The following is a 52,780-nucleotide window of genomic DNA, read 5'->3' as shown; positions in this document are numbered from 1 at the left end:
CACCCCGAAGGAGAGCGCGGGGCAGCCCGGAGCGCCCGTGAGACCTCGGCGAAGGAGGTCTGCATGCGCTGCCCGGTACGCGCCGAGTGCGCGGCGCACGCGCTCGCCGTTCGGGAGCCCTACGGCGTGTGGGGCGGCCTGACCGAGGACGAGCGCGAGGAGCTCATGGGCCGCGCCCGCAACCGCCTGATCTCGGCCCACTCGGGCGCCACCCGGACTCCCGGCCCCACCTGACACTCAGCACGGCCCATCGAACGCAGAAACGTTTCTTCGCATCTGGTGCGCCCGCCGTCGGACGCGCGCACCGGGTGCGGCGGGGGGTTCACGCTCAGCGCGTGGGTGTTCACGCTCAGCGTGCGGGTGTTCACACTCAGCGCGTGGGAGCTCAGCTCGGCGCGCCGCGGAAGGGGTCCGCGCTCAGCGCGTGGCGGCCCGCGACAGCTGGTCGAGGGTGGCGGCCACGGCCGGGACCCGGGCCAGGTCCGGCAGGGTCAGTGCGACGATCTCCCGCTCCACGGCCGGCTCCACCGTGACGGTGCGGGCCCCCTTGGGGCGTACCGACTCGATGGCCAGTGCCGGCAGGACGGCCACCCCGAGACCGGCCCCGACCAGGCCGATCACCGCCGGGTAGTCGTCCGTGGCGAAGTCGATCCGGGGGGTGAATCCGGAGGCCTCGCAGACCTCCACGAGCTGGCGCCTGCAGCGCGGGCAGCCCGCGATCCACGACTCGTCGGCCAGCTCGCCGATGCCCACGGCGTCCGCGTCCGCCAGCCGGTGACCGTCCGGAACCAGCCCGATCAGCCGGTCCGTGAGCAGCGGGCGCACCACCAGGTCGTCCCATTCGCCGCCGGTCGTCCCGTACCGGAACGCCAGCGCGATGTCACAGTCCCCGTCGCGCAGCATCTCCACCGAGCGCGGCGGTTCCGCCTCGACGAGCGAGACCTGGGTGCCGGGGTGGGCGGCCCGCAGCGCGGCGAGGGCGCCGGGAACCAGCGTGGAGCTTCCGCTGGGGAACGACACGAGCCGGACCCGCCCGGCGCGCAGCCCGGCGATCGCGGCGACCTCCTCCTCGGCCGCGGTCAGCCCCGCGAGGATGCCGGAGGCGTGGCGCACCAGGGCCTCGCCGGCCTCGGTGAGCCGCATCTCGCGCCCCGTACGGATCAGCAGCGGGGTTCCCGCGGAGGCTTCCAGCGCCTTCATCTGCTGGCTGACCGCGGGCTGGGTGCAGCCCAGTTCGCGTGCGGCGGCGGAGAACGAACCGGTGGTGGCCACGGCACGCAGGACACGGAGGTGACGGGCTTCGATCATTCTCCAACCATAAGGCTCACTTGCAGGATCACGCGAATATTCGTGAGCATCTTTGGGCGCGGAGTGGTTAGCGTGTACGGCATGAAGCTGCTGACCGTGAATCTGGGCCGCCCCGAGGCCGCCGCGTACTCCGACGGACCCACCGGGATCGACAAGCGTCCGGCCGACGGTCCCGTGCGGGTCACCGACCCGGGCCCCAAGGGCAGCGGCGGCAGCGGGCTGGCCGGGGACTCGGTGTGCGACCTGCGCCACCACGGCGGATCGGACCAGGCGGTGTACGCCTTCGCGCGCGAGGAGCTCGACGCCTGGGAGAAGGAGCTCGGACGGCCCCTGCCCAACGGCTCGTTCGGCGAGAACCTCACGACACTCGGCCTCCCGGTGAGTCACGCGCGGATCGGCGAGCGCTGGCGGATCGGCGGCGAGCTGGTCCTGGAGGTGACGGCGGGCCGCATTCCGTGCCGTACGTTCGCGGGTCACCTGGACGAGCGTGGCTGGGTGAAGCGGTTCACCCGCGAGGCGGCCACCGGCGCGTACCTGCGGGTGATCGAACCGGGGTCGATCCGTGCCGGGGACCCGGTCGAGATAGTCCACCGTCCCGACCACGAGGTCACCGCCGCCCTCCAGTTCAGGGCCGTCACGACCGAGCGGGATCTGCTGCCGCGCCTCCTCGCCGCCGGGGACGCGCTGCACCCCGAGGCGCTGCGCAAGGCACGGGAGTACGTGGCGGCCCAGGGTTCGTGACCATCCTCCGGGCGGGTGGGCGGCCCGCGCTCGCGGGGCACTAACGTGCCGCGTATGACGACTGCACTGATTACGGGCGCGACGGCGGGGATCGGGGCCGCCTTCGCAGGGCGGCTCGCGGGTGACGGGCACAACCTGGTGCTGGTGGCCCGTGACACGGAGCGGCTGCGGGTCCAGGCCACGGAGCTGCACGACCGGCACGGCATCGAGGCCGAGGTGCTGACGGCCGACCTGTCGACGGACGCCGGGATCGAGGCGGTCGAAGCACGGCTGGCGGACCGCGTGAGCCCTGTCGACCTGCTGGTGAACAACGCCGGTTTCGGCAACAAGGGGCGTTATCTGGACGTCACCATGGCCGACGAGCTGACGATGCTGAAGGTGCACTGCGAGGCGGTGCTGCGGCTGACCTCGGCCGGGGCCGCCGCCATGCGGGAGCGCGGGCGCGGCGGAGTGATCAACGTCGCCTCGGTTGCGGCCTTCCTGCCGCGGGGGACGTACGGGGCGTCGAAGGCGTGGGTCGTGCAGTTCACCCAGGGCGCGGCGAAGGACCTGGCGGGGTCGGGGGTGCGGCTGATGGCCCTGTGCCCCGGCTTCGTGCGGACCGAGTTCCACGAGCGGGCCGGGATGGGCACGGGCAACATCCCGGACTGGATGTGGCTGGACGCGGACAAGCTGGTCACGGCGGCCCTGGCGGATCTGGCCCGGGGCAGGACGGTGTCGGTGCCGGACGCCCGGTACAAGGCGCTGATGGGTCTGGTGAAGGTGGCGCCCCGGGGTCTGCTCGGCGGGGTGACCTCCCGCGCGGGCCGCACGTACGGCCCGCAGTAGCCGCCCGTACAACGGCCGAGGCCCGGTGCCCCCGCGACGGGGGTACCGGGCCTCGGCTGCGTACGGTCCGTACTAGTGGGAGTGACCGTGGCCGTGACCGGCGTCGGCCTCTTCCTCGGCCGGCTTCTCGACGACCAGGGTCTCGGTCGTGAGCAGCAGCGACGCGATGGACGCGGCGTTCTCCAGGGCGGAGCGGGTGACCTTGACCGGGTCGATGACGCCGGCCTTCACCAGGTCGCCGTACTCGCCGGTCGCGGCGTTGAAGCCCTGACCCTTGTCGAGCTCGGAGACCTTCGAGGTGATGACGTAGCCCTCGAGGCCCGCGTTCTCCGCGATCCAGCGCAGCGGCTCGACGGCGGCGCGGCGCACGACCGCGACACCCGTGGCCTCGTCGCCGGTCTTGCCGAGGTTGCCCTCGAGGACCTTGACGGCGTGGACCAGAGCGGAGCCACCACCGGAGACGATGCCCTCCTCGACCGCGGCGCGGGTCGCGGAGATGGCGTCCTCCAGACGGTGCTTCTTCTCCTTGAGCTCCACCTCGGTGGCGGCACCGACACGGATCACGCACACGCCGCCGGCCAGCTTCGCGAGGCGCTCCTGGAGCTTCTCGCGGTCCCAGTCGGAGTCCGTGGACTCGATCTCGGCCTTGATCTGGTTGACGCGGCCCTTGACGTCGGCGGAGTCGCCGCCGCCGTCGACGATGGTCGTGTCGTCCTTGGAGACGGTGACGCGGCGGGCGGTGCCCAGCACGTCGAGACCGGCGCCGTCGAGCTTGAGGCCCACCTCTTCGGCGATGACGGTCGCACCGGTGAGGGTGGCGATGTCGCCGAGCATGGCCTTGCGGCGGTCACCGAAGCCCGGGGCCTTCACCGCGACGGCGTTGAAGGTGCCACGGATCTTGTTGACGACGAGGGTGGAGAGCGCCTCGCCCTCGACGTCCTCGGCGATGATCAGGAGCGGCTTGGAGGCGCCGGCCTGGATGACCTTCTCCAGCAGCGGGAGCAGCTCCTGGATGGAGCCGATCTTGCCCTGGTGGATCAGGATGTACGGGTCGTCGAGGACGGCCTCCATACGCTCCTGGTCGGTCACCATGTACGGGGACAGGTAGCCCTTGTCGAAGGCCATGCCCTCGGTGAACTCAAGGTCCAGACCGAAGGTGTTGGACTCCTCGACGGTGATGACACCGTCCTTGCCGACCTTGTCCATCGCGTCCGCGATGAGCTCGCCGACCTGGCTGTCCTGCGCGGAGAGCGCGGCCACGGCGGCGATGTCGGACTTGTCGTCGATCGGGCGGGCGGTCGCGAGGAGCTCCTCGGACACGGCCTTCACGGCGGCGTCGATGCCCTTCTTCAGGGCGGCCGGGGACGCGCCCGCGGCAACGTTGCGCAGACCCTCGCGGACGAGAGCCTGGGCGAGCACGGTGGCGGTGGTGGTGCCGTCACCCGCTACGTCGTTGGTCTTGGTCGCCACCTCCTTCACCAGCTGGGCACCGAGGTTCTCGTACGGGTCGTCGAGCTCGACCTCGCGCGCGATGGTGACACCGTCGTTGGTGATGGTGGGGGCGCCGAACTTCTTGTCGATGACGACGTTGCGGCCCTTCGGACCGATCGTCACCTTCACCGTGTCGGCAAGCTTGTTGACGCCGCGCTCAAGGGCGCGACGGGCGTCCTCGTCGAACTTCAGAATCTTCGCCATGGGCTGAGCTGTCCTCTCAAACGAACTGCGCCCCTCGCCGCCCGGCTAGTTATTTCGCAGGGGACCAGGGGCGCAGAACAGAAGCAAACGTGGGTGAATTACTTCTCGACGATCGCGAGAACGTCGCGCGCCGAGAGGACGAGGTACTCCTCGCCGTTGTACTTCACCTCGGTGCCGCCGTACTTGCTGTACAGAACGACATCGCCGGTCTTGACGTCGAGCGGAAGGCGCTCGCCGTTCTCGAAGCGGCCCGGGCCCACGGCCAGGACGACGCCCTCCTGGGGCTTCTCCTTGGCGGTGTCCGGAATGACCAGGCCGGAAGCCGTGGTCTGCTCGGCGTCGAGCGGCTGGACCACAATGCGGTCCTCGAGCGGCTTGATCGCAACCTTGGAGCTGGTGGTCGACACGATCCGGTCTCCCCCTTCGGAGATCTCACGGGGTTTAACAGTCTGTGGGTGGCGACCAGGTCGATCCGTCGTCGCGGGTGCCGGACCTGCCGTGTCGCACAGTGGTGCTGGCACTCTCCAGTGGGGAGTGCCAGACCTGAGACTATGACCGCGATTAGCACTCGGTCAAGCGGAGTGCCAATTCACCACCCTCGCGTGGCGCCCCGGGACCGGCGTACGCCCGGACAACGCGAGAGGGGGCCGCGGTGTTCCGGGCGGAGCGCGGTGCTCTCAGACGTAGTCCTCCAGCTTGGCCACGGCGTACCCCTTGTCCGTGATCGTCTTCATGACGCGGCGGACCATGTCGGTCATGGATCCCTCCCATGCCCCGGGTCCGCGGAAGTGGGTGAGGATGATGTCGCCGGGGTGCAGGTCCCGGTCCCGCTCGCGCCATTCCATGTGGTCGGGGAACGCCTCGGCCGCCCACAGGGGTACCGCCTCGATGCCGCAGGACCTGGCGATGCGCAGGGTGTCGCCGTCGTAGTTGCCGAACGGCGGCCTGAAGAGCGTGGGCCGCTTCCCGAAGTACTTCTCGATCTTGTCCTGCTCGCCGCAGATCTCCCGCCGCTGGTCGGCCCTGGAGAGCCCGGGCAGATAGCGGTGGTTGAGGGTGTGGTTGCTGAGGGTGACGCCGCGCGCCTGCATGTCCTTGAAGTAGCCGTAGTTGTCGCTGACCAGGTAGTCGCTGAGGAAGGCGCTGTACGGGATGTCCAGCTCCGTCATCATCTTCAGCAGTTCGGGGTCCTTCTCCGCGCCGTCGTCCATCGTCAGGAAGACGATCCGTTCCTCGGTCGGGACGGCGGTGAAGACCGGGGGCAGCGTGTCCCCGCCCTCGACCCCGAACCCCTCGCGGGTGGTGATGCGCGGCTTCTCCGCGGGCGGCGCCGGGGCGGTCAGCGGGACCTTCGCCAGCCCCCATTTCTTCGCGGCGGCCACCCGCGCGGCCTGCTGCCGTTTCAGCCGCTCGGCGCGGGCCTCCGCCGCACCGGCGGCGACTGCCGCCCCGGGCCGGCCGGCGGCCGGTTCGGCCCGCTGCCCCCGGTCCGCCCGACCGCCGTCCGCCCCTTCGGCGCACGCGGAGGCGACGGCGGCGACCAGCAGGGCCGCCAGAACCGCACGGACCGGCTTGTGCCGCTTCATAGCGGATTTTTCGTTTTGTCGTACTGGCTGCATGGCGCCGCATCCTGCCAGCCGGTCGGCGGACCCCCGCCCCGACACTTCCGGCGGGCCCGGCACGTCCCCCGGCTGGCTCACAATGGACCGGTGAACGCCCACCTCCCTGCGGACCCAGCAGACCCTTCCGACCCGCTCGCCGCATTCGCCGCCCTGCGTACCCCCGAGGGCGTGGCGCTGCTGGCGGAACTGCGCGACCACGACCCCGCCCAGGAGCTGGCCACGGCGACCCGGCTGCGTCGTACGCACCCGGCCGGACTGGTGTCGGCGGCGCTCGGCCAGGCGCGGCTGCGGCAGCGCGCGGTGGCGAAGTTCGGGGCGGCGGACGCGTACCGGATGTTCTTCACCCCGAACGGCGTGGAGCAGGCGACCCGGACCTCGGTCGCCACCTACCGCGCCGAGCGGTTCGCCGGGCTCGGCGTACGGAGCGTGGCCGACCTGTGCTGCGGGATCGGCGGCGACGCGATCGCGCTGGCCAGGGCGGGAATCTCGGTGCTGGCCGTGGACCGCGACCCGCTGACCGCGGAGGTCGCCCGCGCCAACGCCGCGGCGCTGGGCCTCCAGGACCTCGTCGAGGTGCGCTGCGCGGACGTCACGGAGATCGGCACGTCCGGGTACGACGCGGTCTTCGTCGACCCGGCCCGGCGCGGCGGACGCGGCAGGATCTTCGACCCGGAGGCCTACTCACCCCCGCTCTCCTGGGCGACCGAGGCCGCGCTGAGTGCCCCCCGGGCGGCGCTGAAGATCGCCCCGGGTGTCCCGCACGAGGCGATCGGCCCGCAGGCCGAGGCCGAGTGGATCTCGGACGGCGGTGACGTGAAGGAGGCCGTGCTCTGGTTCGGCGAAGGCTTCACCGCCGGACGCTTCCGGGCCACGCTGCTCCCGTCCGGCGCGACCCTGACCGCCGACGCCCCGCTCCCCGCCCCGCCCGTGGGGCCGGTCGGCCGCTACCTGTACGAGCCCGACGGCGCCGTCATCCGCGCCCATCTGGTGGCCGCCGTCGTGGAGCGGTGCGGGGGCCGGCTGGTCGACGAGACGATCGCGTACGTCACGAACGACGAGCTGTACGTGTCCGACCGCACGACCGCGTACGAGATCACCGACCGGCTTCCGTTCAACATGAAGAAGCTCAAGGCCCTGCTGCGTGAGCGGCGGGTCGGTGTGCTGACCGTCAAGAAGCGCGGTTCCGCCGTCGAACCCGAGGAACTGCGGCGGAAGATGAAGCTCCAGGGACCGCACGCGGCCACGGTCTTCCTTACGCGCGTGGCCGGGGCCCCGGCCATGCTGATCGGGCAGCCGGTGAAGCGTCCCTGATCAGCCGCGGACCGCCCGGCCCGCCGGGGTCTGCGTCCGGAGCACCCAGCGCCGGTGCGCGTACGCCCTGCGCAGACCCCTGCGCAGACCGAGCAGCCCCGTCGCCCAGGCGATCATCCCGAGCCCCATCAGCCAGGCCACCAGCCCGTACGTCTCGTGACCCGCCCTGGCCGTCGCCGGGACGACCACGCACACGAACAGCCCGCCCGCGCACAGCACGTACGACAGGAGCGCCCAGGCCAGGCTCGGCGCGGGCCTGCGCAGCGGCAGGTCCCCGACCGGGTCGCGGTCCAGCCCGCCCCAGTCGTCCAGGAGCCGGCGCACCTGCCCGTCCCTGGTGGCGCCGAGGGCGATGAAGACGCCCGCCGGGATCATCAGGCACGCGCCGACGGCGATGCAGAGGATCGCGATGAGCACGCTGACGGCGTCCACGGCCTCCTCGAACATGACCAGCGCGGCGCCGACCCACGACCAGCCGAACGCGAAGGTCCCCGCCCACATCCACAGTTTGCCGAGCCGGCCGGGCCCGATGTACATCGTGACCAGTTCGCCGAGGATCACCGCCCGGTCCCGGAGCAGGGTGCCCCGGTCGGGCCAGGTGCGGATCTCCTCGGGCGGCACGGGCGGCGGAAGCGGATTACGGCGTGACATGGCCCAGACATTACCGACGCGGGCACCGCCGATCCGGGCCCAGGCCGGGGTCAGCGGTGTGCGTCACGTCGGGTCGGGTCAGGTCAGCGGGTACGACGTCCGGCCTGACGCCTCGTCGATCTCGTCGTGTGCCTTGGTGAGCAGCTTCATGGCCAGTTCGTTGAGCGCGCGGGCACCGGCGATCTCCTCGCCGACCCTCGGCTGTTCCGTGTCGGAGGGGTGGCGGCTGGCGTATCCGTGGGCCCGTACCTCGGTCCCGTCACCGAGCCGCACAAGAGCGGCCGCGCGGGTGCGGTGGGTGTCCTCTTCGAATTCCAGCTCGATATGCCATCCGACAGTGGTCTCCATCATGACGGTCACCTCCCAGGATTCCTGCTTCCAGGGTGCGCCCGTTCCCGGGGCGGCGCACGGCGCGGCCGGTTCAGGCGTTGCGGAGTGCCTCGATGTCCAGCTTGCGCATCCCGAGCATCGCCTTCATGGCCCGTTCCGCCCTGGCCGGGTCGGGGCCGCCGAGCAGTTCGGGCAGCACGCGCGGGACGATCTGCCAGGACAGGCCGTACCTGTCCTTCAGCCAGCCGCACATGCTCTCCTCGCCGCCCTCGGTGAGCTTCGCCCACAGGGTGTCGACCTCTTCCTGGTCCGCGCAGTCCACGCTGAGCGAGACGGCCTCGCTGAAGGTGAACTGCGGGCCGCCGTTGAGCGCGATGTACTCCTGACCGGCGAGCACGAAGTCCACGGTCAGCACGGTCCCGGCCTCCCCGGGGGACGCCTCGGTGTAGTAGCTGATGTCGACGACGCGCGAGTCGCCGCCGAAGACGGAGACGTAGAACTCTGCGGCTTCCTGGGCCTTGTCGTCGAACCACAGGCAGGGCTTGATCTTCTGCATGGTGTCTCTCCTTCGCACGGTGCGTGGCGCAACGCTGTGCAAGGTAGACCCGTCCCGCACCGGAAACTCATCGGGACACACCGTCTCCGCGCGAGCGGAGTGCGTCCGTCCGCCGGTTAGGTCTCAGCCGTCCGCCGGACCCAGCGACTCGAAGCGCCAGCGGTGCACCGGGCGGGTGATCAGCCCGGGGTCCGGTTCGGGCAGCTCGGGCAGCTCGTCGTCGTAGCCGGCCTCCCACCAGGTGAGGACGAGCACCCGGTCCTGCGGGGCGCGCAGCAGCTCGCTGCGCAGCGGCTCCGGGGCCAGCTCGGCCGCCCTGGCCCGGGCCCACCCCAGGAGCTCGGCGCCCCGTCCCCCGGTGGCACGGGCCTCCCACATCAGGGCGACGGTCATGAGTAGAGGTTGTCCTTGCTGACCTCGTGCACGTGGTCGTGGGTGTGGCTGTGCGCCCCCGGCACGTGTGGTTCGGTGACCGGCAGCGAGGAGTCCGCGGAGAGCTCCCAGTCCGAGGCCGGGCGGTTGCGGGCGACCATCTCCGCGCCGAGCGCGGCGACCATCGCCCCGTTGTCCGTGCACAGTCCGGGCCTGGGGACCCGCAGCCGGATCCCGGCCCGCTCGCACCGCTCCTGGGCCAGGGCGCGCAGCCGCGTGTTGGCCGCCACACCGCCGCCGATCATCAGGTGGTCGACGCCCTCGTCCTTGCAGGCCCGCACGGCCTTGCGGGTCAGCACGTCCACGACGGCCTCCTGGAAGGACGCGGCGACGTCCCGTACGGGCACCTCCTCGCCGGCCGCCCGCTTCGCCTCGATCCAGCGCGCCACGGACGTCTTGAGCCCGGAGAAGGAGAAGTCGTACGCCGGGTCGCGCGAGCCGCTCAGCCCTCGCGGGAACGCGATCGCCTTCGGGTCGCCCTCCTTCGCCAGCCGGTCGATGACCGGGCCGCCGGGGAAGCCGAGCTGCAGCACCCGGGCGATCTTGTCGAAGGCCTCGCCCGCCGCGTCGTCGATCGTGGCGCCCAGCGGGCGTACGTCGCTGGTGATGTCCGGGGCCAGCAGCAGCGAGGAGTGCCCGCCGCTGACCAGCAGCGCCATCGTCGGCTCGGGCAGCGGGCCGTGTTCCAGCTGGTCGACGCAGATGTGCGAGGCGAGGTGGTTCACCCCGTACAGCGGCTTGTCCAGCGCGTACGCGTACGCCTTCGCCGCCGACACGCCGACGAGCAGTGCCCCGGCGAGCCCGGGGCCGGCGGTGACCGCGATGCCGTCGAGGTCGCGGGCGCTGATCCCGGCCTCCTCCAGGGCGCGCTCGATGGTGGGGACCATCGACTCCAGATGGGCCCGGGAGGCGATCTCCGGCACGACGCCGCCGAAGCGGGCGTGCGTGTCGACGCTGGACGCGACGGCGTCGGCGAGCAGCGTCGTGCCGCGCACGATGCCCACGCCGGTCTCGTCGCAGGAGGTCTCGATGCCGAGTACGAGCGGTTCGTCAGCCATCAGTCAGGTCTCTGTTCCTTGTACGGTCAGCCGCATGACGAGTGCGTCGATGTTCCCCGGCTGGTAATAGCCCCGGCGGAAGCCGATGGGTTCGAAGCCGAAGCGTTCGTAGAGCTTCTGCGCGCGGGTGTTGTCGACCCGGACCTCCAGGAGCACCGCGGTGCACTCGAAGGCCGTGGCGTGTCTGAGCAGGTCGGTCAGGAGTTCGGAGCCGAGGCCGCCGCCCCACTGGCCGCGGCTGACGCCGATCGTCTGGACGTCGGCGAGGTCGCCGGCCGAGGCGAGGCCCGCGTAGCCGACGATCCGTCCGTCGGCGGGGTCCTCGGCGACGACGTAGCGATGGGTGGCCCGGGGGCCGCGGGAGCGCACCAGCTCGGACCAGAACATACCGGCCGACCAGGCGTCCTCGGGGAACAGCTCCTGCTCCAGCTCCAGCACCGGGTCGATGTCCCACCAGCGCATCTCGCGGAGCACTGCGGTCGCGGTCGTCACTTGGGGGTGACCACCTTGTAGTTCTTCGGCACCTGGGCGTCGGGCCTGCGCAGGTAGAGCGGCTGCGGGGACAGCAGCTCCTCCCCGGCGGCCAGGCGTTCGGCGGCGAGGGCGGCGAGGGCGGCGGCGGAGACGTGTTCCGGCGTGCGGGCGTCCGGGAAGGCGTCGGGGTAGAGCAGGGCGCCCGCGCCGACCACGGGCAGTCCGGCGAGCTGTCCGGCGATGTCGGCGGGCCGGTCGACAGCGGGTTCGCCGCTCGTGCGGCCGTCCTCGTAGCGCGCCCAGTAGACCTCCTTGCGGCGCGCGTCCGTCGCGACGGCGAACGGGCCTTCGAGGCCGCCCCGCCGTGCGGCGTACGCGAGGCCGTCGAGGGTGCACAGCCCGTGCACGGGTACGGAGAGGACGGAGCCGAACGTCGCCGCGGTGACCAGACCGACGCGCAGCCCGGTGTAGGGGCCGGGGCCGACCCCGACGACCACACCGGTCACGGCGTCGAGCTTCACCCCGGCCTCGGCGAGGACCCGGTCGACGGCGGGCAGCAGGAGCTCCCCGTGCCTTCGGGCGTCGACCTGGCCGGTCTCGGCGACGACGGAGGTCCCGTCGTGGAGGGCGACGGTGACGGCGGGGGTGGCGGTATCCACGGCGAGCAGGAGCACACAAACAGCCTACGGCTCCGCCGCCCCGGTCATGGCAGCCCGTACGGCGTCCCGGTCTGCCCTTCCGCTGCTGGTACCGTCGCCCGGGTACACACGTGTACGACGTAAATGCTTGTACGACATGCGACGGCAGGCGCGCGACAAGGGAGTTCACGGTGGCAAGGGGCAGCTCGGGAATCGTGACCGCGCTCACCGCCGCGGCGGTGGCCGCGGTCTGTTTCCTCGCCTACCAGGCGTCGGCGAACGCGCCGGAATCGGTGGCCGCCCCCTCGGCCGAGGCCTCCGGCAGCGCGTCGGCGAAGCCCAGCGAGAAGCCCGCCGCCCCGAAGGAACCGCTCGCGGTCCCGGCGGACTCCGACTCCGGGGCACGCGTCGTGTACGCGCTGAAGGACCGTCGGGTGTGGATCGTGGACGGCGAGGAGAAGTCGCTCCGGACGTTCGCCGTCATGCCGAGCTCCGTGAGCCCGCTGCCCGGCGTCTACAAGGTGACCTCGCGCTCGGGCACCATCAAGGGCTCGGACGGCGTACTGATCGAACACGTGGTGCGTTTCGCGAACGTCGACGACGTGTCCGTGGGCTTCAGTGCCGCGCAGGACGGCTCCATGGAGAGCCCCGACCCCACGATGAAGACCGGTGGCGTGCGGATGAAGCGCGCCGACGGCAACGCGCTGTGGACCTTCGCGACGGTCGGCGCCAAGATCGTCGTCGTCCCGTAGCGGCGTCCCCGGTCGCGACTGCCTGAGCCGGGGCACGGAACAACCCTGTGACCCCCATCAGGCCGCGTCGCGCGCCTGGCTGTGACCGTCGTCCTCGGCGGAGTCCTCCGCGTCCTCGCGCGCCTCCCGGGGCGGCGTCGAGACCGCCGTCGCCGCGACGCAGGAGGCCAGCAGGTCCTTCATCGACACCGCGGACACCGGCGGCGGATCCGTCTGCGGCGACTGCGGCTGCACTTCGCGCTCGGGTGTCGGCATGCATGCCTCCTCGGGCTTCGGCGAGAGACGTGGTTAGGCAGACCTAACCAGATCTCCCGTCCATGTGACCACGGCCGACACCCCGGGCGCAACATTTTACCGACGACTTGTCGGAAAGCACCCGGTGTCAGGCCCTCGCCAGGTCCTCCCGCAGCCCGCTCCACCGTGTCCCGATGCCCATCAGGGTCACGGTGCGGCGCTCGTCGTCCGTGTCGCCGACCGCGCGGTGGATCAGTACGCGCAGCCGGTCCTCCGACAGCTCCTCGACCTTCCCGTCGCCCCACTCCACGACGACCACCGACTCCGGCAGCGACACGTCGAGGTCCAGGTCCTCCATCTCGTCGAGCCCGCCGCCCAGGCGGTACGCGTCGACGTGGACCAGGGCGGGGCCCGTGCCCAGCGACGGGTGGACGCGGGCGATCACGAAGGTGGGTGAGGTGACGGCGCCCCGTACGCCGAGGCCCTCGCCGAGCCCGCGGGTCAGAGTGGTCTTGCCCGCGCCGAGCTCCCCGGAGAGCATCACCAGGTCGCCGGGGACCAGCACACCGGCGATGAGGCGGCCGAGGTCCCGCATCTGTTCGGGGGACTCGACGGCGAGGTCCAGGGTGACGGTGCCCGGTACGGCGGTGCCGGCCGCAGGGCCGTTCTGCGCTGCTTCCATGCGGGCAACGTTAGAGGATCAGGACACCTCGGCCGGAACCGCTCCGATCCGTACCAGCAGGTCCGCGAGCCGGTCGGTGACCGTCTCCGGGTGCTCCAGCATCACCAGGTGCCCGGCGTCCGGCACGATGACCAGCTCCGCGTCGGGGAGCTGGTCCGCGATGGCCTCGCTGTGCGAGCTGGGCGTCACCAGGTCCTTGTCACCGGCCAGGATCAGCACCGGGAGATCACGGAAGGCGGGCAGCGCCCCGCTCTTGTCGTGCTCGGTGAACGCCGGGTAGAACTCGGCGACCACGTCGATCGGGGTGGCCTCGATGAGCCGCTCCGCGAAGCGGGACACCGCCGGGTCCACGTCCCGCGATCCGAACGAGTACCGCTTGATCAGCCCCGCGAACAGGTCGGCCGTAGCCCGCCTGCCGCGCTCCACCAGCTCCGCCTGGGACCCGAGCGCCTTCAGCACACCGGGCAGCACGCGGCGCACGGCGTTCACCCCCGCCACGGGCAGGCCGAAGTTCACCTCGCCGAGCTTCCCGCTCGACGTGCCGACGAACGCGACCGCGGCCACCCGGTCACGGATCAGCTCCGGGTAGCGGTCGGCGAGCGCCATCATCGTCATGCCGCCCATCGAGTGCCCGACGAGCACCAGCGGGCCTTCGGGGGCCGCCGCGTCGATGACCGCCTTCAGGTCGCGGCCGAGCTGGTCGATACCGACCGGGACACCCTCGGCCTGCGCCCTGCCCCGCTCGGAGCGGCCGTGGCTGCGCTGGTCCCAGTGGACGGTACGGACCAGGCCGCGCAGGGCCGCCCGCTGGAAGTGCCAGGAGTCCTGGCCGAGGCAGTAGCCGTGGCTGAAGACGACGGTGACGGGTCCGGGCGCCTTGCGGCCGAAGAGCCTGCGCCGGCGCGACGAACTGGCTCCGGGCTTCATGCCGGAGCGGCCCGTGCCGGTGTCCTCGACCTCGTCGACCTCGTAGTACAGCTCGGTCCCGTCGTCGGCGACGGCGCGGCCCGGGATCCCGCGCAGGGAGCCGTACGGGCCGGAGGCGTCCAGCGCGAGCCGGGCCTTCTTGCGCATGCCGCGGCCCACCGTGAGCCGCTCGACGGCGACACCGGCAGCCGCGCCCGCGGCGATGACGCCTATCGCCGCGCCGGCGATACCCGCCCGCCGCCAGCCGGCCGCCGCGACGACGACCGCCGTCGCCGCCACGTCCCCCGCGCTGGTCTCGCTCACCGTGCCGTGCTCCTCACCGTTGTCGTCGCGGTCGTCAGGTCGTCAGCCCCGGTCGGGGGCCTCGTGCAGATGGACGCGGGGTACGCGTCCGCCGATGCGCGTGACGATCTCGTACGCGATCGTGCCGGCCGCCTCCGCCCAGTCCTCGGCGCTCGGTTCGCCCCGGTCCCCCGGCCCGAACAGCACGGCCTCGTCGCCCGGTCCGGGGGTGTCGCCCCCGAGGTCGACCACGAACTGGTCCATCGCGACGCGGCCCGCGACCGTCCGTCGCCGGCCGGCGAGGAGCACGGGGCCACGGCCCGACGCGTGGCGCGGGATGCCGTCCGCGTAGCCGACCGGCACCAGGGCCAGGGTCGTCTCGGCGGAGGTCGTGTAGTGGTGGCCGTAGCTGATGCCATGGCCCGGCGGCACCTGCTTGACCAGTGCCACCGAGGCGGCGAGCGTCATCACGGGGCGCAGGCCGAAGTCGGCCGGGGTGCCCAGCTCGGGTGCCGGCGAGAGGCCGTACATGGCGATCCCGGTGCGGACGAGGTCGAAGTGGGACTCCGGCACCGTGAGCAGCGCCGGGGAGTTCGCGATGTGCCGCACCTCCGGCTCGACGCCCTCCTTCTCCGCGTACGCCACCATGTCGTGGAACACGCCCAGTTGGGCGGCGATCGACGGGTGGCCGGGCTCGTCGGCGCAGGCGAGGTGCGACCAGAGGCCGGTGACGCGCAGGATGCCCGCGGCCTCGGCGGTCCGGGCGGCGGAGACGAGCTCCGGCCAGTCGGCGGGCTGGCAGCCGTTGCGCCCGAGGCCCGTGTCGGCCTTGAGCTGCACCCGGGCCGGGACGCCGGCCTCGGTGGCGGCGGCGGCGACCTCGCCGAGCGCCCACATGCCGCTCACCGACACGTCGATGTCGGCCTCGATCGCCTCGCGCCAGGGCCCGCCGGGCGTCCACAGCCAGCACATCACCCGTCCGCCGATCCCGGCGGCGCGCAGGGCGAGCGCCTCCTGCGGGGTCGCGGTGCCCAGCCAGGTCGCGCCCGCCTCCAGCGCGGCCCTGGCGCAGGGCAGCGCCCCGTGCCCGTACGCGTCGGACTTCACCACGGCCATGAGCTGCGCGCCGGACGCCCGCGCACGCAGTACGCGCACGTTGGCGCGCAGCGCGGCGAGGTCGATCTCGGCACGGGCTCTCAGGGACGCTGTCTCGTTCATATCGCGTCCAGTGTCTCAGAGCCGTGCGCCGGTGCCCTCGACCTCCCGGGCGCGGTGAGGCGTCAGCCGTGCCCGAGGGCGTGTTCCAGGTGCTCGACGAGGACCGGGACATGACTGGCCGCGACGTCCTTCACGGCCGTGACCAGGGTGACGGGGCCGCCCTGGCGCAGCAGGCCGAGGAGTTCGGCGACGGCCTGCTCGTGGGCCGGGTCGCGGAGCTCGGTGCGGTAGCGGTCGACGAAGTCGTCGTACCGCTTCCCGGAGCGGTCCTGGTGGTACCAGGAGCGGAGCTCGTCCGACGGTGTGGCGTCCTTGGCCCACACGTCGACGGCGGCGTGCTCCCTGGAGACCCCGCGCGGCCAGAGCCGGTCGACGAGGACGCGTGTGCCGTCGTCCTCCTCCGGCGGGTCGTACACCCTGCGTACGCGTACGGCGTCGCTGCTGTCCACGTCCGATCACCCTTCCGGCTGCCGTCCTGGTCCTGTCGGCGTGGATCAGGCCCGCACGTCCCGCCAGGCCGCGGGGATCGCGTCGGCGACGTCCTGCGCGGCGACGGGCGCGCCGTCGGACGCGCGGCGGGCCGCGAGCCCGTGCAGGTAGGCGCCCACGGAGGCCGCGTCGCGCGGGGCCAGTCCGGCGGCGAGGAGTGAGCCGGTCAGTCCGGAGAGCACGTCGCCGCTGCCTGCCGTGGCCAGCCAGGACGTGCCCGTCGGGTTGACCCGGACCGGCGCGTCCCCGGCCTCCGCGACCAGCGTCGTCGACCCCTTGAGCAGCACCGTCGCGTCGTAGCGCGCGGCCAGTTCGCGTACGGCGGCGAGCCGCCCGGCCTCGACCTCCTCCCGCGGGACTCCGAGCAGCGCGGCGGCCTCCCCGGCGTGCGGGGTGAGCACGGTGGCGGCGGTGCGCGCGCGTACGGCCCCGGCGTCCATCAGCCGCAGCCCGTCCGCGTCGACCAGCACGGGCACGTCCGAGGCCAGTACGTCGGACACCGCGCCCGCCGCCGCCGAGGAGTCGCCGAGGCCCGGCCCGACCACCCAGGCCTGCACCCGTCCGGCCTTCGACGGCGGCCCCGCGTGCACGAGGGTCTCCGGGTGGCGGGCGATCACCGCGTCCGCGCCGGGGCCGGTGTAGCGCACGGCTCCGGCGCCGCCGCGCAGCGCGCCGGCGACCGCGAGGACAGCGGCGCCCGGGTACCGCTCCGAGCCGGCGGCCACGCCGACCACCCCGCGCCGGTACTTGTCGCTCTCCGCGCCCGGCACGGGCAGGAGGGCGGCGACGTCGGCGTACTGGAGGGCCTCCAGGTCGGGGGGTTCGGGCAGTTCGGGTCCCAGGCCGATGTCGACCAGGCGCAGCGCGCCCGCCCGGGCGGCGGCCGGGTCGACGAGGAGGCCGGGTTTGTACGTGCCGAAGGTGACGGTGGCGTCCGCGCGTACGGCGGCGCCGAGCACCTGCCCGGTGTCCGCCTCGACCCCGCTGGGCAGGTCCACGGCCAGCACGGGTGCGTGGCCCGTCGTGACGGCGCGCACCAGTGCCTCGGCGTCGGGGCGCAGGCCGCCCCGGCCGCCGATCCCGGTGATGCCGTCGACGACGAGGTCGACGGGGCTGAGGCCGTCGGGGGTGCCCAGGACCTGGCCGCCGGCCGCGAGCAGAGCCGCCAGTCCGCCCGGGTGGACCTTGTCCGGGGAGGTCAGCAGGGCCCGTACGCCCGCCCCGCGGCGGGCCAGCCGGGCTCCGGCGTACAGCGTGTCGCCGCCGTTGTCGCCGCTGCCGACGAGGAGGAGGACGCGGGACCCGTACACCCGGCCGTTGCGCCGGAGCAGGTCGCCGCAGGCCACCGCCAGGCCGGCGGCGGCGCGCTGCATGAGGGCGCCCTCCGGCAGTCGTGCCATCAGCGCCTGCTCGGCGGCCCGTACGGTCGAAACGCTGTATGCCTGTCGCATACGGTCAACCCTCCGCGATCACCACGGCCGACGCCACCCCCGCGTCGTGGCTGAGCGACACGTGCCAGCCCTTCACGCCCAGCTCGGCGGCGCGGGCCGCGACCGTGCCGCGGACCTCCAGCCGGGGCTGCCCGCTCTCCTCGACGCACACCTCGGCGTCCGTCCAGAGCAGCCCGCCCGGGGCGCCGAGTGCCTTGGCCAGCGCCTCCTTGGCGGCGAACCGGGCGGCGAGGGAGGCGATCCCGCGCCGCTCCCCGCTGGGCAGCAGCAGTTCCCTCTCCAGGAAGAGGCGGTCCGCCATCTGCGGTGTCCGCTGCAGTGCCGCGCCGAATCGTTCGATCTCCGCCACGTCGATCCCGACCCCGATGATCACGTACTCACCCTCATCCACTACTCCACGGTCACGGACTTCGCCAGGTTGCGCGGCTGGTCCACCTCGTTGCCGCGGGCCGTCGCCAGTTCGCAGGCGAAGACCTGCAACGGCACGGTGGCGACCAGCGGCTGAAGCAGCGTAGGCGTAGCGGGGATCCGGATGAGGTGGTCGGCGTACGGGACGACCGCCTCGTCGCCCTCCTCGGCGATGACGACGGTACGGGCGCCGCGGGCCCTGATCTCCTGGATGTTCGACACGATCTTGTCGTGGAGCACGGAGCGGCCGCGCGGGGACGGAACGATCACGACGACCGGCAGCCCTTCGTCGATGAGCGCGATCGGCCCGTGCTTGAGCTCGCCCGCGGCGAAGCCCTCGGCGTGCATGTACGCGAGCTCCTTGAGCTTCAACGCGCCTTCCAGGGCGACCGGGTAGCCGACGTGCCGGCCGACGAACAGGACGGTGTCCCGGTCGGCGAGCGAGCGGGCGAGGGCGCGCACGGGCTCCATGGTCCCGAGGACCTGTTCGACCTGGCGGGGGATCTCGGAGAGCTGGCGGACGACGGTGCGGATCTCGTCGCCCCACTTGGTGCCGCGGATCTGTCCGAGGTAGAGCGCGACGAGGTAGCAGGCGACGAGCTGGGTCAGGAACGCCTTGGTGGAGGCGACGGCGACCTCCGGCCCGGCGTGGGTGTAGAGGACGGCGTCGGACTCCCTCGGGATCGTCGAGCCGTTCGTGTTGCAGATGGCGAGGACCTTCGCGCCCTGTTCGCGGGCGTGCCGCAGGGCCATCAGGGTGTCCATGGTCTCGCCGGACTGGGAGATCGCGACGACGAGGGTGTGCCGGTCCAGGATCGGGTCGCGGTAGCGGAACTCGCTGGCGAGTTCCGTCTCGCAGGGCAGCCGGGTGACGTGCTCGATGGCGTACTTGGCGATCATCCCGGCGTGGAACGCGGTCCCGCAGGCGATGATGACGACCTTGTCGACCTCCCTGAGCTCGCTCGGCGGGATCCGGACCTCGTCGAGGTGGAGCGCGCCGGAGGCGTCGATCCGGCCGAGGAGGGTGTCGGCGACGGCCTTCGGCTGGTCGGCGATCTCCTTGAGCATGAAGGAGGCGTAGCCGCCCTTCTCCGCGGCGGAGGCGTCCCAGTCCACGTGGTATTCGCGTACGTCGGCGGGCCGGCCGTCGAAACCGGTGACGGTGGCCCCGTCCCTGCGCAGCTCCACCACCTGGTCCTGGCCCAGCTCGATCGCGTCCCGGGTGTGGGCGATGAACGCGGCCACGTCGGAGGCCAGGAACATCTCCCCCTCGCCGACACCCACCACCAGCGGCGAGTTCCGCCGGGCCCCGACGACCGTGTCGGGTTCGTCGGCGTGCACGGCGACCAGGGTGAACGCGCCGCGCAGCTGCCGGCACACCTGGCGCATGGCCTCGGCGAGGTCACCGGCCGAGGAGTACGCCTCCGCCAGCAGGTGGGCGACGACCTCGGTGTCGGTCTCGGAGGACAGCTCGTGGCCGCGTCCGGCGAGTTCCTCGCGAAGGGCGGCGAAGTTCTCGATGATCCCGTTGTGGACGACGGCGACGCGGCCCGCGTTGTCGAGGTGCGGGTGCGCGTTGGCGTCGGTCGGGCCCCCGTGCGTGGCCCAACGGGTGTGCCCGACACCGGTGTTCCCGGCGGGCAGCGGCCGGTCCTTGAGCTCCTTCTCCAGGTTGAGGAGTTTCCCGGCCTTCTTCGCCCCGGCCAGCCCGCCGTCCGCGAGGACGGCGACCCCCGCGGAGTCGTACCCCCGGTACTCCAGCCGCTTCAGTCCCGCGACGACGACATCCTGCGCCGACTGCCCACCGACGTAACCCACGATTCCGCACATATCGGCACCATAAGGCCCCTGCCTGCCACTGCCCGGGGTCCGGCGTGTGTCGGGGTTCCACGGGCCGCCGAAAAGTGCCTGTCGCCCTGTCAGCACAGGCTGCTAACCTGCGGCTCCCCCCTCACCGCCGCCCGCCACCCGTCTGCGTGCCCACGCGTCCTCGGTCTCCGAGTCCGTGCGGCAACGGTCGCGTCCGCTCCGAGGATCGTCATGTCTTCGTCCGCACCTCCGATTCGCGCGGAATTCAATCTGTGCGTCAGCATCCCCTCCCTCGCCGACCTGCGTGCCGCCCTGTTCGCCGGCGACTGGGGGACGGTCGAGGACTACTTCGACTTCCTCGACGACGAGGACGACCGCGCGGTCGCCGCCGGTGTCGTCGACTCGATCAGCTCCACCACAAGGTTCCTGGAACAGGCGGCGGCGCGGCACCCGCGGTCCGCGCTCGCCCGCACGCTGGTCGCGCGGCAGTACGTCACCACCGGCTGGGGCATCCGCAGCTCGTACACGGCCGAGCACGTCTCCCGCGATCAGTTCCAGCAGTTCCACGCGTGGCTGCGGCGCGCGGAGCAGCTCCTCATCGACGTGTGCGCCGAGCACCCGGCGTACGCACCGGCGTGGGCGGCCCGGCTGACCACCGCACGAGGGCTCCAGCTCGGGCAGAGCGAGGTGCGGCGGCGCTACGACCGGCTGGCCGAGCACCACCCGCACCACATCTCCGCGCAGTCCTCGATGCTCCAGAAGCTGTGCCCCAAGTGGGGCGGCAGCTGGGAGGAGGCGTTCGGCTTCGCGCGCGCCTGCCTGGAGTCGGCGCCTCCCGGCAGCCACGCGGGCCGGCTGATCGCCGCGGTACACCTGGAGCGCTGGCTGGAGGACGCCGACGAGGGCCGCAGCACCTACCTGCGGTCGCCCGGGGTCCGCGACGAGATCCTGGCCGCCGCCGCCCGGTCCGTGCGGCATCCGGACTACCGGCCGGGATTCCAGTGGATCACCGACCACAACGAGTTCGCCGGGGCGCTGAGCCTGGGCGGTCACCACCGCGAGGCCGCGCCGTTCTTCCGCACCCTCGGCAACAGGGCCACCGAGTCGCCCTGGAACCACGTGGGCGACAAAGAGGTCCAGTTCCTCAAGCACCGCAAGACCGCACTGGCGAAGGGCTGAGCTCGATGTCCCAGGAAACACCCGTGCGCGCCGACGCCGCGGAAGCCGGCATCCGTGAGACCGAGGTCGACGGCATCCGTACGGTGCTCGTCGCGTCGCCCGGACCGGTCGGCGCCGGGCTCCTCTTCCGGGTCGGTGTCGCCGACGAGACGCTCGCCACGACGGGCATCACCCACCTCGTCGAGCACCTCGCCCTGCACCGCCACGGCCTGTCCGACCTGCACTTCAACGGCGCCACCGCCGTCACGTACACCCACTTCCACGCCACGGGCACACCCGAGGAGGTCACGGCGTACCTCAACGGTGTCTGCGCGGCCCTGAGCGACCTGCCGCTGGAACGGCTGGAGACCGAACGCGAGATCCTGCGCACCGAGGCGGCGGGCCGCAGCCGCGGCCCCCACCACCAGCTGCCGCTGTGGCGTTACGGAGCCCAGGGCTACGGCCTCAGCAGCTACAGCGAACACGGCACCTGGCATCTGACGGCCGAGGCCGTGCGCGACTGGGCGCGGACCCGCTTCACCCGCGACAACGCGGTCCTGTGGATCACCTCGGACACCGTCCCCGAGGGCCTCGGCCTCGCCCTCCCCCGGGGCACCCGGCACCCGCTGCCCGCGCCGACGTCCGCGCTGCCCGTCACCCCGGCCTACATCGGCGGGGACAGCGGCGGTGTCGTCCTGGACGGCATCGTCCGGCGCTCCACCGCCGCCTCGCTCTTCACCGAGGTGCTCAGCCGGGCGCTCTACACGGACCTGCGCCAGAAGGGCGGCTACTCGTACGTGGCCGACGCCGACTACAGCCCTCGCGACAACGGCTTCGCGACGATCACGGCCGTCGCCGACGCGCTCCCGAAGAAGCAGGACGCGGTCGTCGGCGGCCTCGTCGACACCCTGGCCCGGCTGCGGGCCGGCACCGTCGAGCAGTCCGAGCTCGACTCGGCCCGTGCCAAGGTCCTCAAGCAGTACGACACCCCGGATCTCGGGGCCGCCCGGCTGCCTTCGTACGCCCTGAACCTGCTGACCGGGCACCGCAACCTCACCCCCGACGAGCACCGGGCCGAGCTCGCCGCCGTCACCCTGGACGACCTGCGCGAGGTCGCCGTCGAGCTGCACTCCACGGCACTGCTCCAGGTCCCCGGCCGGGGCGCGGACTGGGCGGGCTTCACGGAGGCACCGCAGTGGTCCACGGACACCCCGGCGGGCCAGGGCAGCCGGCACCGCTCCCTGGAGGACGCCTCGGCGCTGCTGACCGTGTCCCCCGACGCGGTGACCCTGGAGACCTCGTCCGGCCAGGTCACCGTCCGCTACGACGCCTGCGCGGCCCTGCTCGTCCACCCGGACGGCGGACGGCAGCTCACGGGCCTCGACGGCTTCCAGCTCCGCGTGGAGCCCACGCTCTACAGGGGCCTCACCCCGGACCGCACGGCGGTCATCGACGCGGCGGTGCCACCTTCGGCGGTCGTCCGCATGCCACCCCGCGACCCGGACCACATCCCGCACCCGGACAGGGGCGGCGCCACCCGGCGGACGGCGCTGTCCCGCGTCAGGACGGCGGTCCGGGGGCTGACGGCACGGCGGCGGGGGCCGGCGGGCCGGTGAGGGTGGTCCCCGCTGCCGTCACCGGACGGCAGCGGGGCAGCGGATCGGTCCACGTCGCGGATGCGGTGTTCCTTCAGGTCGGGCGTGTGCCGTGCAACGGTGCGGTGGTCGGCTCCGTCGTGGAGGACGGCGAGGCCGTGGTGAGCAGCCGTCGCGGCGATCGGGGCCGTCGGCCCCCTCCCCACGTGATCGACCCCACCCCCCACTCCGTTCGAACTCCCGTAACAATGAGTACGTGATCACTTCGCCCGCACGGAGCCCCCGCCGTACCGAGCACGCGCCGACGCCCTACGTCGACCTGACCCGGGCGGAATGGAGCGCGCTGCGTGACAGGACGCCCCTGCCGCTGACGGCCGAGGAGGTCGAGAAGCTTCGCGGGCTCGGTGATGTCATCGACCTCGACGAGGTGCGGGACGTCTATCTGCCGCTGTCCCGGCTGCTCAACCTGTACGTCCAGGCCACCTCCGGTCTGCGCGGGGCGCTGAACACCTTTCTCGGGGACGCGGGCAACGGGCACGGGGAGCAGCGCGGGACGCCGTTCGTCATAGGGGTCGCGGGCAGTGTCGCCGTCGGCAAGTCCACCAGCGCCCGCATCCTGCAGGCCCTCCTGGCGCGCTGGCCCGAGCACCCCCGGGTGGAGCTGGTGACGACCGACGGGTTCCTGCTGCCGATGAAGGAGCTCCAGGCGCGCGGGCTGATGTCGCGCAAGGGCTTCCCGGAGTCGTACGACCGGCGGGCCCTGACCCGGTTCGTCGCGGACATCAAGGCCGGCAAGGACGAGGTGACGGCGCCCGTCTACTCGCACCTGATCTACGACATCGTGCCGGGCGAGCGGCTCACCGTACGCCGCCCGGACATCCTCATCGTCGAGGGCCTGAACGTGCTGCAGCCCGCGCTGCCCGGCCAGGACGGCCGGACGAGGGTGGGGCTCGCGGACTACTTCGACTTCAGTGTGTACGTGGACGCGCGCCCCGAGGACATCGAGACCTGGTACCTGAACCGCTTCCGCCGGCTGCGCGAGACGGCGTTCCAGAACCCGTTCTCGTACTTCCGCAAGTACACCCAGGTGTCCGAGGAAGAGGCGCTGGACTACGCGCGCACCATGTGGCGGACCATCAACAAGCCCAATCTCCTGGAGAACGTGGCACCGACACGCGGCCGTGCCACTCTGGTGCTGCGCAAAGGGCCCGACCACAAGGTCCAGCGTCTGTCGTTGCGCAAACTCTGACTCCGAAAGGGTGCACCGTGCTGCATCTGCGCCTCATCGTGCCCGCCGACCGCACCGAGGAGGTACTGAAGCTGCTGGAGCACACGATAGGCACCGCGCATCTCGCGGTGCTCAGCGGCGCAGCCCGCAGCCCGGCGGGTGATGTGGTCCTGTGCGACGTCGCGCGCGAGGCGGGCGACGAACTGATCGGCGCGCTGCGGGAACTCGGCATCGACAAGTCCGGTTCGATCACCGTCGAGAACACGGACCTCGTCCTGTCCGCGCACGCCGACAAGGCGGAGGAGGACGCTCCCGGCGAGGGCGCGGACGCGGTGCTGTGGGAGGAGCTGACCGAAGTCACCCACGAGGAGTCCACGTTCAGCGTCACGTATGTGGCGTTCCTCTCCGTGGCGACGATGCTGGCCGCCTGCGGGGTGATGCTCGACAACGCGATCCTGATCGTGGGCGCGATGGCGGTGGGCCCGGAGTTCGGCCCGCTGGCCGGGATCTCGACCGCGCTCGTGCAGCGCGCGCCGCGGCTGGTCGGGCGGTCGCTGTGGGCGCTGATCGGCGGGTTCGCGGTGGCGATGGTGCTGACGGCCGGGTTCGCCTGGCTGATGGACGCCTTCGGGCTGTTCAACGAGGGCATGGTCACGGCGGACCGGCCCAACACGGGATTCATCTGGCACCCGGACTGGATGTCGTTCGTGGTGGCGCTCCTGGCCGGCATCGCCGGGACGCTCTCGCTGACGTCGGCGAAGTCCGGTGCGCTGATCGGCGTGGCGATCTCGGTGACCACCGTCCCCGCCGCCGCCAACGCCGCCGTCGCCTTCAGCTACCAGGACCTCCAGCAGACCTGGGGCTCCTCGGCGCAACTGCTGGCCAACCTGGGTGGGATCGTCGTCGCGGGGACGCTGACGCTGCTGCTCCAGAAGGCGCTGTGGGCCGCGCAGCGGCGGGCGGACCCGGCGGTGAAGGAGGGCCCGTCCCGCGTCGGCTGAGGGCGGCACCGGTTGGGGCCCCGCACCGGCTGGAGGGCTGTCAGCCCAGCGCGGACTTCACGACGTCGGCCAGCCGGCCGGCCACCGCGCGCGCCTGCTCGATGTCGGCGGCCTCGACCATGACCCGTACGAGCGGCTCAGTGCCCGACCTGCGCAGCAGGACGCGTCCGGTGTCACCCAGCTCGCGCTCGGCCTCGCCGACCGCGGCGGCCAGCTCGGGCGAGGTGTCCACCCGGGACTTGTCGACGTCGGGGACGTTGATGAGCACCTGCGGGAGACGCTGCATCACACCGGCCAGGTCGGCGAGCGTGCGGCCGGTGGCGGCGACCCGGGCCGCCAGCATCAGGCCGGTCAGCGTGCCGTCGCCGGTCGTGGCGTGGTCCAGGACGATGACGTGGCCGGACTGCTCGCCGCCCAGCGCGAAGCCCTCGGCCTTCATCGCCTCCAGGACGTAGCGGTCGCCGACGGCGGTCTGGACGAGCTGGATGCCCTCCCGCTCCATCGCCATCTTGAAGCCGAGGTTCGACATGACCGTGCCGACGACGGTGTCCTTGCGCAGCTGCCCGGCCTCGCGCATGGCGAGGGCGAGGACGGCCAGGATCTGGTCGCCGTCGATCTCCTCGCCGGTGGCGTCCACGGCCAGGCAGCGGTCGGCGTCGCCGTCGTGCGCGATGCCGAGGTCGGCTCCGTGCTCGACGACGGCGGCCCGCAGCAGTCCCAGGTGGGTGGAGCCGCAGCCGTCGTTGATGTTGAGGCCGTCCGGCTCGGCGCCGATCGTGACGACCTCGGCCCCGGCGCGGGTGAACGCCTCGGGCGAGACGCGGGCGGCCGCGCCGTGCGCCTCGTCGAGGACGACCTTCAGCCCGTCGAGCCGGTTCGGGAGGACGCCGATGAGGTGGGCGACGTAACGGTCGAAGCCCTCCGTGTAGTCGGTGACCCGGCCCACGCCGCCGCCGGTCGGACGGGCCCAGGGCTCGCCCGTGCGGTGCTGCTCGTAGACCGTCTCGATGCGGTCCTCCAGCTCGTCGGCGAGCTTGTGGCCGCCACGGGCGAAGAACTTGACGCCGTTGTCCGGCATGGCGTTGTGGCTGGCGGAGAGCATGACACCGATGTCGGCGCCGAGCGCGCCGGTGAGATACGCCACGGCGGGGGTCGGCAGCACGCCGACCCGCAGGACGTCCACGCCCGCACTGGCCAGGCCCGCCACGACGGCCGCCTCCAGGAACTCTCCGGACGCGCGGGGGTCGCGGCCCACCACTGCCGTCGCTCGATGCCCCTCGAAGGTGCCCGCCTCGGCCAGTACGTGCGCCGCGGCGACCGAGAGCCCGAGCGCGAGCTCGGCCGTCAAGTCCGCGTTGGCGACACCGCGCACGCCGTCCGTGCCGAAGAGTCGTCCCACTGGTGTCCTCCGAAGGTGCTCCGAAACCACAAAACCAAAGCAATCAAATCAGGGCATAGCAAGGCAAGACACAGAAAAGTGAAGTGCGGTCGAGGCCGCCAGCCCTATAAACGTCTTAAGCCGTTATACGCCCGGTAGGGCCGATAAACGAACGCCCCAGCAGCACGAGGTGTGCCGCCGGGGCGAACGTGTAAAGCAGACGAGCAGGCGAGATTTAGCGCTTGCTGTACTGCGGGGCCTTACGGGCCTTCTTGAGACCGGCCTTCTTGCGCTCGACCGCACGGTCGTCACGGCAGAGGAAGCCGGCCTTCTTCAGCGTGGCGCGGTTGTTGTCCACGTCCGCCTCGTTCAGCGAGCGGGCCACGCCGAGGCGCAGGGCGCCGGCCTGACCGGAGACGCCGCCACCCGAGATGCGGGCGATGACGTCGTAGCGGCCGTCGAGCTCGAGCACCTTGAAGGGCTCGTTGACTTCCTGCTGGTGCACCTTGTTGGGGAAGTAGTCCTCAAGGGTGCGACCGTTGATCTTCCACTTGCCGGTGCCCGGAACGATCCGGACGCGGGCGATGGCGTTCTTGCGACGGCCGAGGCCGGCCGCGGGCTGCGGGTCGCCGAAGCGGCCCGCGAGCGACTCGGAGGTGTACTCACCCTCGACGGGGACCTCCGACTCGAAGGTGGTCACCTCGGCGAAGGTCTCTTCGCCCTCGGTGCCCGCTGCGTCGTCAGCGGTCGTCTCAACAGTGGTCTCGGCCACGATTCTCCTCAGATCTTTCTTTACGTCTTAGGGGGGAGGCCGGAACTACTGCGCGACCTGGGTGATCTCGAACGGGACCGGCTGCTGCGCAGCGTGCGGGTGCTGGTCACCCGCGTAGACCTTCAGCTTCGAGATCATCTGGCGACCCAGGGTGTTCTTGGGAATCATGCCCTTGATGGCCTTCTCGACGGCCTTCTCCGGGTTCTTGGAGAGCAGCTCGTCGTAACGCACGGAGCGGAGACCGCCCGGGAAACCGGAGTGGCGGTACGCCATCTTCTGGGTCTTCTTGTTGCCGGAGAGGTGAACCTTCCCGGCGTTGATGATGATGACGAAGTCGCCCATGTCCATGTGGGGGGCGTAGATCGCCTTGTGCTTGCCTCGGAGGAGGTTCGCAGCCGTGGTGGCCAGACGGCCCAGGACGATGTCCTCGGCGTCGATGATGTGCCACTGGCGAGTGACATCGCCGGGCTTGGGGCTGTACGTACGCACTTCGTAGCCTTCGCTTCTTCAGTGGATGGGGTCCAGACACACGGCACCTCTGAAGCGATATGCAGCTGGGGCTCACAATGCCGGGGACGCTGCCCGTATGCGAGCCACTGGTAACTGCTCCAGGGAACCTACGTAAGGGCCCTTCGCGTGAGAACGACGAAGCCAATACGTATAACAAACCTCGACACTACCCGCCCCGCCCCGGACGGGTCAAAACGCGCCGCCCCTACCGCACCCGCTCGACCCGCCGCTCGTCCCAGACGGGCTCCGTGGACTCCCGCACGACCCCGTCCGAGCCGAAGACCAGATAGCGGTCGAAGGACTTCGCGAACCAGCGGTCGTGCGTGACGGCCATCACCGTCCCGTCGTACGTCTCCAGCCCGTCCTGGAGGGCTTCGGCCGACTCCAGGTCCAGGTTGTCCGTCGGCTCGTCGAGCAGCAGCGCGGTGGTGCCGGCCAGCTCCAGCAGCAGGATCTGGAACCGTGCCTGCTGCCCGCCGGACAGCCGCTCGAAGGCCTGGTCGCCCTGCCGCTCCATCTCGTACCGGCGCAGTACGGACATGGCCCCGCCCCGGTCCCTGGCGTGCTCCGCCCACAGGATCTCGACGAGCGTCCTGCCCTGCAGTTCCGGGTGGGCGTGCGTCTGCGCGAAGTGCCCCGGCACGACCCGCGCCCCGAGCTTCCACTCCCCGGTGTGCGCCACCGTGTCCCCGGCCAGCAGCCGCAGGAAGTGCGACTTCCCCGATCCGTTGGACCCCAGGACCGCGACCCGCTCCCCGTAGTAGATCTCCAGGTCGAACGGCTTCATCAGGCCGGTCAGCTCCAGGTTCTTGCAGGTCACCGCCCGCACCCCGGTCCGTCCGCCGCGCAGCCGCATCTTGATGTCCTGCTCGCGCGGCGGCTCCGGCGGCGGGCCCGCGTCCTCGAACTTCTTGAAGCGGGTCTGCATCGCGTGGTAGCGGTTCGCCATGTCGGGACTGTTCGCCGCCTGCTGCCGCATCCGCAGGACGAGCGCCTTCAGCCGGGCGTGCTCCTCCTCCCAGCGCCGCAGGAGCTCCTCGAAGCGCGCGAACCGCTCCTTGCGCGCCTGGTGGTACGTGGCGAATCCGGCGCCGTGCACCCAGACGTCCGAGCCGGCCGGGCCGGGCTCCACGCTCACGATCTTCTCGGCGGCCCGCGACAGCAGCTCCCGGTCGTGGGAGACGAAGAGCACCGTCTTCCGGGTCTCCTTGAGCCTCTCCTCCAGCCACCGCTTGCCGGGAACGTCCAGATAGTTGTCCGGCTCGTCCAGCAGCAGCACCTCGTCCGGGCCGCGCAGCAGCGCCTCCAGGACCAGCCGCTTCTGCTCGCCGCCGCTGAGGGTGCGCACCTCGCGCCACTGGGCCTTCTCGTACGGGATGCCGAGCGCGGCCGTGGTGCAGATGTCCCACAGCGTCTCGGCCTCGTACCCCCGTACCTCCGCCCAGTCGCTGAGCGCCTGCGCGTACGCCATCTGCGCGGCCTCGTCGTCCACGGTGAGGATCCGCTCCTCGGCCGCGTCGACGGCCTTCGCCGCCTCCTTGATGCGCGGCTGGGCCACGGAAACCAGCAGGTCACGCACGGTCCGCTCGTCCCGTACGGAACCGACGAACTGGGCCATCACCCCCAGTCCACCGCTCACCGAGACCGAGCCGCCGTGCGGCTGGAGGTCCCCGGAGAGCAGTCTCAGGAGCGTCGTCTTGCCCGCTCCGTTCGCCCCGACGAGGGCGACGACGGACCCGTCGGCCACCCGGAACGAGGCATCGCCGAGCAGCACCCGCCCGTCAGGTAGGTAGTACTCCAGATGGCCTGCTTCGAGATGTCCCATACCGAGCATTGTCACGGCTCGCGAACCCCTGGCCCAACCGGTTTGCACAGGCTCTAGGATTCGCCGCATGAGCTTTGGGCAAGGGGGGCCCTCCTGGGGGCCGGGAGACAGCGGGACTCCGGACTGGGCGGCGCTGGCAGAAGCGTCCGCGGCACGCGGCCGGCGCAAGAAGTGGCTGATGATCGGTGGCGGCGCCGTGGCCACGGCGGCCGTCGCCGCGATCGTGGCCACGGCCGTCATCACGACCGGAGGCGGCGGGAAACCGGGGTCCGGCACGAACGCGAGCGAGCTGCCCGGACCCGCCGACCTGCCGTCGGAGTCGTCCGTGCCGCAGCCCTCCTTCTCGTCGGTCGCCCCGCCGCCTCCGCCGGACCCGAAGGACTACATAGCCGACGCCGGGAAGGACAAGGCCCCGGTCACCGTCGACTCCTTCTTCCCGGGCAAGAAGCTCACGATGGGCGACCGCGTGTACGCGAAGGGTGCGACGAATCAGACCACGAGCTGCGCGGCGACCACCCAGGGCGCCCTCGGCTCCGTCCTCACCGGCAACGGCTGCGACCAGGTCATCCGTGCCACGTACAGGAAGGACGGCGTCGCGGTGACCGTCGGCCTCGCCGTGTTCGGCACCGAGGCCGAGGCGAAGAAGGCAGCGCAGCAGGCGGCCGGCGGCATCGCCTCCCTCGACGGTGCGGGCGTCCCCACCTTCTGCCGGGGCGGCTCCGTCTGCCGGCGCACCGCCAACTCCTACGGCCGCTACGCCTACTTCACCGTCGGCGGCTTCACCAGCGGCAAGAACGTCACCAAGGCGGACAAGGCCGTGTTCGCGGTCGGCGACGACCTGACCGACTTCACGTTCCGTCAGATCCGCCACCGCGGTGAGGTCCAGGCGTCGGCCGCCGCCGCGGCCCCCACCACCTGACCGGCCCCCCACGCACCAGCCCCGTCCCCTCCCCTGCCCCGAGGACCGCCGCCGTGCGTCTCACCGCCCTGTTCACGATCCCGCGCGTGCTGCGCCACAGTGATGCGATAGGTGCCGACCTGCCGCCCGACGAGGCCGTGGTCCTCGACGCCCCCGATCCCTCGCTGCGGGCTGCGCTCACCGCCGCCGCGGCCGGTGACCACGCCCCGGCGGCAGAGCTGCTCGCCGCGACCCGTGAACACGCCCAGTGGGAGCGCAGGGACGCCTGCGTCTCCAGGCTGGCCCGCGCCTCGCTGCACCACCCGGGCTGGCTGGACAGCTGGCTGGAGGAGTCGCCGGAGGATCCCGACGCCGTGCTGGTCAAGGCCGACCAGTACGTCTACCAGGCCTGGCAGATCCGTACCGGGGCCCGCGCCCGGCATGTCGAGCACGACCAGTTCCAGGCGTTCCACGCCGTGCTGCTGGACGCCGTGCCGGTCATCTCCGCGGCGGCCGAGCTCAATCCCGGCGACCCGGTGCCCTGGCGCATCGCGCTGACCCAGGCCCGGGGCATCCAGGCCCCGCGTGAGATCTTCGACTCCTATCTGGCCGAGGCGAACGACCGCGATCCGCACCACGAGGGCTGCCATGTCCAGGCGCTCCAGTACCTCTGCGGGAAGTGGTACGGCTCGCACGAGGAGATGTTCGCCTTCGCCGAGGGGGCGGCCGACGCGGCGCCGCCCGGCTCCAAGCTGCACGCCCTGCCGCTCCAGGCCGTCGTGGAGTACCTGATCTCCGACGACGAGGGGCCCGGCGCCGACCCGTACACCGCCCGCGCCGAAGCGGCCGTGACCCGGGCCCAGGCGCTCTCCGACTGCTATGCGCCGGGCGACCGGGAGGCGGCCGGCTTCCGCAACCACCTGGCCATGGTCCTGTGGTCGATGAACCGCTTCGAGGAGGCGCTCACCGCCTTCCGCTCGATCGGCGTCCACGCCACCACGTACCCGTGGACCTACCTCGGCGACGCCCGCGGTGAATTCCTGGAGGCCCGCTCCGACACCCGGGTCGAGCTGGCCATGAAGGTCCCCTTCTTCGGCCCGTCCCCGAAGCCTCCGGCGGGCGACGCCCCGGTCTGGGAGCAGGAGCAGGCGCCCCGGTCGGTCGCCATCGCCGCCACCGGTCCCACCGAGGTCGCCCAGGCCGCGCTGATCTGCGGCCACAGCCTGCGGACCGCCCCGGCGGGCAGCGGTCACACCTACGTCGAGATCGTCCCGGACCCGGTACGCGGCAGACGCGCCGCCCTGCTCCCCGAGGACCCGCTCACCTCGGCGGCGGACAACTTCACGACCGGCGAGGACTGGCCGGCCCTGGTCCTGCACCGCACCCCGGAGCGCAGCGGATTCGTCCTCCTGCACCGGGGGAAGAAGGTGGCCTCCCACACCTGGGAGACGGCCGCCCCGGCCGCCGACCACGCGGAGGCGACCGCCACGGCCGCGGCCCTGGCCCGGACCTACGGCCTGCCCGACCCCCGCCCCCTGGCCCACGTGCTGCGTGCCGCCGGTGACCCGGCCCGCCACCAGGGCGAGCTCGTCGCCGCCCTGGGCCTCCCGCCCCTGCCCCCCGGGTACGGCGGCGCCCGGGAGGTCCTCGCGGCCCTCCCGGGCGCCCGGGTGCTGGCCCGGCGGGGGTTCCTGGCGGGCATGCGCGACACCATGACCACGAAGGACGGCGTCCACCCCGGGGCCCCCGCACCGGCCGAACCCCACCCGGTCCGCTGGTGGGTCCTGCGCGTCCTGGGCCTCCTGCTGTTCACCACGTCGGCGGTCTACGCCTGGTGGACCCCCGACATCGGCTGGTTCCGCTCCACCGTGTCGAGCCTCCTCGCCCTGTACTTCGCGGCCGGGCTGCGCCGTGCGGTGCGCCGCCGGCCGGTCAGCAGCAGCCCGCCCCCGGCAACGTCCTGACGTTCCGGGCCTCTTCGGCCCTGGCCGCCAGCAACCCGTCGGCCGGGTACGCCACTTCCTCCAGCGTCAGCCCGTGCGGACGCACCACGTGCACCGCGGGGTCCCGCACCTTCGCCGCCAGCACCTCGGCGGGCCACGGCGACGGACGGCGGCCGTCCCCGACGAACAACGCCGCGCCGATCAGGGCCCGCACCATGTTGTGGCAGAAGGCGTCGGCCTGCACGGTCGCCGTCAGGACCCCGGAGTCCTCGTCCCGTACCCAGTGCAGCTTCTGCAGCGTACGGATGGTCGTGGCGCCCTCACGCTTCTTGCAGTACGCCGCGAAGTCGTGCTCGCCGACCATCGGCGCGGCCGCCTCGTTCATCGCGTCCACGTCCAACGGCCGGTCGTGCCACAGCACATGGCCCCGGACCAGCGGGTCCACCCCGCCCGGACGGTCCCCCACGCGGTACGCGTAGCGGCGCCACAGCGCGGAGAAGCGGGCGTTGAACCCCGCCGGCGCCTCGGCCGCCCGCCAGATCCGTACGTCCAGCGGCAGCCGCCCGGCCATCCGCCGCAGCAGCTTCTCCTCGTGCTCGGCCCACACCTCGGCCGGCAGGTCGACGTGCGCCACCTGCCCCCGCGCGTGCACCCCGGCGTCGGTACGCCCGGCGACCGTCAGGCCGTACGTCACCGAGGACCGCGTCACGGTCCGCAGCGCGTCCTCGATCTCCCCCTGCACGGTGCGCCTGCCGGTCTGCTTCGCCCAGCCCGAGAAGTCCTTCCCGTCGTACGAAAGGTCCAGCCGTACCCGTACGAATCCGGGCTCTGCTTCGTCACTCACCAGCGCATCCTCTCAAAACAGAACGGGCCCGCACCGCCCCGAAGGGCGATACGGACCCGTACCGGGGTCTCAGGACGATCAGGCGTCCTTGGACTCCTCAGCAGCGGCGTCGGCCGGCTTGGCGTCCTCGACGGTCTCGGCCGGAGCCTCGTCCTTCGCAAGGGCGTCTTCCTTGACCGCGCGCTTGGTCGCGGCCTCGGCCTCACCGGTGGCCTGCTGGGCCACGGTCAGGGCCTCGACGAGCTCGATGACGGCCATCGGGGCGTTGTCGCCACGACGGTTGCCGATCTTCGTGATGCGGGTGTAACCACCGGGGCGGTTCTCGTACCGCGGGGCGATCTCGGTGAAGAGCGTGTGCACGATGCCCTTGTCCGTGATCGACTGCAGCACCAGGCGACGGTTGTGGATGTCGCCCTTCTTCGCCTTGGTGATGAAACGCTCCGCGACCGGACGCAGGCGGCGGGCCTTGGCCTCGGTCGTGGTGATGCGGCCGTGCTCGAACAGCGACTTCGCGAGGTTGATGAGAAGAAGCTTCTCGTGCGCAGCGCTGCCGCCCAGACGGGCACCCTTGGCGGGCTGAGGCATGGTTTTTCTCCTTGTGTGCTGCACCGGCCGTATCAGGTACCGGTGTCAGTTCCCCCGAGGCGGCTGCCCCGCGGAAGTCTTTACTTCGCCGCGGCCATTTCAAGCCTGTCCGGCTCACGCCGGGCAACGCCCAAATCCAGGCCCGTCCGGCACATACCGGCCTGCGCCCGAATCCAAGCCCGTCCGGCACACACCGGACAGCAGCCACGTTCAAGCCCGTCCGGCGATTGAGGACAAAAGCCCTCACCCCGGCACGGGGCACCCAGAAATCCGGGCGCCCCCGCCGGGAGGCGACTCAGTACTGCTCGGTCTCCACGAAACCGGCATCCGCGTCGTCGTCCGCACCGAACGCGTCGGCCGCGGCGGTCGGGTCGAAGCCGGGGGGCGAGTCCTTGAGCGCCAGACCCATGCCGGCCAGCTTCGCCTTGACCTCGTCGATCGACTTCGCACCGAAGTTGCGGATGTCGAGCAGGTCCGCCTCGGAGCGGGCCACGAGCTCACCCACGGAGTGGATGCCCTCGCGCTTGAGGCAGTTGTACGAACGGACCGTGAGCTCGAGCTCCTCGATCGGCAGCGCCAGATCGGCGGCGAGCGCGGCGTCCGTCGGGGACGGGCCCATGTCGATGCCCTCGGCGTCGATGTTGAGCTCGCGCGCCAGACCGAACAGCTCGACCAGGGTCTTACCGGCCGACGCCATGGCGTCACGGGGACGCATGGCCTGCTTCGTCTCGACGTCGACGATCAGCTTGTCGAAGTCGGTGCGCTGCTCGACACGGGTCGCCTCGACCTTGTACGTGACCTTGAGCACCGGCGAGTAGATGGAGTCGACCGGAATACGGCCGATCTCCTGGCCCACCTGCTTGTTCTGGACGGCGGAGACATAGCCGCGACCGCGCTCGACGGTCAGCTCCATCTCCAGCTTGCCCTTGCCGTTCAGCGTGGCCAGGACCAGGTCCGGGTTGTGCACCTCGACACCGGCCGGCGGAGCGATGTCAGCAGCGGTGACCAGGCCGGGACCCTGCTTGCGCAGGTACATCACGACCGGCTCGTCGTGCTCCGAGGAGACGACCAGCTGCTTGATGTTGAGGATGAGGTCGGTCACGTCCTCCTTGACGCCCGGCACGGTGGTGAACTCGTGCAGGACACCGTCGATCCGGATGCTGGTGACAGCGGCACCGGGGATCGAGGAGAGGAGCGTGCGGCGCAGGGAGTTGCCGAGGGTGTAACCGAAGCCCGGCTCCAGCGGCTCGATCACGAACCGGGAGCGGAACTCGTCGACGACCTCTTCGGTCAGCGACGGACGCTGAGCGATAAGCATGAAGGAATCCTTCAGTCGTGGGCACCCACTATTTGATGCCCGACAGATGAAACAAGGATACGGGCGGCATGCCCGGTGAGGGACATACCGCCCGAATCAAGCGCTACTGACGCACGGCCGTCACCGGCCGTGACGGATCAGACGCGGCGACGCTTCGGCGGACGGCAGCCGTTGTGCGGCGTCGGGGTGACGTCCTGGATCGAACCGACCTCGAGGCCCGTGGCCTGGAGGGAGCGGATCGCGGTCTCGCGGCCGGAGCCCGGACCCTTCACGAAGACGTCGACCTTGCGCATGCCGTGCTCCTGCGCGCGGCGGGCGGCCGACTCGGCGGCCATCTGCGCGGCGAAGGGGGTGGACTTGCGCGAGCCCTTGAAGCCGACGTGGCCGGCGGAGGCCCAGGAGATCACGTTGCCCGAGGGGTCCGTGATCGAGACGATGGTGTTGTTGAACGTGCTCTTGATGTGGGCGTGCCCATGAGCGACGTTCTTCTTTTCCTTGCGACGCACCTTCTTGGCTGCGCCCTGACGACCCTTGGGGGGCATGTCTTTACTCCAGATGGAGAGGGGAGGTGATCGGTCCTACAGCGAAGACCGCTGGTTGCTGCGAAGATCCGGTGGCCCGGACACCCGCAGTGCGTCCGCTGAGGACTACTTCTTGCCCGGCTTCTTCTTACCGGCGATGGCGCGACGCGGGCCCTTGCGGGTACGCGCGTTCGTGCTGGTGCGCTGACCGTGGACCGGCAGACCGCGACGGTGCCGGATGCCCTGGTAGCAGCCGATCTCGATCTTGCGGCGGATGTCGCCCTGGATCTCGCGGCGAAGGTCACCCTCGGTGCGGAGGTTGGCGTCCACGTACTCGCGGATCTTGACCAGGTCCTCTTCGGCCAGGTCACGAACGCGGGTGTCGGGGTTCACGCCGGTGGTGGCGAGGATCTCCTTGGACCGGGTGCGCCCGATGCCGAAGACGTAGGTGAGGGCAACCTCCACGCGCTTTTCGCGCGGGATGTCAACACCTGAAACGCGTGCCATTCAATGGCTCCAGTTGTTATTTCGGGGGTCTTCCGCAGCACCACTCCCGAACGCCGACCCCACCTGTGAAGGAAGGGGTGGTACGCCCGGGTCCCCGGCCCCCGCCGGAGGTGTCGTCAGCCGAAGCGTGGACGGGCACTGCGTATGTACGTTTACGTGCGTCGCGCGAAGAGCTGCGAGATGCAGGTGGTCGTGCGTCAGCCCTGGCGCTGCTTGTGGCGCAGGTTGTCGCAGATGACCATGACCCGGCCGTGACGGCGGATCACCTTGCACTTGTCGCAGATCTTCTTGACGCTCGGCTTGACCTTCATGGGATGTCAGGTTCTCCGGGTCAGTGCCCTCACCGCGCCGAAGCGGGGTGGCGGCAAGATCTACTTGTACCGGTAGACGATCCGGCCACGCGTCAGGTCGTACGGAGACAGCTCCACCACGACCCGGTCATCCGGGAGGATACGGATGTAGTGCATCCGCATCTTGCCGCTGATGTGCGCGAGGACCTTGTGACCGTTCTGGAGTTCCACCTTGAACATGGCGTTCGGGAGGGACTCGATCACGGTGCCCTCAATTTCGATGGCACCTTGCTTCTTGGCCACGCTTCGCCTTTCGAATCGGCTACCTTGATCGACTGTCATACCGCCGCATGCGGACACACGGATGCACGAGAGCCGACGAGTCAGTCTACGTCAGCGGACTCCAAAAGACGAATCCGTCAAGTTTGCCCACTTGGACTGATCCTTAGACACCTATGCCCGGCCCAGTCCTGGCGGACCCGCCGGCCAAGAGCGCCCGGCACGGCTCGGGGCGGCCCCGCCGGACTCCGTCCGCGGGACCGCCCCGAGTAAGGCCGAGGTCTCAGGCAATGGGGACTCCCCTGGTCCTCAAGACCCTGGGGAAGGGTCCGGGGCCGCTTCCACCCCGTACTGCGCGAGCTTCGCGCGCCCGCAGTCCGGGGCGGTCAGGACCAGCGGCCCCTGCTCAGTGAGCGCGATCGAGTGCTCCCAGTGCGAGGACCAGGTCCCGTCCGTCGTGAGGACCGTCCACTCGTCGGCGAGGACCTTCGTCTGCGCCGTACCCAGCGAGACCATGGGCTCGATCGCCAGGCAGACGCCGGGGACCAGCTTGATGCCCTTGCCGCGCTTGCGGTTGACGTAGTTGAGCAGGTGCGGGTCCATGTGCATCTCGGTGCCGATGCCGTGGCCGCCGTAGTCCTCGATGATCCCGTACTTGCCGGTGGCCGGGCGGGGCTGGCGGCGGATGTAGGACTCGATGGCCTTCGAGATGTCGACGAGGCGGTTGTTCAGCTTCATCGCGGCGATCCCGGCCCACATGGACTCCTCGGTCACCCGGGACAGCTCGACGAGCTCGGGAGCGTGACCGGTGCCGACGAAGGCGGTGTACGCGGCGTCGCCGTGCCAGCCGTCGATGATCGCGCCGGCGTCGATCGAGATGATGTCGCCGTCCTTGAGGACGGTCTTCTCGTCCGGGATGCCGTGGACGACGACCTCGTTGACCGAGGTGCAGATCGTCGCCGGGAATCCGCCGTATCCCAGGAAGTTCGACTTCGCGCCGTGGTCGGCGATCACCTTGCGGGCGACCTCGTCCAGATCCTTCGTGGTGGCCCCGGGCACGGCCGCCTCGCGGGTGGCGGCGTGAATGGCAGCGACCACGAGGCCCGCCTCGCGCATCTTCGCGATCTGCTCGGGGGTCTTGATCTGCACCATTGCTCGGCGCCTCTCTGCGTACGAAGGGGAACGGTTGAAGCCGTACTCCACGATACGGCGCAAACAGTCGGCCGCGACGCCCTGAGGCGCCGCGGCCGGCTGCGATGGTGAATGCGGGGGAACTCAGCCCTCGTCGGAGCTCTTGAGAGCCTCCATGGCCCGCTCGGTCACGTCCGTGACCTTGCCGAGCGCGGAGATCGTGACCACCAGGCCCTGGGCCCGGTAGTAGTCGATGATCGGCTCGGTCTGCGTGTGGTAGACCTCGAGCCGCGTACGCACGGTCTCTTCGCTGTCGTCGTCACGCTGGTACAGCTCGCCGCCGCAGGCGTCGCAGACGCCGTCGGCCTTCGGCGGGTTGTACGTCACGTGGAACACGTGCGCGCTGTCGTTGCGGCAGATGCGGCGGCCCGCGATGCGCTTGACCACCTCGTCCTCGGGGACCTCCAGGTCGAGGACGGCGTCGAGCTTGACGCTCTCGTCCCGGAGCATCTCGTCCAGCGCCTCGGCCTGGCCCACGTTGCGCGGAAAGCCGTCCAGCAGGAAGCCGTTGACGGCGTCCGGCTGAGCCATGCGGTCCTTGGCCATTCCGATGGTGACTTCGTCCGGCACCAGCTGTCCCGCGTCCATGTAGGCGCGGGCCTGCTTGCCAAGGTCCGTGCCCTGGCTGATGTTGGCGCGGAAGAGGTCGCCCGTGGAGATGTGCGGAATCGAAAGATTCTTGGCAAGGTACGCAGCCTGCGTTCCCTTGCCGGCACCGGGCGGCCCGACGAGGACGATTCGCATCAGCGGAGGAACCCTTCGTAATTGCGCTGCTGGAGCTGACTCTCGATCTGCTTCACGGTTTCCAGACCCACACCCACGATGATGAGGATGCTCGTCCCGCCGAACGGGAAGTTCTGGTTCGCACCGCCGAAGCCTGCCAACGCCATCGTCGGCACCAGAGCGATCAGGCCCAGGTACAGCGATCCCGGCCAAGTGATCCTGTTGAGCACGTAGCTCAGGTACTCGGCAGTAGGTCGACCAGCCCGGATACCCGGGATGAAGCCACCATACTTCTTCATGTTGTCGGCGACTTCCTCGGGGTTGAACGAAATCGCCACATAGAAGAAGGCGAAGAACACGATCAACAGGAAGTACGTCGCGATGTAGTACGGGTGGTCGCCCTTGACGAAGTGGTCCTGGATCCAGGTCGCCCAGCCCGAGGTGGAGTTGGAGAACTGGACGACCAGAGCCGGGATGTAGAGCAGCGAAGAAGCGAAGATGACGGGAATCACACCCGCCTGGTTCACCTTCAGCGGGATGTATGTGGACGTACCGCCGTAGGACCGCCGCCCGATCATCCGCTTCGCGTACTGCACCGGGACGCGGCGCTGGGCCTGCTCGACGAAGACGACGAGGGCGACCATCACGAAACCGATCAGGATGACCGTGATGAACTCGATCCAGCCGTCGGCGAGCTTGCCGCTCTCCTTGATCGCCCAGAGGGCGCCCGGGAAGCTGGCTGCGATCGAGATGAACATGAGGATCGACATGCCGTTGCCGATGCCGCGGTCGGTGATGATCTCACCGAGCCACATGACGGCGGCGGTTCCCGCGGTCATCGTGATGACCATGACGACGGTCGTGAAGATCGACTGGTTCGGCACGATCTGGTCGGCGACGGGGCAGCCGCTGAACAGCGCCCCGCTGCGGGCCGTTGCCACCAGGCCGGTGCCCTGGAGGATGGCGAGCGCCACGGTCAGATAACGCGTGTACTGCGTGATCTTGGCCGTGCCCGACTGCCCCTCCTTCTTGAGGGCTTCGAGTCGGGGGATGACGACGGTCAGCAGCTGAAGAATGATGCTGGCCGTGATGTAGGGCATGATTCCGAGCGCGAAGATCGTGATCTGCAGCAGTGCACCACCGCTGAACATGTTCACCAGACCGAACAGGCTGTTGTTGCCCTTACTGGCCTGATCAACACAAATCTGGACGTTCTCGTAGCTCACCCCCGGGACGGGAATGTGCGCCCCGAGACGATAGAGCACGATGATGCCGAGCGTGAAGAGCAGCTTCTTGCGCAGGTCGGGCGTCTTGAACGCCCGGGCGAACGCGGTGAGCACGGTGCCTCCTGCGACCCCCGCGCAATGCGTAGAGGTGACGGTCTTGAGGATCGACGATTACGTAACAGTCAAAGGGCCCCGGGCTTTTGCCCAGGACTTACCACAGCAACAGTGGACGCCACCTTACCGGCGGACATGCCCCCCTAGGAACGACCAACCGGGGATGCCCCATATGAGAGGCATCCCCGGTCGGATGTTCAGACCACCGACTTGTCCGTGTTGTCTCAGACGAGTTCGGTGACGGTGCCGCCGGCGGCGGCAATCTTCTCCTTGGCGGAGCCGGAGACGGCGTCAACCGAAACCTGCACTGCCACGGAGATCTCGCCCTGTCCGAGGACCTTGACGAGGTGGTTGTTGCGCACAGCGCCCTTGGCGACCAGGTCGGCCACCGTGACCTCTCCACCCTCGGGGTAGAGCGTCGCGAGCTTGTCCAGGTTCACGACCTGGTACTCCGTGCGGAACGGGTTCTTGAAGCCCTTGAGCTTCGGGAGACGCATGTGGAGGGGCATCTGGCCACCCTCGAAGCGCTCCGGAACCTGGTAACGAGCCTTCGTACCCTTGGTACCACGGCCTGCGGTCTTACCCTTGGACGCCTCACCACGACCCACACGGGTCTTGGCGGTCTTGGCGCCCGGGGCAGGCCGGAGGTTGTGGGCCTTCAGCGGGCTGTTCTCCGCCATGTCAGTCAACCTCCTCAACCGTCACGAGGTGGCGGACGGTGTGAACCATTCCGCGGAACTCGGGGCGGTCCTCCTTGACAACTACGTCGTGCAGGCGCTTGAGCCCGAGCGAACGCAGGGTGTCGCGGTGGTTCTGCTTGCTGCCGATGTACGACTTCGTCTGCGTGATCTTGAGGCGAGCCATTACGCACCCGCTCCCGCACGTGCACGAAGCAGAGCCGCGGGGGCGACGTCCTCGAGGGGCAGACCACGGCGAGCCGCGATCTCCTCGGGACGCTGCAGGCCCTGGAGGGCCGCCACGGTCGCGTGCACGATGTTGATCGGGTTCGAAGAACCGAGCGACTTCGACAGGATGTCGTGAACGCCGGCGCACTCCAGAACGGCGCGCACCGGGCCACCCGCGATCACACCGGTACCGGGGGAAGCGGGCTTGAGCAGAACGACGCCCGCAGCCTTCTCGCCCTGGATCGGGTGAGGGATGGTGCCCTGGATACGCGGGACCTTGAAGAAGCTCTTCTTGGCCTCTTCGACGCCCTTGGCGATGGCCGCGGGAACTTCCTTGGCCTTGCCGTATCCGACACCGACGGTGCCGTCACCATCGCCCACCACGACCAGCGCGGTGAAGCTGAAGCGACGACCACCCTTCACAACCTTGGCGACGCGGTTGATCGCGACGACGCGCTCGACGTACGCGGTCTTCTCGGCGGCGCTGGCGCCACCGTCACGGCCCTTCCGGTCCCGCCGCTCGCCGCCACCGGCACCGCTTCCGCGGCGCTGGGGTCCAGCCATTGGATTTACCTCTCTCTGTTACGTCCGCTGTGCGTAGGAACCGGGGCTTAGAACTTCAGCCCGGCTTCACGGGCGGCGTCAGCCAGAGCGGCAATCCGCCCGGCGTACTGGTTGCCACCGCGGTCAAAGACGACGGCCTCGACGCCTGCGGCCTTGGCACGCTCGGCGACAAGTGCCCCGACCTGCTTGGCCAGGGTGCTCTTGTCACCCTCGCCGCCGCGGATGGAAGCGTCCAGGGTCGACGCCGACGCGAGCGTGTGGCCCGCGATGTCGTCGATGACCTGAGCGACCATGTGACGGTTGGAACGCGTCACAACCAGGCGCGGCCGCTCCGGCGAACCGGAGATGTGCTTGCGGACGCGGATGTGGCGGCGCTTGAGGGCGGCACGCTTGTAGGCGTCACCCTTGGCGATCTTTACACCGTATGCCATGGCTTACTTACCCGCCTTTCCGACCTTGCGGCGGATAACCTCGCCGGCGTACTTGACGCCCTTGGCCTTGTACGGGTCGGGCTTCCGCAGCTTGCGGATCTTCGCGGAGACCTCGCCGACCTTCTGCTTGTCGATGCCCTCGACGCTGAACTTCGTGGGCGACTCCACCTTGAAGGTGATGCCCTCGGGGGCCTCGATCAGGATCGGGTGGCTGTAGCCCAGGGCGAACTCCAGGTTGGAGCCCTTCGCCTGGACGCGGTAACCGACACCGCTGATCTCGAGCGCCTTGCTGTATCCCGCGGTCACGCCGGTGATCATGTTCGCCACCAGCGTGCGGGACAGGCCGTGAAGGGCCTTGTTCTGACGCTCGTCGTTAGGGCGGACGACGTTGAGCACGCCGTCCTCACCCTTGGTGACCTCGATCGGCGCGGCAACGGTGTGCGAGAGGGAACCCTTGGGGCCCTTCACCGCGACCGTGCGGCCATCGATGGTGACGTCCACACCGGCGGGAACCTGGATGGGGAGCTTGCCGATTCGCGACATGAGCTGTTCCTCCGTTCCCGACTACCAGACGTAGGCGAGGACTTCCCCACCTACGCCCTTCTTGCTGGCCTGCTGGCCGGTCAGGAGACCGTGGGACGTGGAGATGATCGCCACGCCCAGGCCGCCGAGAACCTTCGGCAGGTTGGTGGACTTTGCGTATACACGCAGACCCGGCTTCGAAATGCGCTTGATGCCGGCGATCGAACGCTCGCGGTTGGGCCCGAACTTCAGCTCCAGGACGAGGCTCTTGCCGACCTCGGCGTCCTCGACCTTCCAGCCGGTGATGAAGCCCTCCTGCTGGAGGATCTCCGCGATGTGCGACTTGATCTTGCTGTGCGGCATTGCGACATCGTCGTGATACGCCGAGTTCGCGTTACGCAGACGCGTGAGCATGTCTGCGATCGGATCAGTCATGGTCATGAGTTGGCCTTCGGCCTCTCTCGCCGGGGTTTCCTGTATGCGCCATCCCTCTCCCCACTCAGTGGCGGGACGGGTGCGGTGCGGGGACCTACGGCGTAGTAAGTCGGTCAGGGCGGCAGGCGCCCAACCCTTCAAGCCTACGGCATGAAGAGCGGGGCTCCTGCCGACCAGATACTTACCGAGAGCTTCCTGGTCCTACCGACGCCCGAAGGCGAAGGGAGAATTACCAGGAGCTCTTGGTCACGCCCGGCAGCTCGCCACGGTGAGCCATCTCACGAAGGCACACGCGGCACAGGCCGAACTTGCGGTAGACGGAGTGGGGCCGGCCGCAGCGCTGGCAGCGGGTGTACCCGCGCACGCCGAACTTCGGCTTACGGGCGGCCTTAGCGATCAGAGCCTTCTTCGCCACGGTCAGTTCTCCTTGAACGGGAAGCCGAGGTGACGAAGCAGGGCACGACCCTCGTCGTCGTTGGTCGCCGTGGTGACCACGGTGATGTCCATGCCCCGGACCCGGTCGATCTTGTCCTGGTCGATCTCGTGGAACATGACCTGCTCCGTGAGACCGAAGGTGTAGTTGCCACGGCCGTCGAACTGCTTCGGCGACAGGCCGCGGAAGTCACGGATACGCGGAAGCGCGAGCGACAGCGTACGGTCCAGGAACTCCCACATGCGGTCACCACGGAGGGTGACGTGGCAGCCGATCGGCTGCCCCTCGCGCAGCTTGAACTGCGCGATCGACTTGCGGGCCTTGGTGACGGCCGGCTTCTGGCCCGTGATCGTGGTGAGGTCGCGCACGGCGCCATCGATCAGCTTGGAGTCGCGGGCGGCGTCGCCCACACCCATGTTGACCACGATCTTGACCAGACCGGGAACCTGCATGACGTTCTCGTAGGAGAACTCCTCACGCAGCTTGCCGGCGATTTCCTCGCGGTAGCGCGTCTTGAGACGCGGCGCAGTGGTGGTCGTCATCAGATGTCCTCACCGGTCCGCTTGGCAACGCGGATCTTCTTGCCCTCGTCGTCAAAGCGGTAGCCGACGCGGGTGACGACCTTGTTGCCGTCCTTCTCCACGACCAGCTGAACGTTGCTGACGTGAATCGGGGCCTCGGTGGTGACAATGCCACCCGTCTGCGAACCGCGAGCCGTCTGACCGGCCTTGGTGTGCTTCTTGACCCGGTTGACACCCTCGACGAGGACGCGGTCCTGAGCGGGGAAGGCAACGATGACCTTGCCCTGCTTGCCCTTGTCCTTACCGGTGATGACCTGAACCAGGTCGCCCTTCTTGATCTTCATGCTTACAGCACCTCCGGCGCGAGCGAGATGATCTTCATGAACTTCTTCTCGCGCAGCTCTCGGCCCACCGGGCCGAAGATACGGGTGCCGCGGGGGTCGCCGTCGTTCTTGAGAATGACAGCGGCGTTCTCGTCGAAGCGGATGTACGAGCCATCCTGACGACGACGCTCCTTGACGGTGCGAACGATGACGGCCTTGACGACGTCACCCTTCTTCACGTTGCCACCGGGGATCGCGTCCTTGACGGTGGCGACGATGACGTCACCGATGCCCGCGTAGCGGCGACCCGAGCCACCGAGAACACGGATGGTGAGAATTTCCTTCGCACCCGTGTTGTCGGCGACGCGCAGTCGCGACTCCTGCTGGATCACGTCTATCTCCTGATCGTCTGCCGGTTCCCGGTGGGGACTCCGGTGAAGGAGTCCCCACCGAGCCTGGCGGAACTTGCCTGCGGGGAATGCCCCTCAGGAATTACTTGGCCTTCTCGAGGATCTCGACGATGCGCCAGCGCTTCGTGGCGGACAGCGGACGCGTCTCCATGATGATGACGCGGTCGCCGACGCCTGCAGCGTTCTGCTCGTCGTGGGCCTTGAGCTTGTTCGTACGGCGAATGACCTTGCCGTACAGCGCGTGCTTCACGCGGTCCTCGACAGCGACGACGACGGTCTTGTCCATCTTGTCGCTGACGACGAGACCCTCACGGGTCTTGCGGAAACCGCGGTCGGTGTTCGTCTCAGTCACAGTCTTCTCGCTCATCAGGCGCTCTCCACCGTCTCGATGCCCAGCTCGCGCTCACGCATCAGGGTGTAGATCCGGGCGATGTCCTTACGGACGGACTTGAGCCGACCGTGGTTCTCGAGCTGGCCCGTCGCCGCCTGGAAGCGGAGGTTGAACAGCTCTTCCTTGGCCTCGCGGAGCTTGTTGAGGAGCTCCTCGCCGCCCAGTTCGCGCAGCTCGGACGCCTTGGTACCGGCCGACATCACGACTCACCTGCCTCGCGCCGAACGATCCGGCACTTCATCGGAAGCTTGTGAGCAGCGCGGGTGAGCGCCTCACGAGCAATCTTCTCGTTCGGGTAGGACAGCTCGAACATCACCCGTCCGGGCTTGACGTTCGCGATCCACCACTCGGGAGAACCCTTACCGGAACCCATGCGGGTCTCGGCAGGCTTCTTCGTCAGGGGACGGTCCGGATAAATATTGATCCAGACCTTGCCGCCACGCTTGATGTGGCGGGTCATCGCGATACGAGCTGCCTCGATCTGGCGGTTCGTCACGTACGCCGGGGTCAGCGCCTGGATGCCGTACTCGCCGAACGCAACCTGCGTGCCACCCTTGGACATACCGCTGCGCTTCGGGTGGTGCTGCTTGCGGTGCTTGACCCTACGGGGGATCAGCATTTCGGTCAGGCCTCCGTTCCGGTGCTCTCAGCCGGAGCAGCGGCGGCGGGAGCGTCGGCCTTGGGGGCCTCCGCTGCCGGCGCGGACTGCTGCGGCTTGCGGCCGCGGCCGCCACGCTCGCCACCACGGCCACCGCGGCCGGCCGGGCGGTCAGCGCCGCCACGAGCCGGACGGTTACCGGCGCGGGCCGCGGCGTTCTCGGCGCGAACCTCGGCGATGTTCTTGACGTCGCCCTTGTAGATCCAGACCTTCACGCCGATGCGGCCGAAGGTCGTCTTGGCCTCGAAGAAGCCGTAGTCGACGTTCGCACGGAGCGTGTGCAGGGGCACGCGGCCCTCGCGGTAGAACTCCGAGCGGGACATCTCGGCGCCGCCGAGGCGGCCACCGCACTGGATCTTGATGCCCTTGGCGCCGGCCTTCATCGTGCTCTGCATGCTCTTACGCATGGCACGACGGAAGGAGACGCGGGAGGAGAGCTGCTCGGCGACGGCCTGGGCCACCAGCTGAGCGTCCACCTCGGGGTTCTTGACCTCGAGGATGTTCAGCTGGACCTGCTTGCCGGTCAGCTTCTCCAGCTCGCCACGGATGCGGTCGGCCTCGGCGCCACGGCGGCCGATGACGATGCCCGGGCGGGCGGTGTGGATGTCGACGCGGACGCGGTCGCGGGTGCGCTCGATCTCAACCTTCGAGATACCGGCACGCTCCATGCCCTTCGTCATCATGCGACGAATGGCAACGTCTTCCTTGACGTAGTCCGCGTACAGCTTGTCGGCGTACCAACGGGACTTGAAGTCCGTGGTGATGCCGAGCCGGAACCCATGCGGGTTAACCTTCTGGCCCATTACCGGGTTCCTTCCTTGCTGCTGACGACCACGGTGATGTGGCTGGTCCGCTTACGGATCCGGTAGGCACGGCCCTGAGCACGCGGACGGAACCGCTTCAGGGTCGGGCCCTCGTCCACGTACGCCTCGCTGATGACCAGCGAAGAGGCGTCAGGGTGGTCGTAGTTGTGTGCAGCGTTGGCGATGGCGCTGTCAAGCACCTTGCCAACCGGCACGCTCGCGGCCTGCGGGGCGAAACGCAGGACCGCCTGAGCCTCCGTGGCATCCATGCCACGGATGAGGTCCACCACTCGGCGGGCCTTCATGGGCGTGACGCGGATGTACCGCGCCTGGGCCCTGGCTTCCATGGTTGTCCCTTCGGTGTGAGTCATAGTCGTTTCCACCCCGCGCTAGCGGCGCTTCGACTTCCGGTCGTCCTTGACGTGGCCGCGGAAGGTGCGAGTCGGCGAGAACTCGCCGAGCTTGTGGCCGACCATCGACTCGGTGACGAACACCGGGACGTGGATCTTGCCGTTGTGCACCGCGATGGTGTGACCCAGCATGGCCGGGATGATCATCGAGCGACGGGACCAGGTCTTGATGACGTTCTTGGTGCCTGCCTCGTTCTGTACGTCCACCTTCTTGATGAGGTGGCCGTCGACGAAGGGCCCCTTCTTGAGACTGCGCGGCATCTAAACCCGCTCCTAGCGCTTCTTGTTCGTCTTGCGGCGGCGGACGATGTACTTGCTCGATGCCTTCTTCGGCGAGCGAGTACGACCCTCCTTCTGACCCCACGGCGAGACCGGGTGACGTCCACCGGAGGTCTTGCCTTCACCACCACCGTGCGGGTGGTCGACCGGGTTCATCGCGACACCGCGGACGGTCGGGCGGACGCCCTTCCAGCGCATGCGGCCGGCCTTGCCCCAGTTGATGTTCGACTGCTCGGCGTTGCCGACCTCACCGATGGTGGCGCGGCAACGGGCGTCGACCAGCCGGATCTCTCCGGAAGGCATACGAAGGTGGGCCATCGTGCCCTCCTTCGCCAGCAGCTGCACGGAGGCACCCGCGGAACGGGCGAACTTCGCGCCGCCGCCGGGCCGCAGCTCGATGGCGTGGATGGTCGTACCGACCGGGATGTTGCGCAGCGCCAGGTTGTTGCCCGGCTTGATGTCTGCGGTCGGACCGTTCTCGACGCGGTCACCCTGCGACAGGCCACGGGGGGCGACGATGTAACGCTTCTCGCCGTCCGCGTAGTGCAGCAGCGCGATGCGCGCGGTGCGGTTCGGGTCGTACTCGATGTGCGCGACCTTGGCCGGCACGCCGTCCTTGTCGTGACGACGGAAGTCGATCACTCGGTAGGCGCGCTTGTGGCCACCGCCCTGGTGGCGAACGGTCACACGACCGGCGTTGTTACGGCCGCCCTTGCTGTGCAGGGGGCGGACCAGCGACTTCTCCGGCGTGGACCGCGTGATCTCGACAAAGTCGGCGACGCTGGAGCCACGACGGCCCGGGGTCGTCGGCTTGTACTTGCGGATACCCATTTCTCAGTCCTCGTCCGATTCCGGACGACTCGACCTCCGTCAGGAGGTCGGGCCGCCGAAGATGTCGATACGGTCGCCCTCGGCGAGGGTCACGATGGCGCGCTTGGTGTCAGCGCGCTTGCCGAAGCCGGTCTTGGTCCGCTTGCGCTTGCCCTGCCGGTTGATCGTGTTGACCCCGGTGACCTTGACCGAGAAGACCGCTTCCACGGCCTGCTTGATCTGGGTCTTGTTGGAGCCGGGCGCGACGATGAACGTGTACTTGTTCTCGTCGAGCAGCGCGTAGCTCTTCTCGGACACGACCGGCTTGACGAGAACGTCGCGCGGGTCCGAGTAGGTCTTGCTCGTGATGGTCGAGCTGGTAACGGTCGCCTCGCTCATCAGGCGTCGCTCCCTTCGGTCTCAGCGGTCTGGGGGCCAGACACGAAGGACTCGAAAGCGGCCTGGGTGAAGACCACGTCGTCAGAGACGATCACGTCGTACGTGTTCAGCTGGCCCGGCTCCAGGATGTGCACCTGGGGCAGGTTGCGTGCGGACAGCCACGCGGCCTCGTCGGCGCGGTCGACGACCAGGAGCAGGTTGGCGCGCTCCGAGATCTTGCCGAACAGCGTCTTGGCGGCCTTCGTGGAAACTCCACCCTCGACCACGCCGGTGACGACGTGGATGCGGGAGTGACGCGCCCGGTCGGAGAGGGCACCGCGCAGGGCGGCGGCCTTCATCTTCTTCGGGGTGCGCTGCGAGTAGTCGCGCGGCTGCGGGCCGTGGACGACGCCACCGCCTGCGAACTGCGGCGCGCGGGTCGAACCCTGGCGGGCGCGGCCGGTGCCCTTCTGGCGGTAAGGCTTGCGGCCACCACCACGGACTTCGCCGCGACGCTTGGTCTTGTGCGTGCCCTGACGGGCAGCTGCCAGCTGTGCGACAACGACCTGGTGGATCAGCGGAACGCTGGTCTTCGCGTCGAAGATCTCCGCGGGGAGCTCGACGGTACCGGCCTTGTCGCCTGCCGGCGAAAGGATGTCAATGGTGCTCATTACCTCAAGCCCCCTTGGCCGCGGTACGGACCAGGACGAGGCCGCCGTTCGGACCGGGGACCGCGCCCTTGATGAGCAGCAGACCCTTCTCCGCGTCAACCGCGTGGATGGTCAGGTTCTGGGTGGTGACGCGCTCGTTGCCCATCCGGCCGGCCATGCGCATGCCCTTGAAGACACGCCCAGGGGTGGCGCAGCCACCGATCGAACCGGGGGAACGGTGCTTGCGCTGGACGCCGTGGCCGGCGCCGAGGCCCTTGAAGTTGTGACGCTTCATGACACCGGCGAAGCCCTTGCCCTTGCTCTTGCCCGTGACGTCAACCTTGACGCCGGACTCGAACACCTCGGCAGTGACCTCCTGGCCCAGCGTGTACTCGCTGGCGTCAGGGGTGCGGAGCTCCACCAGGTGGCGGCGCGGGGTGACGTCGGCCTTGGCGAAGTGGCCCTTGAGGGGCTTGTTCACCTTGCGCGGGTCGATCTCGCCGAAGGCGATCTGGACCGACTCGTAGCCGTCGCTGTCGTTCGTACGAACCTGCGTCACGACGCACGGCCCGGCCTTGACGACGGTCACCGGGACAACCCGGTTGTTCTCGTCCCAGACCTGGGTCATGCCGAGCTTCTCGCCCAGGACGCCCTTGATGTTCTTGCTCATCTCGGCCCGTCCCCTCAGAGCTTGATCTCGATGTCGACGCCGGCCGGCAGGTCGAGGCGCATCAGCGAGTCAACCGTCTTCGGCGTGGGGTCGAGAATGTCGATGAGGCGCTTGTGCGTGCGCATCTCGAAGTGCTCGCGAGAGTCCTTGTACTTGTGCGGCGACTTGATGACGCAGTACACGTTCTTCTCAGTGGGCAGCGGCACCGGGCCCGCGACCGACGCACCAGTGCGCGTCACCGTCTCGACGATCTTCTTCGCCGAGGAATCGATGACCTCGTGGTCGTAGGCCTTGAGCCGGATGCGGATCTTCTGTCCCGCCATGGCTACTAGTAGTCCTGTCTCTCATAACGCTCTGGAACCCGGGAGTTCTCGTAACTCCACCTCCGACCCACGCGGTCGGGCGTGTCGCATCCCCTCTACGAAAATTTCCCGAAGGAAATCCCAACCAAGGGGGTGCGGGCCGAAACCGCGCTGCCGGGGGTGAAACCCCACCGGGTGCCTGGTCAGTACCCCACTGACGCTTCCCGGAAGATTCCCGTACGTCCGGCCCGCATGGGGCCGACGAGTACTGTGGGACTCGCTTCCGGTCCTCCCGGCGGGAGGCGCGCAGCATTGACACTCAACCGAGCAACCTGGCTAGTGTGCCATACGGGGTGTGAGCCTGGCCAATCGGGCGGAGGATCTTACCCCTCACGAGGGAGCGGTCAAACGCGGGCGTGCCCCGAGGCCCTCCTCCCCCGCCCGGAGGTCCGCGACCGCGACCGTCTCGGAGTTGGCGGGAGGACGCGGGAGAGTCGGATATGTAGTGGTTCGGGCGTCCTGTGGCTCTCTTCGATCCGCGGGGCGACTAGCTTTTGGGCGCCCACGGGGCCGCTGAGGGCTCGGGGGCGTCCAGAGCTTGGCGGAGCCTTTCCTTGAGGGTTCTCGGCGGGGCCTGCTCCTCCTCCCGCGTGTGTATGAGACGGGCGACGGTCACGCGTATGTGGCACTCGCGGTGGTGCTGCTTGAGCAGGACCAGCCAGGCGCCGTCGGAGGTGAGGAAAGCACTGCGGGCCGGGGTCTCACCCGGTCGCGCGTGGCGTGCCAGGACAGCCGGCATGTAGTGCAGGGCCGCGTCCTCGGCCACGGCCAGCGCCTGCGCCTGCGTGCCACTGACGGGGTGGCTGGCCACCAGTGACCAGCGGTGCAGTTTCAGATCGACGCCGTCGGCCTGCCGGGTCACCCGGGTGTCCTCCTCGATGAGGACGTACCACTGATCAGTCATGACCGGAGCCTAGCCAGCCCGGGGTCGCCCGGTGCGTCGGCCGTTGCCGTGCAGGCAACCCGGACGGCCTGATCGCCGTCTGACCCCTCGCAGGAGCGCAGCACGGGCCATGGGGTGTCCATCCGCTGCGGGGGGAGCGGACGGACGTGTACAGCATGAGGGACCAGCCCGGCCTGCCCGGAATCGGCGAGCGGGTCGACCGGAAGCGGCGTGCGGCGGCGCCGGGCGTGCGGCGGCGGGCCGTGCTCACGGTCGCCGCCCTGGGATCGGCGCTCACCGCCTGCTCCGTACCACCGCCCCGGCGCAGCGATCCGCCCCCGAACCCGGCGCCGGGCCTCCCGATCAGCACCGGGCGGCGGGCGCTGCTGATGCAGATCCTCGCCCACCCCGACGACGACCTGTACTTCATGAACCCGGACACCCGGCAGGCCGTCGACGCCGGTACGCCGCTGGTCTGCGTCTACCTCACGGCGGGCGAGGCCGACGGCGTCAACAGGATCCCGGGTGCTCCGCGCCCCGCGCCGGACAGGGCCGCCTACTCCTCCGCCCGCCACCAGGGACTGCGCCAGGCGTACGCGACGCTGCTCGGCCTGGACCGGTTCACGCCCTGGGAGACGTCCGTGGCCGAGCTCGACGGCAACCACCGTGCCGAGGTCGACACCCTCACCGCGGGGGCCCGGCGGGTCGAGCTGGTCTTCCTGAACACGGCCATGCACACCGGCCGCCACCGCCTCGGGCTCCCCAGCCTCTGGCAGGACCGGCGGCTCGTCCTGCGTACGGTCGTCGCCGACGGGTCGCCGCTGACCCGGGCGGGTTCGTACACGTACGACGGGCTCGTCGACGTCCTCGCCGGGCTGCTGGAGGGCCACCGGCCGACCGTCGTGCACACCCTGGACCCCGATCCGGACATCCAGCACAGCACCGAGGCCGTCCGGCGCGCGGACAGCGAGCAGCGCGGTCACTCGGACCATGCCGACCACACCGCGGCCGCGTGTTTCGCCTGGGCGGCGATGATCCGCTGGGTGGCCCGGACGACGGCGCGCGGCGGGGACGTGCCGGGCTTCGTCACCACCGCCTACCGCGGGTACTACAACCGGCACTGGCCCAAGAACCTGCCGCCGGGCGTCCTGGAGACGAAGGCCGCGCACCTTGTCCCGTACGGCGGCTCGCCGGACTGGGAGTGCGGGAACGCGGCGGGGTGCGGCGACTACAACGTGGGCGGCGACCGTCCGCTGACCAACAGGAAGGGGTGGGTCCGTTCCACCCACCACCGCTACCCGGGCGCCCGGGTGGCCGTCGCCGCCGAGTCCGACGGGCGGTCGGCCGCGTACGCGGTGCTGGGGCTGCGGGTGGCACGGTGGCGCGAGACGGAGCCGGGCAGCGGCGTCTGGGGGCCGCCGCACGACCTCGGCGGCGGCCCGCTCGCCCCGGTGCTGGGCGAGGCGACCGCGGCCGACGGCCGGCTGCTGCTGTTCGGGCTCCGCTTCGCCGCGCTCGGTGGGCACGGCGGCGACAACGAGCGCGAGATCGTGGTGCTGGAACAGCACACACCGGGCGGCGGCTTCCTCCCCTGGCGCGGTCTCGGCAACCCCTCCCCCGGCCCCGACCGGGGGAGGCGCACAGGTGTGCCCGTCGCCGTCACGGCGCCCGGCGGCCGGATCCACCTCTTCGTACGTAACGCGGAGAAGGGCCTCAGCACCCGGGTACGGGAGGGCGACGGCCGGTGGGGCGGGTGGCGGGACATGGGCGGCGGCGAGGTGCAGGACGGGTTCAGCGCCGTGGTGGACGCCGAGGGGCGGGTCCATGTGTACGGGGCGGGCCACCACGCGGTGCACCACTGGACACAGGACGGCCCGGGCCAGGACCTGACCGCCCGGACCCAGATCGACGCGGGCCCGGTGCCGGGCACTCCCCCGGCCGCCCTGCCCGCCGCCGACGGGTCCGTGGAGCTGTTCCACCGCGCCGAGGCCAGGGCCCCGCTGACCGCCGTACGCGCGGGCACCGCGACGGAGCTGCCCGGCTTCGACGGGTACGGACCGGTCACGGCCGCCGCGTCACCGCAGGGCCCGGTGCTGCTCGGCCGCACCGGCGCGGGGCTGCTCCAGCTCCGTACCGCGGA

General features: G+C 70.2%; 67 protein-coding genes and 1 pseudogene (2 of these 68 cut by a window edge). 12 read left to right on the top strand and 56 right to left on the bottom strand.

From position 1 onward, the window contains the following. A protein-coding gene (locus OG524_RS22260) for a WhiB family transcriptional regulator (RefSeq protein WP_405389094.1) crosses the window boundary here: on the top strand, window positions 1-234 show its 3' portion. Its footprint begins 96 nt before the window's first position; 234 of the gene's 330 nt are visible here — the last part of the coding sequence; the start codon falls outside the window, past its left edge; it ends in the stop codon at window positions 232-234. Window positions 235-417: 183 nt separating this feature from the next. Here the strand turns inward: OG524_RS22260 and OG524_RS22255 are convergent, their stop codons facing one another. After that, window positions 418-1,308, bottom strand: coding sequence for a LysR family transcriptional regulator (locus tag OG524_RS22255; RefSeq protein WP_405389095.1), 891 nt, complete (start codon window positions 1,306-1,308; stop codon window positions 418-420). A gap of 81 nt (window positions 1,309-1,389) precedes the next feature. On the opposite strand from OG524_RS22255, the gene OG524_RS22250 reads away from it, so the two are divergent. Beyond that, the gene (locus OG524_RS22250) at window positions 1,390-2,049 is read left to right on the top strand and encodes an MOSC domain-containing protein (protein ID WP_405389096.1); all 660 of its coding nucleotides are present in this window, start codon (window positions 1,390-1,392) and stop codon (window positions 2,047-2,049) included. A gap of 54 nt (window positions 2,050-2,103) precedes the next feature. After that, window positions 2,104-2,877, top strand: coding sequence for an SDR family NAD(P)-dependent oxidoreductase (locus OG524_RS22245; protein ID WP_405389097.1), 774 nt, complete (start codon window positions 2,104-2,106; stop codon window positions 2,875-2,877). Between the two features lie 72 nt (window positions 2,878-2,949). Here OG524_RS22245 and groL read toward each other — a convergent pair whose 3' ends face one another. From groL to OG524_RS22230, 3 genes are all read right to left on the bottom strand, one after another. After that, window positions 2,950-4,572, bottom strand: coding sequence for a chaperonin GroEL (gene groL, locus OG524_RS22240; protein WP_056796472.1), 1,623 nt, complete (start codon window positions 4,570-4,572; stop codon window positions 2,950-2,952). A gap of 98 nt (window positions 4,573-4,670) precedes the next feature. Further along, on the bottom strand, window positions 4,671-4,979 hold the full coding sequence (groES, locus tag OG524_RS22235) for a co-chaperone GroES (RefSeq protein ID WP_003966899.1): 309 nt from the start codon (window positions 4,977-4,979) through the stop codon (window positions 4,671-4,673). 270 nt (window positions 4,980-5,249) lie between these two features. After that, window positions 5,250-6,158 carry a polysaccharide deacetylase family protein gene (locus tag OG524_RS22230; RefSeq protein ID WP_405389098.1) on the bottom strand — a complete coding sequence of 303 codons (909 nt, stop codon included), beginning with the start codon at window positions 6,156-6,158 and terminating at the stop codon, window positions 5,250-5,252. Window positions 6,159-6,281: 123 nt separating this feature from the next. On the opposite strand from OG524_RS22230, the gene OG524_RS22225 reads away from it, so the two are divergent. After that, a complete protein-coding gene (locus OG524_RS22225; protein ID WP_405389099.1) occupies window positions 6,282-7,505 on the top strand; it encodes a THUMP-like domain-containing protein in 1,224 nt (407 codons plus the stop codon). Here OG524_RS22225 and OG524_RS22220 read toward each other — a convergent pair whose 3' ends face one another. The 7 genes from OG524_RS22220 to tsaB all read right to left on the bottom strand — a co-directional run bounded on the left by OG524_RS22220 (window position 7,506) and on the right by tsaB (window position 11,680). After that, window positions 7,506-8,156, bottom strand: a complete 651-nt coding sequence (locus tag OG524_RS22220) for a hypothetical protein (protein WP_405811566.1) — start codon at window positions 8,154-8,156, stop codon at window positions 7,506-7,508. Between the two features lie 78 nt (window positions 8,157-8,234). Then, entirely contained in the window at window positions 8,235-8,507 is a 273-nt protein-coding gene (locus OG524_RS22215) for a DUF1876 domain-containing protein (RefSeq protein WP_384494215.1), read from the bottom strand. Window positions 8,508-8,577: 70 nt separating this feature from the next. Beyond that, complete coding sequence (locus OG524_RS22210) at window positions 8,578-9,042, bottom strand: VOC family protein (protein ID WP_405389101.1); 465 nt, start codon at window positions 9,040-9,042, stop codon at window positions 8,578-8,580. Between the two features lie 123 nt (window positions 9,043-9,165). Beyond that, on the bottom strand, window positions 9,166-9,435 hold the full coding sequence (locus tag OG524_RS22205) for a hypothetical protein (RefSeq protein WP_405811565.1): 270 nt from the start codon (window positions 9,433-9,435) through the stop codon (window positions 9,166-9,168). Beyond that, a complete protein-coding gene (gene tsaD / locus OG524_RS22200) occupies window positions 9,432-10,532 on the bottom strand; it encodes a tRNA (adenosine(37)-N6)-threonylcarbamoyltransferase complex transferase subunit TsaD (RefSeq protein ID WP_405811564.1) in 1,101 nt (366 codons plus the stop codon). Before tsaD ends, OG524_RS22205 begins: the two co-directional genes overlap by 4 nt. Window positions 10,533-10,535: 3 nt before the next feature. Next, window positions 10,536-11,024, bottom strand: a complete 489-nt coding sequence (gene rimI, locus OG524_RS22195; protein WP_405811563.1) for a ribosomal protein S18-alanine N-acetyltransferase — start codon at window positions 11,022-11,024, stop codon at window positions 10,536-10,538. Continuing rightward, complete coding sequence (tsaB, locus tag OG524_RS22190; protein ID WP_405389105.1) at window positions 11,021-11,680, bottom strand: tRNA (adenosine(37)-N6)-threonylcarbamoyltransferase complex dimerization subunit type 1 TsaB; 660 nt, start codon at window positions 11,678-11,680, stop codon at window positions 11,021-11,023. The genes rimI and tsaB overlap by 4 nt, the downstream gene beginning before the upstream one ends. Window positions 11,681-11,835: 155 nt before the next feature. On the opposite strand from tsaB, the gene OG524_RS22185 reads away from it, so the two are divergent. After that, entirely contained in the window at window positions 11,836-12,396 is a 561-nt protein-coding gene (locus OG524_RS22185; protein WP_405811562.1) for a hypothetical protein, read from the top strand. Between the two features lie 57 nt (window positions 12,397-12,453). Here OG524_RS22185 and OG524_RS22180 read toward each other — a convergent pair whose 3' ends face one another. From OG524_RS22180 to glmS, 8 genes are all read right to left on the bottom strand, one after another. Further along, entirely contained in the window at window positions 12,454-12,651 is a 198-nt protein-coding gene (locus tag OG524_RS22180) for a hypothetical protein (protein ID WP_405389107.1), read from the bottom strand. A gap of 127 nt (window positions 12,652-12,778) precedes the next feature. Next, window positions 12,779-13,312, bottom strand: coding sequence for a tRNA (adenosine(37)-N6)-threonylcarbamoyltransferase complex ATPase subunit type 1 TsaE (gene tsaE / locus OG524_RS22175; RefSeq protein WP_405389108.1), 534 nt, complete (start codon window positions 13,310-13,312; stop codon window positions 12,779-12,781). A gap of 18 nt (window positions 13,313-13,330) precedes the next feature. Continuing rightward, window positions 13,331-14,542 carry an alpha/beta fold hydrolase gene (locus OG524_RS22170; RefSeq protein WP_405811561.1) on the bottom strand — a complete coding sequence of 404 codons (1,212 nt, stop codon included), beginning with the start codon at window positions 14,540-14,542 and terminating at the stop codon, window positions 13,331-13,333. A gap of 42 nt (window positions 14,543-14,584) precedes the next feature. Next, on the bottom strand, window positions 14,585-15,739 hold the full coding sequence (gene alr / locus OG524_RS22165; RefSeq protein WP_405389110.1) for an alanine racemase: 1,155 nt from the start codon (window positions 15,737-15,739) through the stop codon (window positions 14,585-14,587). Window positions 15,740-15,801: 62 nt separating this feature from the next. After that, the gene (locus tag OG524_RS22160) at window positions 15,802-16,188 is read right to left on the bottom strand and encodes a DUF488 domain-containing protein (RefSeq protein ID WP_405389111.1); all 387 of its coding nucleotides are present in this window, start codon (window positions 16,186-16,188) and stop codon (window positions 15,802-15,804) included. Between the two features lie 45 nt (window positions 16,189-16,233). Then, window positions 16,234-17,679 carry an NAD(P)H-hydrate dehydratase gene (locus tag OG524_RS22155; RefSeq protein WP_405389112.1) on the bottom strand — a complete coding sequence of 482 codons (1,446 nt, stop codon included), beginning with the start codon at window positions 17,677-17,679 and terminating at the stop codon, window positions 16,234-16,236. 4 nt (window positions 17,680-17,683) lie between these two features. Then, complete coding sequence (locus OG524_RS22150; RefSeq protein ID WP_405393129.1) at window positions 17,684-18,052, bottom strand: holo-ACP synthase; 369 nt, start codon at window positions 18,050-18,052, stop codon at window positions 17,684-17,686. Between the two features lie 17 nt (window positions 18,053-18,069). Further along, entirely contained in the window at window positions 18,070-19,917 is a 1,848-nt protein-coding gene (gene glmS, locus OG524_RS22145) for a glutamine--fructose-6-phosphate transaminase (isomerizing) (RefSeq protein WP_405389113.1), read from the bottom strand. A 210-nt stretch (window positions 19,918-20,127) separates the two neighbouring features. Between glmS and OG524_RS22140 the strand changes: the two genes are divergently transcribed. After that, a complete protein-coding gene (locus OG524_RS22140; protein WP_405811560.1) occupies window positions 20,128-21,075 on the top strand; it encodes a hypothetical protein in 948 nt (315 codons plus the stop codon). Between the two features lie 5 nt (window positions 21,076-21,080). Further along, window positions 21,081-22,670, top strand: a complete 1,590-nt coding sequence (locus tag OG524_RS22135; RefSeq protein WP_405811559.1) for a M16 family metallopeptidase — start codon at window positions 21,081-21,083, stop codon at window positions 22,668-22,670. A 50-nt stretch (window positions 22,671-22,720) separates the two neighbouring features. Here the strand turns inward: OG524_RS22135 and OG524_RS22130 are convergent. Further along, window positions 22,721-22,831: pseudogene (locus OG524_RS22130) on the bottom strand (VapC toxin family PIN domain ribonuclease); the annotation flags it as partial. Between the two features lie 74 nt (window positions 22,832-22,905). Between OG524_RS22130 and coaA the strand changes: the two are divergent. After that, the gene (coaA, locus tag OG524_RS22125; RefSeq protein WP_405389116.1) at window positions 22,906-23,898 is read left to right on the top strand and encodes a type I pantothenate kinase; all 993 of its coding nucleotides are present in this window, start codon (window positions 22,906-22,908) and stop codon (window positions 23,896-23,898) included. Between the two features lie 17 nt (window positions 23,899-23,915). After that, window positions 23,916-24,878: a DUF389 domain-containing protein gene (locus OG524_RS22120; RefSeq protein ID WP_405389118.1), complete on the top strand. Its 963-nt coding sequence runs from the start codon at window positions 23,916-23,918 to the stop codon at window positions 24,876-24,878. Between the two features lie 40 nt (window positions 24,879-24,918). Here the strand turns inward: OG524_RS22120 and glmM are convergent, their stop codons facing one another. The 4 genes from glmM to OG524_RS22100 all read right to left on the bottom strand — a co-directional run bounded on the left by glmM (window position 24,919) and on the right by OG524_RS22100 (window position 29,363). Beyond that, the gene (gene glmM / locus OG524_RS22115) at window positions 24,919-26,277 is read right to left on the bottom strand and encodes a phosphoglucosamine mutase (protein WP_405389119.1); all 1,359 of its coding nucleotides are present in this window, start codon (window positions 26,275-26,277) and stop codon (window positions 24,919-24,921) included. A 214-nt stretch (window positions 26,278-26,491) separates the two neighbouring features. Continuing rightward, window positions 26,492-27,028 carry a 30S ribosomal protein S9 gene (rpsI, locus tag OG524_RS22110; protein WP_405389120.1) on the bottom strand — a complete coding sequence of 179 codons (537 nt, stop codon included), beginning with the start codon at window positions 27,026-27,028 and terminating at the stop codon, window positions 26,492-26,494. Between the two features lie 45 nt (window positions 27,029-27,073). Then, window positions 27,074-27,517 (bottom strand): 50S ribosomal protein L13, encoded by a 444-nt coding sequence (rplM, locus tag OG524_RS22105; protein ID WP_384494181.1) that lies wholly within the window; start codon window positions 27,515-27,517, stop codon window positions 27,074-27,076. Window positions 27,518-27,743: 226 nt separating this feature from the next. Beyond that, window positions 27,744-29,363: an ABC-F family ATP-binding cassette domain-containing protein gene (locus tag OG524_RS22100; protein ID WP_405389121.1), complete on the bottom strand. Its 1,620-nt coding sequence runs from the start codon at window positions 29,361-29,363 to the stop codon at window positions 27,744-27,746. A 67-nt stretch (window positions 29,364-29,430) separates the two neighbouring features. On the opposite strand from OG524_RS22100, the gene OG524_RS22095 reads away from it, so the two are divergent. Next, window positions 29,431-30,282: a hypothetical protein gene (locus OG524_RS22095; protein ID WP_405811558.1), complete on the top strand. Its 852-nt coding sequence runs from the start codon at window positions 29,431-29,433 to the stop codon at window positions 30,280-30,282. Window positions 30,283-30,335: 53 nt separating this feature from the next. Then, window positions 30,336-32,225, top strand: coding sequence for a hypothetical protein (locus OG524_RS22090; protein WP_405389123.1), 1,890 nt, complete (start codon window positions 30,336-30,338; stop codon window positions 32,223-32,225). Here the strand turns inward: OG524_RS22090 and truA are convergent. The 32 genes from truA to OG524_RS21930 form a co-directional block, all read right to left on the bottom strand. Further along, entirely contained in the window at window positions 32,194-33,048 is an 855-nt protein-coding gene (truA, locus tag OG524_RS22085; protein ID WP_405389124.1) for a tRNA pseudouridine(38-40) synthase TruA, read from the bottom strand. The two genes, OG524_RS22090 and truA, sit on opposite strands and share 32 nt — an antisense overlap. A 78-nt stretch (window positions 33,049-33,126) precedes the next feature. Next, window positions 33,127-33,633: a 50S ribosomal protein L17 gene (gene rplQ, locus OG524_RS22080; RefSeq protein WP_384494172.1), complete on the bottom strand. Its 507-nt coding sequence runs from the start codon at window positions 33,631-33,633 to the stop codon at window positions 33,127-33,129. Between the two features lie 295 nt (window positions 33,634-33,928). Next, complete coding sequence (locus tag OG524_RS22075; protein WP_003966937.1) at window positions 33,929-34,951, bottom strand: DNA-directed RNA polymerase subunit alpha; 1,023 nt, start codon at window positions 34,949-34,951, stop codon at window positions 33,929-33,931. Window positions 34,952-35,088: 137 nt separating this feature from the next. Next, a complete protein-coding gene (gene rpsK / locus OG524_RS22070; protein WP_003956432.1) occupies window positions 35,089-35,493 on the bottom strand; it encodes a 30S ribosomal protein S11 in 405 nt (134 codons plus the stop codon). Window positions 35,494-35,598: 105 nt separating this feature from the next. Further along, window positions 35,599-35,979 (bottom strand): 30S ribosomal protein S13, encoded by a 381-nt coding sequence (gene rpsM / locus OG524_RS22065; protein WP_356640228.1) that lies wholly within the window; start codon window positions 35,977-35,979, stop codon window positions 35,599-35,601. A gap of 197 nt (window positions 35,980-36,176) precedes the next feature. Beyond that, window positions 36,177-36,290, bottom strand: coding sequence for a 50S ribosomal protein L36 (rpmJ, locus tag OG524_RS22060; protein ID WP_003956441.1), 114 nt, complete (start codon window positions 36,288-36,290; stop codon window positions 36,177-36,179). A 60-nt stretch (window positions 36,291-36,350) separates the two neighbouring features. After that, the gene (infA, locus tag OG524_RS22055) at window positions 36,351-36,572 is read right to left on the bottom strand and encodes a translation initiation factor IF-1 (RefSeq protein WP_003956442.1); all 222 of its coding nucleotides are present in this window, start codon (window positions 36,570-36,572) and stop codon (window positions 36,351-36,353) included. Window positions 36,573-36,857: 285 nt separating this feature from the next. Then, window positions 36,858-37,700: a type I methionyl aminopeptidase gene (gene map, locus OG524_RS22050; protein ID WP_405389125.1), complete on the bottom strand. Its 843-nt coding sequence runs from the start codon at window positions 37,698-37,700 to the stop codon at window positions 36,858-36,860. Window positions 37,701-37,823: 123 nt separating this feature from the next. Continuing rightward, window positions 37,824-38,483, bottom strand: a complete 660-nt coding sequence (locus tag OG524_RS22045; protein ID WP_405389126.1) for an adenylate kinase — start codon at window positions 38,481-38,483, stop codon at window positions 37,824-37,826. Further along, a complete protein-coding gene (gene secY / locus OG524_RS22040) occupies window positions 38,483-39,802 on the bottom strand; it encodes a preprotein translocase subunit SecY (RefSeq protein WP_405389127.1) in 1,320 nt (439 codons plus the stop codon). Before secY ends, OG524_RS22045 begins: the two co-directional genes overlap by 1 nt. 224 nt (window positions 39,803-40,026) lie before the next feature. Beyond that, the gene (gene rplO / locus OG524_RS22035) at window positions 40,027-40,482 is read right to left on the bottom strand and encodes a 50S ribosomal protein L15 (RefSeq protein WP_384494166.1); all 456 of its coding nucleotides are present in this window, start codon (window positions 40,480-40,482) and stop codon (window positions 40,027-40,029) included. A 1-nt stretch (window position 40,483) separates the two neighbouring features. Further along, window positions 40,484-40,666, bottom strand: a complete 183-nt coding sequence (rpmD, locus tag OG524_RS22030; RefSeq protein WP_018550611.1) for a 50S ribosomal protein L30 — start codon at window positions 40,664-40,666, stop codon at window positions 40,484-40,486. Beyond that, the gene (gene rpsE, locus OG524_RS22025) at window positions 40,666-41,271 is read right to left on the bottom strand and encodes a 30S ribosomal protein S5 (RefSeq protein WP_056796577.1); all 606 of its coding nucleotides are present in this window, start codon (window positions 41,269-41,271) and stop codon (window positions 40,666-40,668) included. The genes rpmD and rpsE overlap by 1 nt, the downstream gene beginning before the upstream one ends. 47 nt (window positions 41,272-41,318) lie before the next feature. Then, entirely contained in the window at window positions 41,319-41,702 is a 384-nt protein-coding gene (rplR, locus tag OG524_RS22020; protein ID WP_069171153.1) for a 50S ribosomal protein L18, read from the bottom strand. A gap of 3 nt (window positions 41,703-41,705) precedes the next feature. Beyond that, window positions 41,706-42,245, bottom strand: a complete 540-nt coding sequence (gene rplF / locus OG524_RS22015) for a 50S ribosomal protein L6 (protein WP_147959075.1) — start codon at window positions 42,243-42,245, stop codon at window positions 41,706-41,708. Window positions 42,246-42,266: 21 nt separating this feature from the next. Beyond that, entirely contained in the window at window positions 42,267-42,665 is a 399-nt protein-coding gene (gene rpsH, locus OG524_RS22010; protein ID WP_014154584.1) for a 30S ribosomal protein S8, read from the bottom strand. A 223-nt stretch (window positions 42,666-42,888) separates the two neighbouring features. Then, entirely contained in the window at window positions 42,889-43,074 is a 186-nt protein-coding gene (locus OG524_RS22005) for a type Z 30S ribosomal protein S14 (protein ID WP_003948630.1), read from the bottom strand. Between the two features lie 2 nt (window positions 43,075-43,076). Beyond that, window positions 43,077-43,634, bottom strand: a complete 558-nt coding sequence (rplE, locus tag OG524_RS22000; RefSeq protein WP_014047789.1) for a 50S ribosomal protein L5 — start codon at window positions 43,632-43,634, stop codon at window positions 43,077-43,079. Next, window positions 43,634-43,957 (bottom strand): 50S ribosomal protein L24, encoded by a 324-nt coding sequence (rplX, locus tag OG524_RS21995; protein WP_014047788.1) that lies wholly within the window; start codon window positions 43,955-43,957, stop codon window positions 43,634-43,636. The genes rplE and rplX overlap by 1 nt, the downstream gene beginning before the upstream one ends. Window positions 43,958-43,959: 2 nt before the next feature. Beyond that, a complete protein-coding gene (rplN, locus tag OG524_RS21990) occupies window positions 43,960-44,328 on the bottom strand; it encodes a 50S ribosomal protein L14 (protein ID WP_003966950.1) in 369 nt (122 codons plus the stop codon). Window positions 44,329-44,428: 100 nt separating this feature from the next. Continuing rightward, window positions 44,429-44,713: a 30S ribosomal protein S17 gene (gene rpsQ, locus OG524_RS21985; RefSeq protein WP_031096375.1), complete on the bottom strand. Its 285-nt coding sequence runs from the start codon at window positions 44,711-44,713 to the stop codon at window positions 44,429-44,431. Beyond that, window positions 44,713-44,937, bottom strand: a complete 225-nt coding sequence (rpmC, locus tag OG524_RS21980) for a 50S ribosomal protein L29 (RefSeq protein WP_124716937.1) — start codon at window positions 44,935-44,937, stop codon at window positions 44,713-44,715. Before rpmC ends, rpsQ begins: the two co-directional genes overlap by 1 nt. Further along, the gene (gene rplP / locus OG524_RS21975) at window positions 44,937-45,356 is read right to left on the bottom strand and encodes a 50S ribosomal protein L16 (protein WP_014047785.1); all 420 of its coding nucleotides are present in this window, start codon (window positions 45,354-45,356) and stop codon (window positions 44,937-44,939) included. Before rplP ends, rpmC begins: the two co-directional genes overlap by 1 nt. A 5-nt stretch (window positions 45,357-45,361) precedes the next feature. Then, window positions 45,362-46,198, bottom strand: coding sequence for a 30S ribosomal protein S3 (gene rpsC / locus OG524_RS21970; RefSeq protein WP_405389128.1), 837 nt, complete (start codon window positions 46,196-46,198; stop codon window positions 45,362-45,364). Next, window positions 46,198-46,545 (bottom strand): 50S ribosomal protein L22, encoded by a 348-nt coding sequence (rplV, locus tag OG524_RS21965; RefSeq protein WP_026290933.1) that lies wholly within the window; start codon window positions 46,543-46,545, stop codon window positions 46,198-46,200. The genes rpsC and rplV overlap by 1 nt, the downstream gene beginning before the upstream one ends. Before the next feature lie 42 nt (window positions 46,546-46,587). Then, the gene (gene rpsS, locus OG524_RS21960; protein WP_023539342.1) at window positions 46,588-46,869 is read right to left on the bottom strand and encodes a 30S ribosomal protein S19; all 282 of its coding nucleotides are present in this window, start codon (window positions 46,867-46,869) and stop codon (window positions 46,588-46,590) included. A gap of 12 nt (window positions 46,870-46,881) precedes the next feature. Continuing rightward, on the bottom strand, window positions 46,882-47,718 hold the full coding sequence (gene rplB / locus OG524_RS21955) for a 50S ribosomal protein L2 (RefSeq protein WP_056796589.1): 837 nt from the start codon (window positions 47,716-47,718) through the stop codon (window positions 46,882-46,884). A gap of 39 nt (window positions 47,719-47,757) precedes the next feature. Next, entirely contained in the window at window positions 47,758-48,096 is a 339-nt protein-coding gene (gene rplW, locus OG524_RS21950; RefSeq protein ID WP_031096361.1) for a 50S ribosomal protein L23, read from the bottom strand. Beyond that, window positions 48,096-48,746 (bottom strand): 50S ribosomal protein L4, encoded by a 651-nt coding sequence (gene rplD, locus OG524_RS21945; RefSeq protein WP_361889986.1) that lies wholly within the window; start codon window positions 48,744-48,746, stop codon window positions 48,096-48,098. The genes rplW and rplD overlap by 1 nt, the downstream gene beginning before the upstream one ends. 4 nt (window positions 48,747-48,750) lie before the next feature. Further along, a complete protein-coding gene (rplC, locus tag OG524_RS21940) occupies window positions 48,751-49,395 on the bottom strand; it encodes a 50S ribosomal protein L3 (protein ID WP_014154591.1) in 645 nt (214 codons plus the stop codon). Between the two features lie 14 nt (window positions 49,396-49,409). Then, window positions 49,410-49,718, bottom strand: coding sequence for a 30S ribosomal protein S10 (gene rpsJ, locus OG524_RS21935; RefSeq protein WP_003948644.1), 309 nt, complete (start codon window positions 49,716-49,718; stop codon window positions 49,410-49,412). 526 nt (window positions 49,719-50,244) lie between these two features. Continuing rightward, window positions 50,245-50,661 (bottom strand): hypothetical protein, encoded by a 417-nt coding sequence (locus tag OG524_RS21930; RefSeq protein WP_405811557.1) that lies wholly within the window; start codon window positions 50,659-50,661, stop codon window positions 50,245-50,247. 155 nt (window positions 50,662-50,816) lie between these two features. Between OG524_RS21930 and OG524_RS21925 the strand changes: the two genes are divergently transcribed. Beyond that, a protein-coding gene (locus OG524_RS21925) for a PIG-L family deacetylase (protein WP_405812482.1) crosses the window boundary here: on the top strand, window positions 50,817-52,780 show its 5' portion. 127 nt of this gene lie beyond the right edge of the window; the window shows 1,964 of its 2,091 coding nt (coding positions 1-1,964); its start codon is at window positions 50,817-50,819; its stop codon lies beyond the right edge, outside the window.

Source organism: Streptomyces sp. NBC_01520, from assembly GCF_045040375.1.
Lineage (GTDB): Bacteria > Actinomycetota > Actinomycetes > Streptomycetales > Streptomycetaceae > Streptomyces.
Note: the sequence above shows the minus strand (reverse complement) of the source record. Positions and strands in the feature narration are given on the sequence as shown.

What these genes read in the sequence shown, in the direction of transcription:
- OG524_RS22255 (WP_405389095.1), bottom strand. Translation starts at nt 1,308, where the DNA reads ATGATCGAAGCCCGTCACCTCCGTGTCCTGCGTGCCGTGGCCACCACC.
- OG524_RS22250 (WP_405389096.1), top strand. Translation starts at nt 1,390, where the DNA reads ATGAAGCTGCTGACCGTGAATCTGGGCCGCCCCGAGGCCGCCGCGTAC.
- OG524_RS22245 (WP_405389097.1), top strand. Translation starts at nt 2,104, where the DNA reads ATGACGACTGCACTGATTACGGGCGCGACGGCGGGGATCGGGGCCGCC.
- groL (WP_056796472.1), bottom strand. Translation starts at nt 4,572, where the DNA reads ATGGCGAAGATTCTGAAGTTCGACGAGGACGCCCGTCGCGCCCTTGAG.
- OG524_RS22230 (WP_405389098.1), bottom strand. Translation starts at nt 6,158, where the DNA reads ATGAAGCGGCACAAGCCGGTCCGTGCGGTTCTGGCGGCCCTGCTGGTC.
- OG524_RS22220 (WP_405811566.1), bottom strand. Translation starts at nt 8,156, where the DNA reads ATGTCACGCCGTAATCCGCTTCCGCCGCCCGTGCCGCCCGAGGAGATC.
- OG524_RS22215 (WP_384494215.1), bottom strand. Translation starts at nt 8,507, where the DNA reads ATGATGGAGACCACTGTCGGATGGCATATCGAGCTGGAATTCGAAGAG.
- OG524_RS22210 (WP_405389101.1), bottom strand. Translation starts at nt 9,042, where the DNA reads ATGCAGAAGATCAAGCCCTGCCTGTGGTTCGACGACAAGGCCCAGGAA.
- OG524_RS22205 (WP_405811565.1), bottom strand. Translation starts at nt 9,435, where the DNA reads ATGACCGTCGCCCTGATGTGGGAGGCCCGTGCCACCGGGGGACGGGGC.
- tsaD (WP_405811564.1), bottom strand. Translation starts at nt 10,532, where the DNA reads ATGGCTGACGAACCGCTCGTACTCGGCATCGAGACCTCCTGCGACGAG.
- OG524_RS22180 (WP_405389107.1), bottom strand. Translation starts at nt 12,651, where the DNA reads ATGCCGACACCCGAGCGCGAAGTGCAGCCGCAGTCGCCGCAGACGGAT.
- tsaE (WP_405389108.1), bottom strand. Translation starts at nt 13,312, where the DNA reads ATGGAAGCAGCGCAGAACGGCCCTGCGGCCGGCACCGCCGTACCGGGC.
- alr (WP_405389110.1), bottom strand. Translation starts at nt 15,739, where the DNA reads ATGAACGAGACAGCGTCCCTGAGAGCCCGTGCCGAGATCGACCTCGCC.
- OG524_RS22155 (WP_405389112.1), bottom strand. Translation starts at nt 17,679, where the DNA reads ATGCGACAGGCATACAGCGTTTCGACCGTACGGGCCGCCGAGCAGGCG.
- glmS (WP_405389113.1), bottom strand. Translation starts at nt 19,917, where the DNA reads ATGTGCGGAATCGTGGGTTACGTCGGTGGGCAGTCGGCGCAGGATGTC.
- OG524_RS22140 (WP_405811560.1), top strand. Translation starts at nt 20,128, where the DNA reads ATGTCTTCGTCCGCACCTCCGATTCGCGCGGAATTCAATCTGTGCGTC.
- OG524_RS22135 (WP_405811559.1), top strand. Translation starts at nt 21,081, where the DNA reads ATGTCCCAGGAAACACCCGTGCGCGCCGACGCCGCGGAAGCCGGCATC.
- OG524_RS22100 (WP_405389121.1), bottom strand. Translation starts at nt 29,363, where the DNA reads ATGGGACATCTCGAAGCAGGCCATCTGGAGTACTACCTACCTGACGGG.
- OG524_RS22095 (WP_405811558.1), top strand. Translation starts at nt 29,431, where the DNA reads ATGAGCTTTGGGCAAGGGGGGCCCTCCTGGGGGCCGGGAGACAGCGGG.
- rplQ (WP_384494172.1), bottom strand. Translation starts at nt 33,633, where the DNA reads ATGCCTCAGCCCGCCAAGGGTGCCCGTCTGGGCGGCAGCGCTGCGCAC.
- OG524_RS22075 (WP_003966937.1), bottom strand. Translation starts at nt 34,951, where the DNA reads ATGCTTATCGCTCAGCGTCCGTCGCTGACCGAAGAGGTCGTCGACGAG.
- rpsK (WP_003956432.1), bottom strand. Translation starts at nt 35,493, where the DNA reads ATGCCCCCCAAGGGTCGTCAGGGCGCAGCCAAGAAGGTGCGTCGCAAG.
- rpsM (WP_356640228.1), bottom strand. Translation starts at nt 35,979, where the DNA reads ATGGCACGCGTTTCAGGTGTTGACATCCCGCGCGAAAAGCGCGTGGAG.
- rpmJ (WP_003956441.1), bottom strand. Translation starts at nt 36,290, where the DNA reads ATGAAGGTCAAGCCGAGCGTCAAGAAGATCTGCGACAAGTGCAAGGTG.
- map (WP_405389125.1), bottom strand. Translation starts at nt 37,700, where the DNA reads ATGGTGCAGATCAAGACCCCCGAGCAGATCGCGAAGATGCGCGAGGCG.
- OG524_RS22045 (WP_405389126.1), bottom strand. Translation starts at nt 38,483, where the DNA reads ATGCGAATCGTCCTCGTCGGGCCGCCCGGTGCCGGCAAGGGAACGCAG.
- rplO (WP_384494166.1), bottom strand. Translation starts at nt 40,482, where the DNA reads ATGGCGGAGAACAGCCCGCTGAAGGCCCACAACCTCCGGCCTGCCCCG.
- rpmD (WP_018550611.1), bottom strand. Translation starts at nt 40,666, where the DNA reads ATGGCTCGCCTCAAGATCACGCAGACGAAGTCGTACATCGGCAGCAAG.
- rpsE (WP_056796577.1), bottom strand. Translation starts at nt 41,271, where the DNA reads ATGGCTGGACCCCAGCGCCGCGGAAGCGGTGCCGGTGGCGGCGAGCGG.
- rplR (WP_069171153.1), bottom strand. Translation starts at nt 41,702, where the DNA reads ATGGCATACGGTGTAAAGATCGCCAAGGGTGACGCCTACAAGCGTGCC.
- rplF (WP_147959075.1), bottom strand. Translation starts at nt 42,245, where the DNA reads ATGTCGCGAATCGGCAAGCTCCCCATCCAGGTTCCCGCCGGTGTGGAC.
- rpsH (WP_014154584.1), bottom strand. Translation starts at nt 42,665, where the DNA reads ATGACCATGACTGATCCGATCGCAGACATGCTCACGCGTCTGCGTAAC.
- rplE (WP_014047789.1), bottom strand. Translation starts at nt 43,634, where the DNA reads ATGACGACCACCACTGCGCCGCGTCTCAAGACGCGCTACCGCGAGGAA.
- rplX (WP_014047788.1), bottom strand. Translation starts at nt 43,957, where the DNA reads ATGAAGATCAAGAAGGGCGACCTGGTTCAGGTCATCACCGGTAAGGAC.
- rpsQ (WP_031096375.1), bottom strand. Translation starts at nt 44,713, where the DNA reads ATGAGCGAGAAGACTGTGACTGAGACGAACACCGACCGCGGTTTCCGC.
- rpmC (WP_124716937.1), bottom strand. Translation starts at nt 44,937, where the DNA reads ATGTCGGCCGGTACCAAGGCGTCCGAGCTGCGCGAACTGGGCGGCGAG.
- rplP (WP_014047785.1), bottom strand. Translation starts at nt 45,356, where the DNA reads ATGCTGATCCCCCGTAGGGTCAAGCACCGCAAGCAGCACCACCCGAAG.
- rpsC (WP_405389128.1), bottom strand. Translation starts at nt 46,198, where the DNA reads ATGGGCCAGAAGGTTAACCCGCATGGGTTCCGGCTCGGCATCACCACG.
- rplV (WP_026290933.1), bottom strand. Translation starts at nt 46,545, where the DNA reads ATGGAAGCCAGGGCCCAGGCGCGGTACATCCGCGTCACGCCCATGAAG.
- rpsS (WP_023539342.1), bottom strand. Translation starts at nt 46,869, where the DNA reads ATGCCGCGCAGTCTCAAGAAGGGGCCCTTCGTCGACGGCCACCTCATC.
- rplB (WP_056796589.1), bottom strand. Translation starts at nt 47,718, where the DNA reads ATGGGTATCCGCAAGTACAAGCCGACGACCCCGGGCCGTCGTGGCTCC.
- rplW (WP_031096361.1), bottom strand. Translation starts at nt 48,096, where the DNA reads ATGAGCGAGGCGACCGTTACCAGCTCGACCATCACGAGCAAGACCTAC.
- rplD (WP_361889986.1), bottom strand. Translation starts at nt 48,746, where the DNA reads ATGAGCACCATTGACATCCTTTCGCCGGCAGGCGACAAGGCCGGTACC.
- rplC (WP_014154591.1), bottom strand. Translation starts at nt 49,395, where the DNA reads ATGAGCAAGAACATCAAGGGCGTCCTGGGCGAGAAGCTCGGCATGACC.
- rpsJ (WP_003948644.1), bottom strand. Translation starts at nt 49,718, where the DNA reads ATGGCGGGACAGAAGATCCGCATCCGGCTCAAGGCCTACGACCACGAG.
- OG524_RS21930 (WP_405811557.1), bottom strand. Translation starts at nt 50,661, where the DNA reads ATGACTGATCAGTGGTACGTCCTCATCGAGGAGGACACCCGGGTGACC.